Origin of the sequence: Endozoicomonas sp. ISHI1 (assembly GCF_024606225.1) — a bacterium.
In the GTDB taxonomy this organism is placed as follows: Bacteria; Pseudomonadota; Gammaproteobacteria; order Pseudomonadales; family Endozoicomonadaceae; genus Endozoicomonas_A.
The window spans coordinates 1-53,477 of the sequence record NZ_JAGRPU010000038.1 but is presented as its reverse complement, the minus strand read 5'-3'; the positions used below and the strand labels follow the sequence as shown (position 1 = coordinate 53,477).

The 53,477-nt window shown below is 46.4% G+C and carries 43 protein-coding genes; 30 read left to right on the top strand and 13 right to left on the bottom strand.

Translation table 11 applies throughout. From position 1 onward, the window contains the following. The 3 genes from KBW69_RS19245 to KBW69_RS19235 form a co-directional block, all read left to right on the top strand. Positions 1-236 (top strand): transposase (locus KBW69_RS19245; protein ID WP_257281913.1); only part of this gene is annotated, 236 nt, incomplete at its 5' end. A gap of 215 nt (positions 237-451) precedes the next feature. Next, a complete protein-coding gene (gene gmhB / locus KBW69_RS19240) occupies positions 452-1,012 on the top strand; it encodes a D-glycero-beta-D-manno-heptose 1,7-bisphosphate 7-phosphatase (protein ID WP_257275077.1) in 561 nt (186 codons plus the stop codon). Positions 1,013-1,028: 16 nt separating this feature from the next. After that, the gene (locus tag KBW69_RS19235; RefSeq protein ID WP_257275076.1) at positions 1,029-1,769 is read left to right on the top strand and encodes a 1-acyl-sn-glycerol-3-phosphate acyltransferase; all 741 of its coding nucleotides are present in this window, start codon (positions 1,029-1,031) and stop codon (positions 1,767-1,769) included. Between the two features lie 61 nt (positions 1,770-1,830). On the opposite strand, the gene lpcA is transcribed toward KBW69_RS19235, so the two are convergent. The 5 genes from lpcA to dnaA all read right to left on the bottom strand — a co-directional run bounded on the left by lpcA (position 1,831) and on the right by dnaA (position 9,037). Next, complete coding sequence (lpcA, locus tag KBW69_RS19230; RefSeq protein WP_257281912.1) at positions 1,831-2,412, bottom strand: D-sedoheptulose 7-phosphate isomerase; 582 nt, start codon at positions 2,410-2,412, stop codon at positions 1,831-1,833. Positions 2,413-2,554: 142 nt separating this feature from the next. Then, positions 2,555-4,969 carry a DNA topoisomerase (ATP-hydrolyzing) subunit B gene (gene gyrB / locus KBW69_RS19225; RefSeq protein WP_257275074.1) on the bottom strand — a complete coding sequence of 805 codons (2,415 nt, stop codon included), beginning with the start codon at positions 4,967-4,969 and terminating at the stop codon, positions 2,555-2,557. Then, the gene (recF, locus tag KBW69_RS19220) at positions 4,962-6,128 is read right to left on the bottom strand and encodes a DNA replication/repair protein RecF (protein ID WP_257281911.1); all 1,167 of its coding nucleotides are present in this window, start codon (positions 6,126-6,128) and stop codon (positions 4,962-4,964) included. The genes gyrB and recF overlap by 8 nt, the downstream gene beginning before the upstream one ends. A 121-nt stretch (positions 6,129-6,249) precedes the next feature. Further along, positions 6,250-7,353, bottom strand: coding sequence for a DNA polymerase III subunit beta (dnaN, locus tag KBW69_RS19215; protein ID WP_257281910.1), 1,104 nt, complete (start codon positions 7,351-7,353; stop codon positions 6,250-6,252). An 85-nt stretch (positions 7,354-7,438) separates the two neighbouring features. After that, positions 7,439-9,037, bottom strand: a complete 1,599-nt coding sequence (gene dnaA, locus KBW69_RS19210) for a chromosomal replication initiator protein DnaA (RefSeq protein WP_306674590.1) — start codon at positions 9,035-9,037, stop codon at positions 7,439-7,441. Positions 9,038-9,842: 805 nt separating this feature from the next. On the opposite strand from dnaA, the gene rpmH reads away from it, so the two are divergent. From rpmH to mnmE, 5 genes are all read left to right on the top strand, one after another. Then, a complete protein-coding gene (gene rpmH / locus KBW69_RS19205; protein WP_257274837.1) occupies positions 9,843-9,977 on the top strand; it encodes a 50S ribosomal protein L34 in 135 nt (44 codons plus the stop codon). Between the two features lie 13 nt (positions 9,978-9,990). Then, on the top strand, positions 9,991-10,359 hold the full coding sequence (gene rnpA, locus KBW69_RS19200; RefSeq protein WP_257274835.1) for a ribonuclease P protein component: 369 nt from the start codon (positions 9,991-9,993) through the stop codon (positions 10,357-10,359). Between the two features lie 163 nt (positions 10,360-10,522). Next, positions 10,523-10,861 (top strand): membrane protein insertion efficiency factor YidD, encoded by a 339-nt coding sequence (yidD, locus tag KBW69_RS19195; RefSeq protein ID WP_373690719.1) that lies wholly within the window; start codon positions 10,523-10,525, stop codon positions 10,859-10,861. After that, positions 10,837-12,516: a membrane protein insertase YidC gene (yidC, locus tag KBW69_RS19190; protein WP_257281909.1), complete on the top strand. Its 1,680-nt coding sequence runs from the start codon at positions 10,837-10,839 to the stop codon at positions 12,514-12,516. Before yidD ends, yidC begins: the two co-directional genes overlap by 25 nt. Before the next feature lie 122 nt (positions 12,517-12,638). Continuing rightward, positions 12,639-14,015 (top strand): tRNA uridine-5-carboxymethylaminomethyl(34) synthesis GTPase MnmE, encoded by a 1,377-nt coding sequence (gene mnmE, locus KBW69_RS19185; protein WP_257281908.1) that lies wholly within the window; start codon positions 12,639-12,641, stop codon positions 14,013-14,015. A gap of 7 nt (positions 14,016-14,022) precedes the next feature. Here the strand turns inward: mnmE and KBW69_RS19180 are convergent, their stop codons facing one another. From KBW69_RS19180 to KBW69_RS19160, 5 genes are all read right to left on the bottom strand, one after another. After that, on the bottom strand, positions 14,023-14,664 hold the full coding sequence (locus KBW69_RS19180) for a MarC family protein (protein WP_257275404.1): 642 nt from the start codon (positions 14,662-14,664) through the stop codon (positions 14,023-14,025). A 122-nt stretch (positions 14,665-14,786) separates the two neighbouring features. After that, a complete protein-coding gene (locus KBW69_RS19175; RefSeq protein ID WP_257274315.1) occupies positions 14,787-15,521 on the bottom strand; it encodes a sterol desaturase family protein in 735 nt (244 codons plus the stop codon). 240 nt (positions 15,522-15,761) lie between these two features. Then, positions 15,762-16,202: a DUF1499 domain-containing protein gene (locus KBW69_RS19170; RefSeq protein ID WP_257274314.1), complete on the bottom strand. Its 441-nt coding sequence runs from the start codon at positions 16,200-16,202 to the stop codon at positions 15,762-15,764. A gap of 99 nt (positions 16,203-16,301) precedes the next feature. After that, positions 16,302-17,360, bottom strand: coding sequence for an ABC transporter ATP-binding protein (locus KBW69_RS19165; RefSeq protein ID WP_257274313.1), 1,059 nt, complete (start codon positions 17,358-17,360; stop codon positions 16,302-16,304). Next, positions 17,357-19,075, bottom strand: a complete 1,719-nt coding sequence (locus KBW69_RS19160; RefSeq protein ID WP_257274312.1) for an iron ABC transporter permease — start codon at positions 19,073-19,075, stop codon at positions 17,357-17,359. Before KBW69_RS19160 ends, KBW69_RS19165 begins: the two co-directional genes overlap by 4 nt. Before the next feature lie 289 nt (positions 19,076-19,364). Here KBW69_RS19160 and KBW69_RS19155 point away from each other — a divergent pair, with 289 nt between their 5' ends. The 4 genes from KBW69_RS19155 (at position 19,365) to KBW69_RS19140 (ending at position 25,716) form a co-directional block, all read left to right on the top strand. Then, positions 19,365-19,637, top strand: coding sequence for a type II toxin-antitoxin system Phd/YefM family antitoxin (locus KBW69_RS19155; RefSeq protein ID WP_257274311.1), 273 nt, complete (start codon positions 19,365-19,367; stop codon positions 19,635-19,637). Further along, complete coding sequence (locus tag KBW69_RS19150) at positions 19,585-19,887, top strand: Txe/YoeB family addiction module toxin (protein WP_373690718.1); 303 nt, start codon at positions 19,585-19,587, stop codon at positions 19,885-19,887. Before KBW69_RS19155 ends, KBW69_RS19150 begins: the two co-directional genes overlap by 53 nt. A 292-nt stretch (positions 19,888-20,179) precedes the next feature. Next, the gene (locus tag KBW69_RS19145) at positions 20,180-22,765 is read left to right on the top strand and encodes an ATP-binding protein (RefSeq protein ID WP_257281907.1); all 2,586 of its coding nucleotides are present in this window, start codon (positions 20,180-20,182) and stop codon (positions 22,763-22,765) included. A 389-nt stretch (positions 22,766-23,154) separates the two neighbouring features. Continuing rightward, on the top strand, positions 23,155-25,716 hold the full coding sequence (locus tag KBW69_RS19140) for a DnaA ATPase domain-containing protein (protein WP_257281906.1): 2,562 nt from the start codon (positions 23,155-23,157) through the stop codon (positions 25,714-25,716). A gap of 114 nt (positions 25,717-25,830) precedes the next feature. On the opposite strand, the gene KBW69_RS19135 is transcribed toward KBW69_RS19140, so the two are convergent. Beyond that, positions 25,831-26,802 carry a Fe(3+) ABC transporter substrate-binding protein gene (locus KBW69_RS19135; RefSeq protein WP_257281905.1) on the bottom strand — a complete coding sequence of 324 codons (972 nt, stop codon included), beginning with the start codon at positions 26,800-26,802 and terminating at the stop codon, positions 25,831-25,833. Positions 26,803-27,350: 548 nt separating this feature from the next. Beyond that, positions 27,351-28,748: a hypothetical protein gene (locus tag KBW69_RS19130; RefSeq protein ID WP_257281904.1), complete on the bottom strand. Its 1,398-nt coding sequence runs from the start codon at positions 28,746-28,748 to the stop codon at positions 27,351-27,353. A gap of 839 nt (positions 28,749-29,587) precedes the next feature. On the opposite strand from KBW69_RS19130, the gene mnmG reads away from it, so the two are divergent. The 15 genes from mnmG to KBW69_RS19055 all read left to right on the top strand — a co-directional run bounded on the left by mnmG (position 29,588) and on the right by KBW69_RS19055 (position 44,703). Beyond that, the gene (gene mnmG / locus KBW69_RS19125) at positions 29,588-31,462 is read left to right on the top strand and encodes a tRNA uridine-5-carboxymethylaminomethyl(34) synthesis enzyme MnmG (protein ID WP_257275614.1); all 1,875 of its coding nucleotides are present in this window, start codon (positions 29,588-29,590) and stop codon (positions 31,460-31,462) included. A gap of 627 nt (positions 31,463-32,089) precedes the next feature. Continuing rightward, the gene (gene rsmG, locus KBW69_RS19120) at positions 32,090-32,734 is read left to right on the top strand and encodes a 16S rRNA (guanine(527)-N(7))-methyltransferase RsmG (protein ID WP_257281903.1); all 645 of its coding nucleotides are present in this window, start codon (positions 32,090-32,092) and stop codon (positions 32,732-32,734) included. Between the two features lie 52 nt (positions 32,735-32,786). Further along, positions 32,787-33,593, top strand: coding sequence for a ParA family protein (locus tag KBW69_RS19115; RefSeq protein WP_257275763.1), 807 nt, complete (start codon positions 32,787-32,789; stop codon positions 33,591-33,593). Further along, positions 33,590-34,495 (top strand): ParB/RepB/Spo0J family partition protein, encoded by a 906-nt coding sequence (locus tag KBW69_RS19110; protein WP_306674591.1) that lies wholly within the window; start codon positions 33,590-33,592, stop codon positions 34,493-34,495. Before KBW69_RS19115 ends, KBW69_RS19110 begins: the two co-directional genes overlap by 4 nt. Before the next feature lie 117 nt (positions 34,496-34,612). After that, the gene (locus tag KBW69_RS19105; protein ID WP_257281901.1) at positions 34,613-34,948 is read left to right on the top strand and encodes a hypothetical protein; all 336 of its coding nucleotides are present in this window, start codon (positions 34,613-34,615) and stop codon (positions 34,946-34,948) included. Positions 34,949-36,132: 1,184 nt separating this feature from the next. After that, positions 36,133-37,035: a LysR substrate-binding domain-containing protein gene (locus KBW69_RS19100; RefSeq protein WP_257281900.1), complete on the top strand. Its 903-nt coding sequence runs from the start codon at positions 36,133-36,135 to the stop codon at positions 37,033-37,035. Positions 37,036-37,316: 281 nt separating this feature from the next. Further along, positions 37,317-37,751, top strand: coding sequence for an ATP synthase subunit I (locus KBW69_RS19095; RefSeq protein ID WP_257281899.1), 435 nt, complete (start codon positions 37,317-37,319; stop codon positions 37,749-37,751). A gap of 51 nt (positions 37,752-37,802) precedes the next feature. After that, the gene (gene atpB / locus KBW69_RS19090; RefSeq protein ID WP_257253759.1) at positions 37,803-38,684 is read left to right on the top strand and encodes a F0F1 ATP synthase subunit A; all 882 of its coding nucleotides are present in this window, start codon (positions 37,803-37,805) and stop codon (positions 38,682-38,684) included. A gap of 91 nt (positions 38,685-38,775) precedes the next feature. Further along, a complete protein-coding gene (gene atpE / locus KBW69_RS19085) occupies positions 38,776-39,030 on the top strand; it encodes a F0F1 ATP synthase subunit C (protein ID WP_257253757.1) in 255 nt (84 codons plus the stop codon). Between the two features lie 212 nt (positions 39,031-39,242). After that, the gene (locus KBW69_RS19080) at positions 39,243-39,713 is read left to right on the top strand and encodes a F0F1 ATP synthase subunit B (RefSeq protein ID WP_257281898.1); all 471 of its coding nucleotides are present in this window, start codon (positions 39,243-39,245) and stop codon (positions 39,711-39,713) included. A 12-nt stretch (positions 39,714-39,725) separates the two neighbouring features. Then, a complete protein-coding gene (locus KBW69_RS19075) occupies positions 39,726-40,259 on the top strand; it encodes a F0F1 ATP synthase subunit delta (protein ID WP_257253755.1) in 534 nt (177 codons plus the stop codon). Positions 40,260-40,296: 37 nt separating this feature from the next. Beyond that, a complete protein-coding gene (gene atpA / locus KBW69_RS19070; RefSeq protein WP_257281897.1) occupies positions 40,297-41,838 on the top strand; it encodes a F0F1 ATP synthase subunit alpha in 1,542 nt (513 codons plus the stop codon). Positions 41,839-41,894: 56 nt separating this feature from the next. Then, the gene (atpG, locus tag KBW69_RS19065) at positions 41,895-42,755 is read left to right on the top strand and encodes a F0F1 ATP synthase subunit gamma (RefSeq protein WP_257281896.1); all 861 of its coding nucleotides are present in this window, start codon (positions 41,895-41,897) and stop codon (positions 42,753-42,755) included. Positions 42,756-42,797: 42 nt separating this feature from the next. Then, positions 42,798-44,174, top strand: a complete 1,377-nt coding sequence (gene atpD / locus KBW69_RS19060) for a F0F1 ATP synthase subunit beta (RefSeq protein WP_257254739.1) — start codon at positions 42,798-42,800, stop codon at positions 44,172-44,174. Between the two features lie 103 nt (positions 44,175-44,277). After that, positions 44,278-44,703, top strand: a complete 426-nt coding sequence (locus KBW69_RS19055) for a F0F1 ATP synthase subunit epsilon (protein WP_062260759.1) — start codon at positions 44,278-44,280, stop codon at positions 44,701-44,703. A gap of 77 nt (positions 44,704-44,780) precedes the next feature. Here the strand turns inward: KBW69_RS19055 and KBW69_RS19050 are convergent, their stop codons facing one another. Continuing rightward, positions 44,781-47,183, bottom strand: coding sequence for a hypothetical protein (locus tag KBW69_RS19050; protein ID WP_257281895.1), 2,403 nt, complete (start codon positions 47,181-47,183; stop codon positions 44,781-44,783). A gap of 427 nt (positions 47,184-47,610) precedes the next feature. Here KBW69_RS19050 and KBW69_RS19045 point away from each other — a divergent pair, with 427 nt between their 5' ends. From KBW69_RS19045 to KBW69_RS19035, 3 genes are all read left to right on the top strand, one after another. Then, on the top strand, positions 47,611-49,167 hold the full coding sequence (locus tag KBW69_RS19045) for a hypothetical protein (RefSeq protein ID WP_257254737.1): 1,557 nt from the start codon (positions 47,611-47,613) through the stop codon (positions 49,165-49,167). A gap of 351 nt (positions 49,168-49,518) precedes the next feature. Continuing rightward, on the top strand, positions 49,519-51,075 hold the full coding sequence (locus KBW69_RS19040; protein ID WP_257281894.1) for a hypothetical protein: 1,557 nt from the start codon (positions 49,519-49,521) through the stop codon (positions 51,073-51,075). A gap of 366 nt (positions 51,076-51,441) precedes the next feature. Beyond that, positions 51,442-53,013, top strand: coding sequence for a hypothetical protein (locus tag KBW69_RS19035; RefSeq protein ID WP_257281893.1), 1,572 nt, complete (start codon positions 51,442-51,444; stop codon positions 53,011-53,013). The last annotated feature ends 464 nt before the right edge of the window (positions 53,014-53,477 follow it).

Sequence of the window (53,477 nt, the reverse complement as noted above, 5' to 3'; positions counted from 1 at the left end):
ACAAGGCGGAGTGGGCAGAAAGACAAGTTGTTGAGATCGACCAATTCTTTCCAAGCTCCAAGCGTTGCTCCGGTTGCGGGTTTGTTCATGAAAGTCTGCCGTTGTCTATTCGTGAATGGGAGTGCCCAGAGTGCGAAACCCATCACGACAGGGACATTAATGCAGCCATTAATATTAAAACCGCCGGGCTGGCGGGGTTGGCCTGTGGAGCGACTGGAGCGGGGATGGCTGCGTAAGCAACCATCTAGGGAAGGCGTGTTGAAACAGGAAGCCTGTTAGGTGACTAACGGGAATCTCGCTCCTTCAGGGGCGAGAGGATGTCAACACACTGGATTTGATAGCTTATGACTGGTTCTACTCTCGGAACTGAATCACTGAGCCAGCTTTCATCAATTCGAGCAAAAACCAATATTTTCCAATGTTTCAGGTATCAAACCTGCTTTCTGAAATTATGAGCAAACTGATCATTCTTGACCGCGACGGAGTCATTAATAAAGACTCTGACCACTACATTCGTTCGGTAGATGAGTGGATTCCTCTGCCTGGCAGCATTGAAGCTATAGCCAGGCTCAGCAGGGCAGGGTATTCCATCGCCATTGCAACCAACCAGTCGGGCCTTGCCAGAGGTTACTTTACTGAAGAAACCCTCAAGGCCATGCATCAAAAAATGCTCGATCTGGTGGTTTCAGAAGGTGGCAAGATTGACTGCATTCAATACTGTCCCCATGGCCCTGACGATCAATGTTGTTGCAGAAAGCCTCTTCCGGGGATGATTGAACAGATCGAAGAAACTCTAAACATTCCTGCATCATCTGCCTGGGTCGTCGGGGACTCTCTAAGAGATCTTGAGGCAGGGCAAGCAGTGGGATGTAAGGTAGCTCTGGTAAAAACCGGCAAGGGCGTCAGAACGCTAAATAAAGGGGAAGGTCTTGATAATGTGCCAGTGTTTGAAGACTTGGCCGCTTTTACTCGCTTCATTATCGGACAGTCACAGATCAGTCTTCAAGGATAAACACAATAGGTTTTAAATGTCACTCGTCGTTCAATCCATAAGAACAGCTTTATTTTATTTCCTGCTGACCATTTTTACTGTTTTCTGGTCCATGGTAATGGTTTTTGTTGCTCCTCTCGTTCCCATGAACAGACGCCACAACATACTGGTGAAGTACTGGGCGATTATCGCTATGGGACTGGCCAGATTTATCTGTGGGATAAAGTATGAAGTACATGGAAAAGAAAACATTACTGACATCCCATGCGTCATGATCAGTAATCACCAAAGCACTTGGGAAACGTTTTTCCTGCAGACGCTCTTTAGCCCTCAGGCTCCGGTTCTTAAGAAAGAGCTATTGAAAATTCCATTCTTTGGCTGGGCCATCAGACTCATTAAACCTATCGCCATTAATCGTAATGATCCAAGGGCCGCATTAAACGATGTAGTAGAACAGGGTACTTCAGCTTTGCACGACGGTCGTTGGGTTTTGATTTTTCCAGAAGGTACTCGTAATCCTAATGGCCAGCTAGGCAAGTTCTCAAGAGGCGGTGTCAATCTGGCACGAAAGGCTGGGGTTAATGTACTGCCCATTGCCCATAATGCCGCTGCTTGCTGGCCTATGAACAGTTTTCTAAAAAAGCCCGGGACCATTCAGCTTCATATAGGAACAGTCATAGAAACCAAAGACAGGACGGCGCTGGAGATTAATAATGAAGCTCGGGACTGGATTTCCAATACACTGGATAACATGAATGGGAAATCGGAAGGGGCTTAAGCTCAGACATCATTCATCACCGGATAACAGGTGATGAAGATGTTGGCTTGCCATCAAATCACTAAGAGGAAGCCATGTACTTCTCGATCAGTTGAATCATGATATGAATGGCTTTGATGTGAATTTCCTGGATTCGGTCAGCGTATCCGAAGTGGGGCACCCTGATCTCTACATCCGCCAGACCTTCCATTTTTCCACCATCCTTACCCGTCAGAAGAATCACTTTCATCCCTTTTTTCCGGGCCGCTTCAACCGCTTTCAGGATATTGACAGAGTTACCACTGGTACTGAGCCCGAACAGGACATCGCCCTCAAAGCCAACGCCTTCCAGATAACGCGAGAACACATACTCATAACCGTAATCATTGGAGACACAAGAGAGGTGACTGACATCAGAGATGGCAATCGCCGGGTAAGCAGGACGGTTATCACGATAGCGGCCAGTCAGTTCTTCAGCAAAGTGCATAGCATCGCAATGAGAGCCTCCGTTACCACAGGAAATAACCTTTCCACCCTGCTTAAAGGCCTCGGCCAGCAGGCTCGCAGCACGATCTATAGCATCAATACAGGTTTCATCATTAAGAAAGCGCTCCAGAAGCTGTTGGGCTTCTTCGAGTTCTGCACGAATTACTGAATGGTACATGTCTGTCAACTGTTGAATCGGAGGCCTCAAGTATACTGCTGATGTATCAACGGTGCAGCATAACTTTATTTGCCCGAAAGAGGGTTAATTGATTGCGCTCAGAGCCGCTTTGTCTAAGGACCCTGAGTGCAACTATGGGGTATTAAATATCAAGGTTAGCCACGTTCAAAGCATTAGACTCAATAAAGTCTCTACGAGGCTCAACCTGATCTCCCATCAGTGTATTGAAGATCTGGTCAGCAGCAATAGCATCTTCAATGGTCACCTTAAGCATCCTTCGCACGTCCGGATCCATCGTGGTTTCCCAAAGCTGCTCGGGGTTCATCTCACCCAGACCTTTATAGCGCTGAATGTTGTGACGTTTGGTAGACTCTGACATCAGCCAATCCAGACCTTCCTCAAAGGTTTCTACCGCCTTTTTCCGCTCACCTTTCTGGATGAATGCGGACTCTTCCAGTAATCCCTGTAGCTTGGCTCCGAGACTTTTGATCGAACCGTAATCACCCGAGCCAAAGAAGTCGACATTCCAGGTGTATTCGGTCGGCACACCATGGGAAACGATGGTAACTTTGGGCAACCACACCTGATGCTCGCGATCTTCAAACAGCTCAAAACTCATCTCGCGGCCAGCTAACTTCAGCTCCTGAATGCGTACATTCAGGGTGTCCAGCCAAGACATCATTTTTGTCTGATCTTTTAAGTCTTCTTCGGAAACGGCATCCAGATAAATCATCTCTTTCATGACTTCAGAAGGATAAATTCGAGACAGACGTTCGATAGTTGCAATAACCTTTCTGTATTCTTTTACCAGAGATTCCAGAGCTTCATCACCGATACCCGGCGCATTTTCATTAACATGCAGGGTGGCGTTTTCCAGGGCAGACTGGGTCAGATAGTCATCCAAGGCAACATCGTCTTTAAGGTATTGCTCCTGTTTACCTTTCTTCACTTTATAGAGCGGCGGCTGAGCGATATAAACGTAGCCATTTTCAATCAGCTCTGGCATCTGGCGAAAGAAGAATGTCAGCAACAGGGTTCGAATATGGGAGCCGTCAACATCAGCATCGGTCATGATGATGATATTGTGATACCGCAGTTTCTCAATGTTGAATTCAGTACGACCAATGCCACACCCCATTGCGGTGATCAGAGTACCGACTTCCTGAGAGGAAAGCATTTTGTCAAAGCGTGCTTTTTCAACGTTCAGGATCTTACCTTTGAGTGGCAGGATGGCCTGTGTTTTCCGGTTTCGTCCCTGCTTTGCAGAGCCACCCGCAGAGTCACCCTCCACGATGTACAGTTCAGAGAGCGCAGGGTCTTTTTCCTGACAGTCAGCCAATTTCCCGGGCAGTCCTGCTATGTCCAGCGCCCCCTTTCTGCGGGTCATTTCGCGGGCTTTGCGGGCTGCTTCACGTGCTCTGGCTGCATCGAGCATCTTGTTGACAACCGCTCTGGCTTCCTGTGGGTTTTCCATCAGGTAGTCCGCAAGATAACTGCTCATCTCCTGCTCAACAGCGGTCTTCACTTCAGAAGAAACCAGTTTATCCTTGGTCTGGGAAGAAAATTTAGGATCAGGCACCTTAACCGATATGATCGCAGTGAGGCCTTCACGAGCATCATCACCAGAAGTAGAAACTTTCTGGTTCTTGGCAAAACCTTCACGCTCAATGTAGTTGTTCAGGTTACGGGTCAGCGCGGCTCTGAAGCCAGCAAGGTGGGTCCCCCCATCACGCTGAGGAATGTTGTTGGTAAAGCAGAAAATGTTTTCCTGAAAGCCATCATTCCACTGCAATGCCACCTCTACACCAATGCCATCTTCCCTTACTTTCGTGAAGTGGAAGACCTTGTTGATATTGGTTTTATTGGTATTCAGATATTCAACGAATGCACTCAGGCCTCCGTCATAGCGAAACTGGTCTTCTTTCCCCGAACGCTCATCAATCAGTCGAATAAAGACGCCAGAGTTCAGGAAAGAGAGTTCCCTCAGCCTTTTAGCCAGAATGTCATAGCTAAACTGGATGTTGGAGAAGGTTTCCTCAGAGGGAACAAAATGAACCTCTGTACCGCTCTTTTCAGTTTCTCCAATCACCTTCATAGGTTCCTGTGGAACACCGTGCGCATAGATCTGCTGATGAACCTGACCATTTCTGCGGATGGTCAGTTTAAGCTCTTTGGAAAGGGCATTTACTACGGATACACCGACACCGTGAAGACCACCAGAGACTTTATAGGTGTTATCATCAAACTTCCCCCCCGCATGAAGTACCGTCATGATCACTTCAGCGGCAGACACACCTTCTTCTTCGTGGATATCTACCGGGATTCCCCGACCGTTATCACGAACGGTTATGGATTCATCCGGGTGGATAATAACTGCAATTTCATCACAGAAGCCTGCCAGGGCTTCATCGATCGAGTTATCTACCACTTCAAACACCATGTGGTGAAGTCCGGTACCGTCATCCGTATCACCAATGTACATTCCTGGACGCTTACGAACTGCATCGAGGCCTTTCAGCACTTTAATATTGGACGCATCGTAATTTTGTTCACTCATACTCTTTCTCCAGCGATTTCTCCAGCGATTCAGCCTGGCGAATCTCACGCCCAGATTTCAGGTTCACAGTTCCCTGTTTCACGTGAAACACTTTAAGATCAATTTCAGGCTCCCAGCAATTCACCAGTGCGCCCGGCTCTACACAGGTAATAAATACCTGACTTTGCATATTCTGTAATATTTTACACATAGCTTTTCTGTGATGAATATCCAACTCTGAAGGCAAATCATCCACAAGAAAAACACACTGGCTATTACTCATTTTTGAAAAGAGATAACCTTGCGCAAGCTTTAACGCACAAACGACTAACTTTAGCTGGCCACGAGACAAAATATCGACGGCATTACTTCCATCAAGACGCACTCTAATATCAGCTCGTTGTGGCCCTGACTGTGTGTATCCAGCCTGAAAATCACGAACTGCATTTTCTTTTAACACATCAGCCAGAGAGCGTTCTCTATCCCAACCTCGGTAATAACCAATCTTGATATCAGCAAGTGAGGTTAGCTGGCTGAGAACATCCTGAAAAACGGGTGTCAGTTGATCAAAGTATTGCTGCCTTAGTTGATCCAGAGCCACAGCGGCCCTCACCAGTTCCACATCCCAGACTGAAAGCTGGGATGAAACGGATGAACCCTTCATTTTACCATGACGTAGTAAACTGTTCCGCTGTTTAAGTACTTTTTGAGTTCGCTTCCAAATAGGTAAGAATTCAGTGTGTTTCACGTGAAACACTCCCCAATCAAGAAACTGTCTTCTTTGCTTGGGTGAACCTTCCAAAAGTTTAAAGGTATCAGGATTGATAATTTGTAAAGGCAGAAGTCTGGCTAACTCAGAAGTTGACTTAAGACTTTCCCCGGCCACACGAATTTGAAAATGTTCTTCTTCTATATCTCGGGAGACGCCAACCGGTATCAGTCGATCATTATTGGATTGAATTTGAGCAAATACAGTGCACTTTCCCTGTTTATGACGAATAACCGGTTTTAGTCTGGCACTTCGAAAAGATCGAGCCAAACCCAAGAGATGGATAGACTCGAGAATACTGGTTTTCCCACTGCCATTGAGTCCGTAGAGAATATTGATATCCGGAGAAGGGGAGAAGGTGGCAGATGCCAGGTTCCTGACATCCTTGATCATCAGCTTGTGAATCGTCATTTTCCTATCACCCTGTCGGGAATGACATACTTCACAAAAGCTTGTAATGATGAGAGAGCCTTTTGCCTTGAAAAGGCCCTGAACAGTAAAAAAGCCTCGAATGATGGTAAAAACACCTTCATTAAAGTCTCATAGGCATAACAACATAAGTGGAGTCACTGGCATCAGACTCTTCCAGCAGAGCACTGCTGTTAGGGTCAGAGAGGGTAATCTTGACGGATTCACCAGTGATAACAGACAAAACATCCAGCAAGTAACTGACGTTGAAACCCACTTCCAGAGTTTCACCGTGGTAAGCCAGACTGATCTCTTCTTCGGCTTCTTCCTGCTCAGGGTTGTTGGCCATCACCTTAAGTAAACCATCAGAAAGGATCAGGCGAATACCACGGTACTTTTCATTGGAAAGAATGGAAGCGCGTTGGAAAGCCTGACGAAGTTCCTGACGATCACCAATAATAATCTTGTCGCCACCACGGGGGATAACACGATCATAATCAGGGAATTTTCCGTCCACCAGTTTGGAGGTAAATATAAAGTCCCCGGTTTTCGCCCTGATATGGTTTGCCCCCAAAGAGATATGAACCATCTCTTCACCTTCCGTCAGAAGACGAGCCATCTCCAAAATCCCCTTACGAGGAACGATGACCTGATGACGATCAAGCTGATTAATATCAGCATCGACAGTACACATAGCCAGACGATGCCCATCGGTAGCAACAAATCTCAGCGTATTCTGGCTGACTTCAATCAGCATACCGTTCAGATAATAACGGACGTCCTGTTGCGCCATAGCAAAACCAGAGCGATCAATCAATCGACGCAAACGACTCTGACCAATAGTAAAGGTCATGGAACCTGCTTCTTCGTCAATGCTTGGAAATTCGTTGGCAGGCAGAGTGGACAGTGTAAAGCGAGAACGGCCTGCTTTCAGCTTGACCCGTTGATCATCCTGGGAAAACTCAATCAAAGCGTTTTCCGGAAGAGACTTGCAGATATCCATTAGCTTTCGGGCGGGAACAGTAATTTCTCCGCCCTCAGAGACGTCATCCAGTGTCACTCGACCTACCAGCTCCACCTCCAGGTCGGTACCTGTCAATGAGAGTTGATCACCGTCCACCACCATCAGGACGTTGGACAATACAGGTAGAGTCTGTCTGCGCTCAACAACACCCGCCACCAGTTGAAGTGGCTTGAGCAATGCTTCCCGATTAATGGTAAATTTCATCGCTTTCCTTTCTCTTGGCTATCTGGAAGGCAGTCACAATGACTTTCTTCCTGAATTCATTAAATATCTGCTGACTGAATCAAAATCAGCTAGTCAGCGATCTCAATAGATTTTTGTAGTCATCACGGATTTCACCGTCTTCATCCACCAGCTCTTTCACTTTACGGCAGGCATGAAGTACAGTGGTATGATCTCGTCCGCCATAAGCGTCACCAATTTCAGGCAGGCTATGACTGGTTAACTCCTTGGAAAGAGCCATTGCGATCTGCCTGGGTCTGGCCACAGAACGGCTGCGACGTTTAGACAGAATATCAGCAACCTTGATCTTGTAGTACTCAGCCACAGTTCTTTGAATATTATCAATACTGACCTGTTTATCCTGCAAAGCAAGCAGATCCTTCAGGGACTCCCTGATGAGGTCGATATCAATCTTGCGCCCCATAAAGTGGGCACTGGCAATCACTCGTTTCAGAGCGCCTTCCAGTTCACGCACATTGGACCGAATTCTCTGGGCAATAAAGAAAGCTGCCTCATGAGGCAATTCCACTTTTTGTTGCTCTGCCTTCTTCATCAGTATGGCTACCCGGGTTTCAAGCTCCGGAGGTTCTACTGCGACAGTCAGGCCCCACCCAAATCGCGACTTTAATCGCTCCTCAACACCATTGATTTCCTTGGGGTAACGATCACAGGTCAGAATCATTTGTTGACCACCCTCAAGCAGGGCATTGAAGGTATGAAAAAATTCTTCCTGGGAACGTTCTTTTCCGGCAAAGAACTGGATGTCATCAATCAGCAGGGCATCGACGGAGCGATAGTAGCGCTTGAAGTCATTGATAGCATTCAATTGCAACGCTTTGACCATATCGGCAACAAATCGCTCGGAATGCAAATAAACGACTCTGGCATTACGATTTTGACGAACCAGAGAATTACCCACCGCGTGCATAAGGTGAGTTTTACCCAGACCAACACCGCCGTATAAAAAAAGTGGATTGTAAGCAGCTCCCGGATTTTCAGAAACCTGACGGGCTGCTGCAAGTGCCAGCTGGTTTGATTTACCTTCAACAAAGGTATCAAAAGTAAAGTGAGCATTCAGGGAGCTATTATGTTTTATTGAACCTTCGACGTCTATTTGTCGTCCGGAAGAAGCTTCTTCCTTGTTAACAGGATGATTGCTGCCGGTATCCTCTTTTGCTTTCAGAGGATTGACTTTCTTGGTCACGGCAGGAGGCTCAATGCTCTCAGACGGCACAGGCTGAATGCCGGAAGAACTTGATGCTTCAGTGAGACTGGACACTAACTCACGGGTCACTGCCTTCTTTTCTTTTGCAACGGGCTTGGGTTCTTCTGTGTTCACAGGCCTGCTGGCAGGTGGAGATGTTCTGCGACTGAGAGACTGGGGACGACGGTTCGACACCGCCAAAGCTACCGCCGGAGACTGTCCGTCGGTCAGTTCATCAAGAATTTCCTCGATGCGAGGCAGGAACTTCTCTTTCACCCAGTCCGCAACAAAGCGATTAGGAGCCAGCAGGCAAAGATCGTGTTCATCACCCATCACTTTTAGTGGGCGAATCCAGGTATTGAACTGCTGTGAGGACAGCTCATCTTGAAGCAAGTCCACACACTTTTGCCAGAGCTCTAAAGGCACAGGCGCTCTCCTGAAAAAGGGTGAAGTGGAAGCCATTCAACCTGCCTGCCGGACGACTTCGCTATAGACAGGAAACAGAATCTGTCCAGAAACACCTATTCCTCCACAACAGAGCATTGCAGGAACGTAGGAAGAATAAGCAAAAAACAGCTTCAATTGTATCCTTTCGGGGGAAAGTTATCCACACCTTAAATTTCTTGAAAACAAGTCCCAAAAAAATATTTTTACTTAATTATCAATATATTAAAAGTAATAAAGGGATAAAAAAGGGACGGCCTGTTATGAAAAAATAATGTGGAAAAGGCTGTGCTAATAGAGGCTAATCAAAGATGAGCGAGCTGTGCATAAGTATGATGTATTCAAGCTCTGTGCATAAAACCGCGGGTTATACACAAGCTATCGGCAAGAAGAAAACAGTATAGCCGCTGATTTTCTACACATTCACACACATGAACAAACCCACTGATTATCAGGCTTTATGAGACTTATCCACATAAAAACGACTGCTTAATATTCATAAAAAAAACAAAACAACATTACTCAAGTACATATGTACTATATGTATTTCATTATCTTGAATTAGCCAAAAAATATTTTTTATTTAAAAAGGCATGTTAAGTCGTTGGAATGCTGTTTTTTCTCTATATATAAGAGAACGTAATTTCCCTTATAAAAATACTCTTATTGACTAGCCACTTCTGATATCCGCAAAGAGCTGACAGCCTTCTAAGGATTAAGCCCTCAACCCCTGTGGCAAACTCTTGACAAATGCAAATTGACGCTAATCCCTCAATTACTTAGAATGCCCGTCTTTTTGTAAATCGATAAAACGAGTAACGTCATGAAAAGAACATTTCAGCCCAGCAATCTGAAGCGCAAGCGCAATCACGGTTTCCGTGCTCGCATGGCTACCAAGAACGGTCGTGCGGTTATCAACCGTCGTCGTGCCAAAGGTCGCAAGCGTCTGGCTGCCTGATTTGGATTGACAGGTGAGCTTCGCTTTTGGTCGCAATTTGCGACTTTGCTCAGCAGCTGATTTCAAGCAGGTTTTCGACCATACGGATATCAAGGTCAGTAGTCGCCATTTGCTGATACTGGCTTGCAGGAATGAGCTTAACCATCCCCGCCTGGGACTGGTGATTGCCAAAAAAAATATCCGTAAAGCTACCGGCCGTAATCGAGTCAAACGGCATATCCGGGAAACCTTTCGCCTTCATCAGAGCGAACTGGGAAATCTCGATATCGTTGTTCTGGCCAGAAGAGGTCTGGATGAGCTGGAAAGCTGCGATATCAATAAACTGCTCACCCACCAATGGTTTAAACTGGCCGGACGTCGGAATGAGCAGAAGGTTTCCTGAATGGAGACCATAGTCTGAAGCAGGCACTCTATGGTGCTGCTGCGTGGCAGTGGAGGTAGTTACTACCTCCAGTCACTCTTCAGAAAGCCAGTCATACTGTCTCCACTCAAATTATTAGCCGATATGTTTCCTGTCGATTCGGCACAAACAGAGTAAAGTCGACATGACCAGACCCATGATGAATTTTCTAGTGCTTTTGCCCAGACGCAGTGCCGTGGGATTGATCAAGGTCTACCGTTACTGCCTGAGCCCCATTATGGGCAGGCATTGTCGCTTTTACCCAAGCTGTTCCAGCTATTCACAGGAAGCTCTCGAATATCATGGTTTTCTGAAAGGTAGTTTTCTGACCTTGAAACGACTGCTGCGTTGCCATCCCTGGCATCCAGGAGGTTTTGATCCGGTGCCCGCTCCCTCGGACAGGCAACATCGGTCATCAGACGATCATATTCATCACCAAGACTCTTTGGCTCGGACATCATGGATCTGCAAAGAACACTCTTGATAGGTGCGATAGCCGTTGTTGGTGTATTTACACTTCAGCAATGGAATGAAGATTATAATCAGACCCGGCCGGCCAGCGACGCTGTTGTGGCTAATGTCTCCACTTCTCAAAGTGGTTCTGATTTACCCACTATCACGTCATCATCTTCTTCTCCGGAAATTCTGGATGCCAGGGTTCAGGCCTCGGCTCAACTGATTACTGTCAAAACAGATACTCTGAACCTTCAGATCGACCCGGCCGGTGGTGACATTATTGGGCTCAGCCTGCCCAAGTACCCGGCCTGGCTGCCAGAAGAAGGTGAGAAAGCCACGCCTTTCCAGCTGCTGGTCAACAGACCCGACTGTACACCAGGTGAAGTGACCTGTGTCTATACCGCTCAGAGCGGCCTGATTACTACCGACGGTCCCACCAACGACCAGAATCAGAGACCTCTCTATAGCGCAGCAGAGAGCCGCTACACTTTGCCAACCGGTCAGGATCAGCTGACAGTCAAACTGACTCGAACCACTGACAATGTTCAGGTGACCAAAACTTATACCTTTGAGCGTGGCACTTATGAGGTCAAAATAGCCTATGAAATTGCCAACAACAGTGACAGGGTATGGCGTGATACCTTCTACGCTCAGCTGAAGCGTGATGGTTCAGAAGACCCGAGCTCTGTGAATTCCAGTGCACCCATGAATACTTACCTGGGGGCTGCTGTCCGTTCACTTGACGAGCCATACAAGAAGCTGCCTTTTGATGATTTCAGCAAAGAGCCTTTCAAGGAAAGAGTTGATGGTGGCTACGCAGCCATTCTTCAACACTACTTTGTAAGTGCTTGGGTGCCAGACCAGCACAAGCCTCACAATTACTACACCCAAGTATCTCGTAACAACGAATACTTTATGGTGGGTTTCTACAATGACCCTCTGGTAGTAAATCCCGGAGAGAAAGTGACCACCGGTGCGACACTCTATGCAGGTCCTAAAGACCAACCTGCTCTGAAGAACCTGGCAGACGGCCTGCAGCTGACCATGGACTTCGGTATGCTTTGGTTCCTGGCTCAACCATTGTTCATGTTGCTGCAGTTTATCCACTCTCTGGTGGGCAACTGGGGCTGGGCAATCATCCTGCTGACGGTCTGTGTGAAGGCGGTATTCTATCCGTTGAACCAGGCCAGCTTCCGCTCTATGGCTAAAATGCGCAAGCTGGGGCCAAAGATGCAGGAGCTGAAAGAGAGATATGGCGACGATCGTCAGAAGATGTCTCAGGCCATGATGGAGATGTACAAGAAAGAGAAGGTAAACCCAATGGGTGGCTGCCTGCCGATTCTTGTTCAGATGCCGGTATTCATCGCCCTCTACTGGGTACTGCAGGAGTCTGTAGAACTGCGTCAGGCCCCCTGGCTTGGCTGGATTCAGGATCTGTCCCAGATGGACCCTTACTTCATCTTGCCGCTGATCATGGGGGCTTCAATGTTTGCACAACAGATGCTGAACCCGACGCCTCCTGATCCTGTGCAGGCCAAGGTAATGAAGTTGATGCCACTGATCTTTACCGTATTCTTCCTCTGGTTCCCTGCGGGTCTGGTATTGTATTGGGTAACCAACAACATTCTGTCGATTATTCAGCAATATATCATCACCCGAAAGATCGAGAGGGAAGACTCCTGAGTCTGAACCTCTCAAAAAAAACGGACTGTGACGGTCCGTTTTTTTTAGATGCTTGAAGGCCATAGCGCCAGCACCTGCCTTGAATTAGACTACGCGATTATTTTTCTCAGCCAGTTATTGCTATGTCTGACCTCAGCGCACTCCATAAAGACACTATTGCCGCTCAGGCTACCGCTCCCGGTAGGGGCGGAGTGGGTATCATCAGGGTCTCGGGCCCTGGAGCTTTGCGGGTAGCCAGAGAGATTCTGAAAAAGGAACCCAGTCCCCGCTATGCACATTACGGTCCTTTTTATGATGAGCGGGATAAGGTACTGGACGAGGGCTTGGCTCTTTATTTTCCTAATCCCAATTCATTCACCGGAGAGGACGTTATAGAGTTCCAGGGACATGGCGGTCCGGTCATTCTGGATTTGTTGCTGAAGAGAATTAATGCCCTGGGGATCAGGCTGGCCAATCCCGGAGAGTTTTCCGAAAGAGCCTTTTTGAATGACAAGATGGATCTGGCACAGGCCGAGGCCGTCGCAGATTTGATTGACAGTACTTCAGAACAGGCAGCCAGATCGGCACTAAGATCATTGCAAGGTGTTTTCTCCAGAAAAGTGAATGAGCTGGTCGAAGCTCTGATTGAACTGAGAATTTATGTTGAAGCCGCCATCGACTTTCCGGAAGAAGAGATTGATTTTCTGGCCGATGGTAAAGTGGCAGGCGATCTCAAAACCATCATCAGCCACCTTGCACTGGTTATAACAGAGGCAGGTCAGGGGGCTATTCAGCGTGAGGGGATGACCGTTGTGATTGCCGGGCGTCCCAATGCGGGTAAATCCAGTCTTTTGAATGCGTTATCAGGACGGGAGTCGGCTATCGTAACGGACATTGCCGGCACCACTCGTGATGTTCTCAGAGAGCATATCAATATCGACGGTATGCCCTTGCATGTTATTGATACCGCCGGTCTGCGAGAGACTGATGACAAGGTCGAACAGATTGGTGTAGAACGGGCTTTCAGAGAAATAGAAGACGCCGACAGAGTGCTTTTAATGGTGGATGGCTCCACTACTGACGCAATCGATCCTCACGACATATGGCCTGAGTTTGTTGATCGATTGCCTTCCAGAGAAAAGTTAACAGTCATCCGTAATAAAATTGATCTGACAGGCGAACAGGCCGGCATAGAAGCTGTTCAAGGGGTTCCCCTGATCAGGGCGTGCGCAATGAGAGAACGTGGCCTGGATGCCCTCAGAGAGCACCTGAAAGCCTGTATGGGGTATGAGGGAGCTATGGAGGGAGGTTTCTCTGCCCGGCGCAGACATCTGGATGCACTGCGCAGAGCAGAAGAGTTTCTGGATAACGGTCAGAAGCAGCTTGAATACATGGGAGCGGGAGAACTTCTGGCAGAAGATTTGCGACATGCCCAGAAAGCCTTGGGTGAAATCACCGGCGAGTTCTCCAGCGATGATTTACTGGGCAGGATTTTCTCTTCGTTCTGTATCGGAAAGTAAGTAATCTTCAGAGGTTCAGCTTCCAGGCACCATAAACACCCTCTATGACAAGCTGGGTACCGATCACCGCCAGAATTAGTCCCATCATACGACTGATGACCTTCACTACACTTTCTCCCAGATAGTGGAGGAAGCGTTCTCCCGAGAGAAAAAACAGACAACTGATGCCACAGAGCACTCCAAAGACAGTGATACAGACGGTCACCTCAGGGATGCCTTTTCCTGTCGCAAAATTCATCGCCGCAGCAATCGTTCCCGGCCCTGCCAGAATGGGCACTGCCAGTGGACTGATCGCAATACTGACATGGGGATGCTCCAGACTTTTACGATTATCCTCGATACTGGGAGTGTGAACCTCTGAGCTATTGCCGGAAAGCATGTCCTTGCCAATCAGGAACACCAGAATGCCTCCTGCAATTCTGAGTGCCGGGAGGGTGATACCAAAAAGACTGAAAATGACATGACCTAGCAGGCAAAAGACACTGACAATAATGAACGCCAGAAAGTTGGATTGTATGGCGATTTTTCGCTTTTCAGCCGATTCAAGCCCATTGGTTAAGCCCAGAAAAATGGGGGTATTGGCAACGGGATTCATGATGGCAAAGAAGCTCACAAAGACAGTGGCTGCGAATGATAAGAGTTCTGTCATCTTCAAGCCGCAGAGCAGTCAATAAGGCCCAAGGATAGTTCAGAACTCTCTCAATATCATGGCTGTTCCGGATCTGACTCCGTCCTTCTTCAGTGGTTACTCGGTTGTTGACAGTCAAAATCCTATTGATTTTCTTTTTTTACCGTTTGATCCGGACTTTCAGACTCTGTCACTGTTGGTTTATCACTTGGTGGAGCAAAAAAGATCTTCATACGCTGTTTGAGCGTCGTGTGTTTGCCTTTTACTTCTCTGTACATATCCAACCATTCAGAGAAAGTCACAACCAGCGGATTATAGCTGTTGACAGGCTTGCTGATCCCGTAGCGCACGGTTTCCACTTCTGGTTCAAAGGTACCGAATAGCTTATCCCAGACGATCAGAACACCGGCATAGTTTTTATCAATGTATTGAGCGTTGAGCCCATGATGAACCCGGTGATGCGACGGTGTGTTAAAAATAAGTTCGAGCTTACCGAGAGTGCGAACCCACTGTGTATGAACAAAGAACTGTAGCCCCAGGTTAAGCAGGACCGCAAAGATAACCCATTTAGGCTCAAAACCTATGATGACCAAAGGAACCCAAAACAGCCACATACCAGCAATCGGGTACATCAGGCTTTGGCGAAACGCTGTGCTGAAATTCATTCTTTCCGAGCTATGATGTGCGACGTGGGCAGCCCACATCCAGCGCACCCTGTGGCTGGCGCGATGAAACCAGTAGTAGCAAAAATCCTGTAAGATCAGCAAAATAACAAAGGACGCTGCGTTCATTTCAATCTCTAGCAACTTCCAGCCAAAAAGCCAGAAATAGAGTTTTACAATCAACAGGCCTGTAAGGAGATCTGCCAGCTGATGCATACCTGCTAATGAGAAGTTGCACAGCACTTCTGGCAGTTTATAGGCAGAATTTTCCGGTAGCTTTCCGCACCTTTGGCCAGTGAAATACTCCGCCACCATTAAACCGATAAACAGCGGAGCAAGCAGCATCAGTAACCATTCGGGATGGTTAATAATCATTTGAAATTGCATATCTTGTCTTGGTCAATGATGGTTATCACACGACATAGTGGTCATTAGTGAGTCCGGATATATTCTTATCTAATGCTTTTTTGGGTCTTTAATTGAGGCTTTCAGGTTATCGAGCCAGAGCGTGATTCTTTTCTTGTTAGCCCCCAAATCCGAGTAGCCGTAATGTGAGCGAGAGTAAATAGCCAGCGTGCTGGTGTCTTCCCCCTGAGGGTAAAAACGGACGGTAATGGTATCCGGGTAGCCCATAAAAGGGGTTCTCTGGACGTAGTCGACTTGCAAACCATCATCACTGGTCCGCAAGACTTCTACCTTCTTCTGGCTTTGGGCGATGTTTGAAAACTGTTTTTGCAGCTCTGTGGCACTGATGCTCAGAACCGGGCTGAGCTGATGAGGCTCTGCTGAAAAATTGCCTTCTGGCAAAACCAGGTATTGATTGGGCTTTTCGTGCAGTTTTAATGTTTCAAAATCGATGACCCGGTCATCGACGGCTGTGAAAAGGAAGTCCAGCATCAGATTTTCTCCGAATCAGTTACCCGGGCATCAGTATGACGGATCTGATTGGGTGCTGAAAGAACCATGGTCGTTCATTGATGACAGACCATGGAAAGATCAGAGTGAATAGCCTTTCTGATCGAACAGCAGCAGTTCATGGGGTTGTACCGAAATATCCACTGGTGTGCTTTCCGGGAACGGGGTCGAGTTTTCCACGACCAGAACACTTTCTTTCAGCCTAACCTCGGTCCGCAAGCGGGTTCCCATAAACTGCTGGCTTTTGATCTGGGCAGGATTCAGCGGGTTTTCGCACTGACACCTCTCAATCGAAAACATTTGCGGGCGGATAAACAACTCTGCAGTCTGACCGGGGTCTGCTGAAATGTCACTCGATGACTCAACAATCCCCAGCGGGGTTGAAACAGAGCGGCTGTTTATCACTTCACAGGGCAGGAGATTGCCAGACCCCATAAACTCTGCCACGAAGCGACTTGCAGGACGATTATAGACGTCGAAAGAGTGACCTCGTTGCAGAATGTTTCCGTCGTGCATAATGGCAACGGAATCGGCAAAGGCAAAACCTTCATCACGGTTATGAGTGACAAACAGTCCTGTGACTTTCTGCTGTTTGAGAATGTCCCTCACCTCCCTCACCAGCCTCTGTCTTACCTGACTGTCAATATTGGAAAAAGGTTCATCCAGCAACAGTAGGGAAGGGTTGTTAGCCAGAGCTCTGGCAATAGCAACACGCTGTTGCTGACCACCGGAAAGCTCATGAGGATAGCGGCGGTCCAAACCGGAAAGGTTGACCAGCTCCAGCATGTCTTCCACACGCTTGCGGGTATCTCTGCGGGAAAGGTCTCGAAGGCCAAAGGCAATATTGTGAAACACAGTCAGATGAGGAAACAGCGCGTAGTCCTGAAAGATCATCCCTATTCCGCGCTGTTCCGGAGGCAGTGTTCCACCGATTGAACTGACGACCTGACCGTGCAGTGAAATCGTCCCCGCACATGGCTGAAGAAGCCCTGAAATGGCTTTTAAAAGCGTGGTTTTACCACAGCCGCTTCGACCCAGCAGGCAAACAATCTCCCCTTCATCTACCTCAAGGCTCAGGTTAGAGAGTACTTCTGTTTGTTCGTAACGGCAGCTCAGTCCAGCAATAGTCAGGGCGGTCATTTTTGTTCTGCCTCCAGCGAACGATTCAAAAGTATCAGTGGTACCAGTCCGGCCAGGACCATTATCAATGCGGCCAGAGCGGCCTGTTCCAGTCTTTCATCGGAAACAAACTGAAAAACCCTTGTCGCCAGTGACTCAAAGCCAAAAGGTCTTAAAAGAAGCGTGGCTGGCAGCTCTTTCATGGATTCGATAAAAACCAGCAGAAATCCTGTCAACAAACCTTTGCGGATCATAGGAATATGAACACGTCTTACCATCTCGGAAGGTTTACACCCCAATGTTCTGCTGGCCATATCCAGAGATGGGGAGACTCTGCCCAGACTGGATTCGACACTGCCAACAGCCACGGCTGAGAAGCGTACAGTGTAGGCGAAAACAATCGCAAATATCGAGCCACTGAAAATCAGACCAACGGGTGGTAAGTCAAAGGCCATGAGAAGACCATTCAGGCCATGGTCAGACAGGGTTAAGGGGGTTAGCACCGCAATCGCCAGAACATTTCCGGGAAGCGCGTACCCGGTAGATACCAACTTTGCAGGAATACTGGCAAAGTGACTGTTCTGAAGGCGCTGATACAGTCCCAGAAACAGGGCGACCATGGTTGCGAGGGTGGCTGCACTTAATGAAACTTTCAAACTGTTGAGGCTGTATGTCAGCCATTCCTGGTTCCAGGAGTCATTGAAATAATGGACAACGTAATCCAACAAAATAGCGGCAGGCAGAAGGAAGCCCAGTGTTACCAGCATCCAGCACCAGAACATGGCCAGGGCCTTTTTCCACCCCTGCAAAAGAAAGGCTTTACTGTGATCCTGCCCGGTGACCTTCTGGTAGAGCTGCTGTCTTCTGCGACTGTAGCTTTCCAGTGAGATCAGTAGCACGACTGCAACCAGCATAATGGCAGATAATTTGGCAGCGGCATTCAAACTGCCATAACCCAGCCAGGTGTCATAGACAGCTGTCGTTAAAGTCGGTACGGCAAAGTAATCAACCGTAGCAAAATCACCCAGTGTCTCAATACCCATAAGCGCCAGGCCAGTTATGATAGCCGGTCTGGCCATGGGGATTGAGACCCTGAGAAAACTGGCAACAGGAGAACATCCGAGCAGTCGGCTGGCCAGTATCTGACTCTGGGAATGTTCAAGAAAGGCGGTTCTGGCCAGCAGATAAAGATAAGGATAAAGCACGAGCGCAAGAATCATGATTGCGCCGCCCAGACTGCGAATATCAGGAAAAAAATAATCGGCAGCACTCTCCCAACCCGTTAAATCCCTCAACAGTCTTTGAACCGGGCCTGCGTATTCCAGCAGGTCTGTATAGATATAGGCGACCACGTAAGAAGGCATGGCCAGTGGCAGTACCAGAAGCCATTGCAGATAATGTTTACCGGGGATTTCACAGTTTGCCATGATCCAGGCCGCAGGGAGGGCAAGGATCAAACCCAGAATACCGACACCGGAGATCAACAGTACGGTGTTGAGGATGTATGTGCCCAGCACAGTATTTCGCAGGTGGGCAAAAATCTCGCCGGTGGGCCCAGAGGCCTCATAGACCAGTGCCAGCAACGGAGTAAAAAGCAGAAGAGCCAGCAACCAGCTGCCAGCTCTCCAGAAAAGCGAAAGGCCTTGTTTTGAAAATGACTTGTCACTGCCACGCTCTGAAGAGAGTGGTGATAAGTCATTTTCCTGTGCTTCTAAAGCGGTAGGCACCTGTTTCATGAAAGTCTGTTTAAATATCTGTCCGAGCTCTGCCAGGCGGTCAATTCTACAGAAAACGGAATGAATATCAGTAGAATTTGCATCTCTTTTTCAAACAGCAGGGTCTGTTCAGGACAGAGTTCAACTTAATGACAGGTCAGAACGGACTTCGTCCAACAATTTCTGAGCGGTTGCGTAGTTCTTGGCTAGCAGCCTTAAGTCCGACAGGCTGCTAGGCGTTGACTTGCCTTTTAAATGCCTGCTCTCTAAAGTGTACGGTAATACCGTACACAAAAGGTGGAGTTAATTTATGGAAAGTGTCAGCGTTAATCAGTTCAGGGATAACCTGAAAAGCTTTGTAGAGAAGGTTGTGGGCAACCGCACTCCGCTTAAGGTCACTCGACGCGGTGGAGAAGACTTTGTAGTGATCAGTGCTGATGACTGGGAGCGGGAACAAGAGACCCTTTATGTGCTGCAGAATAGTAGCTTGATGCAGCAGATTGCAGACTCACAGAATACACACAGCCGGGGTGAGGGCTATCAGCCAAGTGAGGAGGATATCAGTGAGATCATTGGTCTTTGAGGGTAATACTTGGCAGGTATACGAAGCTTTACGCGAGAAAGATAAAAAGTTGCATAAAGTTTTATGCCGCCAACTCAAGGAAATGATGCAAGGTGACCCAACTACTGGGGTCGGCAAACCAGAACCGCTAAAGCATGGCCTTTCTGGTCACAGGTCTCGCAGGCTCACCCAGAAGGACCGATTGATATATAGATTTGACGACCAGTTTATCTATATTTGCGCTCTGGGTGGCCATTACGATCAGCATTGAGAGCCGATAAATATCAGGATGTTTAATTCTTGTAATGCCACAGTGGTTGGCTCTCCATAGTCCGCATTTTCTATATCGCACTATATCATCTGCTTTTCCAGCAAGTTCAGTAGTGAACTAAATCATTTCCTATCTGTCTAAAAAATAGGGCGATAGTACAAGATACGGGTAATTTACCCCTTTTCTTGAGATGGCCCAAGTACTCTCATGAAGCATTAAATTTGCTAAGCAAACGAGCTAACCACAAGGACGGTATTAACAGCAGATACAAATTAATAAAGGACAATTAGTTATGGATAATGTAAATAATTTAGCCACCAGCTATCTGTTTGGTCTACCTTTCCAATCCGGAAAAACAGAGACTGAATCTTCTAAAATAACGGCTGAGAATGCCCCCCCTCCCATTTCTTCAGGTTCCATCTCAAGAAGTGTAAAGCCCTCGCCATCAGATAATGTTGCTGAGATGAGCGTCGCTGACAACCTGAAAGAAAGGGTGGATTCAAGCGGGCAGACGCAGAGCCTGAGGGAAAGAACAATTGAAGATTCTGGTACTGACGCTGGCGGTACTGTCCTGTCTGCACAAGGTTCAAAACAATGTCATCCGTCCTCTGATGCCTCTGTCTTACGAGCTGACAATGCTATTCTGGCAGTTCATTTCAAATCTTTAGGCACGATAACGCCCTCTTACAAACCCTTCCCGGTAAGTGACAGTAATAAGCCCATGGATGAACAATTTGCCAATAAAACGATTGGTTGGCTCCAGCAGCTTAACACATCATACCAAAAGCGGAGCTCAGTCATGACAAGCTTTACTGATCCGGCTCCGTTAATGGACATGAGAAGTACCCAATTGAGCAATGGCCTTTTCATGATAACCTACGGAGATTCCTACGATGCTTCTCGTTTGCCAGAATTGCTGGAAGTAAGAAAACGTCTGGGTGTTTATTATGGTGAGGATTATAAGACCTATGAACTTCCCAAGCTGTTATACGCTATTTTACTCGGGCAGCACACACTAACAAAATATTTTGATAAGAGTTACACATCCAGCTTTGTAGCATGGGATAACGGGCATACACCCAGTGAGTGTCTGAATGCTTTTTTTCATGGCCCTACCATTGCAGACTGTGCGACAACCATGCTGGCCTGCCATTATCGAGCCATTGAATCCATCATTGGCACCGACGAATTCAACCGGATCTTTGGTGCACCGGTCGCAAAGTTTAGAATTTCCTGCTCGGTTATGGCGCACACCCGCAAAGACTCTTCTGACTCCGGGAATATTATTGGAAATTTAAGACCGATCGATTTCAGCAACCCTATCTATGATCTGTTTCAGAATCTTGAGGACATTGACGAAACCCGCCCTGATTCAACTGACAGGGAACTGTCAGAAAGGGATATCAAAAAGGGTGATATCATCTACATTGCGGGCGTAATTTACTACAGAGAGAAACATAAATACGGTAATGCTACAGGTTTTAATCTGATATGCACCGGGCAAAACAGCAGCGGAGAGAATCTCTATCTGGGGTTTGGTCCGGATAAATTTGATGAACCGAAAACCTACGACCAAATCAAAAAAATACTGATTGATGGTTACAATAAACCCCAGGGTCCTGAAACAATCCGCGCAATCGAAAAGGGAGAAACGGATTATGCGGAGCTGAAAGGCCATATCGTGCCCCATGACTACCCTATTGTTGGTATCACTTGTGCGCGTCGCTTCAGTAATGAGCGATGGGAATATTTTTTGTCACAGTGCGATCAGGTCTGGCATCGTCAACCACTGTTGTCTGTCACACCGACTATGGAATCAAAGCCCGTGCATCAGGCTTCATCGTTCACCATTGAAAATCTTGATGCTGATTTAGACCAATTCAAACCCGACTCAGAACAGCAGGAACGGATGAAAGATGCGGCCCGGAAGTTCGCTCACGCTGTGATAAATAATCAGTGTGAAACCTCCCATAAAAAGCCCATGGGACTCTTCCTGAGCGGATCAGCGGGAATAGGTAAAACACATCTATGTACAGCGGTTGCCAAAAAAGTAGCCGAATATGGTGTCGACACCCTCTATATAGACGATGCTACGGCAGGTACTCTATATGATGACTTAGGGGGTAATCTAGGGCAATGGGCTGTAAAGATCGACGAAATGCTTGCCGGAAAGGATTTGGTGGTCATCGATGATTCCAACGATAGAGGCCTTAGCGACAAACTTCTGGCAAAAACAATGGAACATGTGATGACTGATAAAAAAGCCATCATGGTCAGTTCAAATCTTCATATTCCTGTCAAAGATGCAACCCCTGAAGTTATTGATCCCTTAACCAGGGAAGCCCATAACTTTCTTTACCTGAGCGATTTGCAGGGAGACAGTCGCCGTTCCCAATGGTGGCACAGCCCTGAAATTCAGGCTGCTGATGCACTATCGCAGTTGGGTCAGTATCAAGGTTGCAAGGCGGCAGCAGTGATCACTGAGCGCGCTGTATCGATAGACGAAATGGCCAGAATATTCAGTATTCCGGCAGAACAGATCCGCCGGGTGGGTTCACCTCTTTTGCCCGGACTCCCAAAAAAATTAAGCCCCGATTTCTTTCTCAGCGATTTATCCAGAACACAGCATCAGGCTGTTTTTATGGAGTGTGATGTTGCTATTGGTAACGCTAATATTGAGCAGCTCATGAATATTGTTCAGAGAGTACACGATGAAGGCTTAAAGCTGGTGGTTAAAACCAAAGACCGCAAATTATTGTTAAAATTTGTACGGAATTATTTAGAAAAAAACCCCAATGTTGAAAACGAGAGGCTCCGTATTGATGACCGACTCAAGCATATGTTCCGGGACTTTTCGGAATCTGGACTGCAGGTTTGACCAGGGGCTTGGCTCGCAGAATTGCTTTTACATCGAAAGGTAAGGCGCCGAGGCCTCATAGACCAGAGCCAGCAAGCAGCCGGCTCTGCAGAAGGTCGAAAGACCTTTTAATTAGAGATCAAAAAGGACCTCGTCTAACAATCAGCTTCAAATACGCAATCTGGTAGATTACGGTTCAAACTCCTGACTTGAGCCCCCCCATTTAGCAGTGAACTAAATCATTTCCTTTCTGTCCAAATAATAGAGCGATAGTACAAGGTTCGGATAATTTCCCCCTTCTCTTGAGATGGCCTGAAGCACTGTCATGAAGCATTAAATTTGCCAAGCAAATGAGCTAATCAGTAGGACGGTATTAACAGCAGATACAAATTAATAAAGGACGATTAATTATGGATAATGTAAATAATTTCGCTACCAGCTGTCAGTTTGGTCTACCTTTCCAATCCGGAAAAACAGAGACTGAATCTTCTAAAATAACGGCTGAAAATAACCCCCCTCCCATTTCTTCAGGTTCCACCTCAAGAAGTGTAAAGCCCTCGCCATCAGATATTGTTGCTGAGATGAGCGTTGCTGACAACCTGAAAGAAAGGGTGGATTCAAGCGGGCAGACGCAGAGCCTGAGGAAAAGAACAATTGAAGATTCTGGTACTGACGCAGGCGGTACTGTCCTGTCTGCACAAGGTTCAAAACAATGTCATCCGTCCTCTGATGCCTCTGTCTTACGAGCTGACAATGCTATTCTGGCAGTTCATTTCAAATCTTTAGGCACGATAACGCCCTCTTACAAACCCTTCCCGGTAAGTGACAGTAATAAGCCCATGGATGAACAATTTGCCAATAAAACGATTGGTTGGCTCCAGCAGCTTAACACATCATACCAAAAGCGGAGCTCAGTCATGACAAGCTTTAATAATCAAGTTCCGTCAATGAACGTAAGTTTTACCCAATTTGGCAATGGCTTGGTCACGACAATCTTCAATGCTTCTCGTTCGCCAAATGTGCAGGAAGTAAGAAAACGTCTGGGTGTTTTTTATGATGAGGATTATATGCACTATGAACTTCCCAGGCTTTCAAACGGTATTAACCTCTTGCAGCACACACTACCAAAATATTTTGATAGGAGTTACATATCCAGCTTTGTAGCAAAGGATAACGGGCATACACCCAGTGAGTGTCTGAATGCTTTTTTTCATGGCCCTACCATTGCAGACTGTGCGACAACCCTGCTGGCCTGTCAGTATCGAGCCATTGAATCCATCATTGGCACTGACGAATTCAATCGGATCTTTGGTGCACCGGTCGCAAAGTTCAGAATTTCCCGCACGATTAGCAAAAGCTCTTCTAACTTCGCGAATATGGCTGAAAATTTAAGATCGATCGATTTCAGCAACCCTATCCATGATCTGTTTTACAATCTTTCGCACATTGATGAAACCCGCACTGATAGAACTGACAGGGAACTGTCAGAACAGGATATCAAAAAGGGTGATATCATCTACATTGCGGGCGTAGCAGACTACACGAAGAAACATAAAGTCGGTAATGCTACAGGTTTTAATCTGATATGCACCGGGCAAAACAGCAGCGGACAGAATCTCTATCTGGGGTTTGGTCCAAATGAATTTGTTGAACCGAAAACCTACAACCAAATCAAAAAAATACTGATTGATGGTTACAATAAACCCCAAGGTCCTGAAACAATCCGCGCAATCGAAAAGGGAGAAACGGATTATGCGGAGCTGAAAGGCCATATCGTGCCCCATGACCACCCTGTTGGTGGCATCACTTGTGCACTTCGCTTCAGTAATGTGTACTGGGAATATTTTTTTTCGCAGTGCGATCAAGTCTGGCATCGTCAACCACTGTTGTCTGTCACACCGAATATGAAATCAAAGCCCGTGCATCAGGCTTCATCGTTCACCATTGAAAATCTTGATGCTGATTTAGACCAATTCAAACCCGACTCAGAACAGCAGGAACTGATGAAAGATACGGCCCGAAAGTTCGCTCACGCTGTGATAAATAATCAGTGTGAAGCCTCCCATAAAAAGCCCATGGGACTCTTCCTGAGCGGATCAGCGGGAATAGGTAAAACACATCTATGTACAGCGGTTGCCAAAAAAGTAGCCGAATATGGTGTCGACACCCTTTATTTAGACCAAGCTTCGGTGGGCACTCTCTATGAAAACTTAGGTGGTAAAGAAGCGCTCTGGGCTGAAAAGATCGATGAAATGCTTGCCGGAAAGGATTTGGTGGTCATCGATGATGTCAACGGCGAATACCTTAGCAACCAACTTCTGGCAAAAACAATGGAACATGTGATGACTGATAACAAAGCCATCATGGTCAGTTCAAATCGTCATATTCCTGTCAAAGATGCAACCCCTGGCGTTATTGATCCCTTAACCAGGGAAGCCCATAACTTTCTTTACCTGAGCGATTTGCAGGGAGACAGTCGCCGTACCCAATGGTGGCACAGCCCTGAAGTTCAGGCTGCTGATGCACTATCGCAGTTGGGTCAGTATCAAGGTTGCAAGGCGGCAGCAGTGATCACTGAGCACCCTGTATCAATAGACGAAATGGCCAGAATACTCAATATTCCGGCAGAACAGATCCGCCTGGTGGGTTCCCCTGTTTTGCCCGGACTCCCAAAAAAATTAAGCCCCGATTTCTTTCTCAGCGATTTATCCAGAACACAGCATCAGGCTGTTTTTATTGAGTGTGATGTTGCTTTTGGTAACGCTAATATTGAGCAGCTCATGAATATTGCTCAGAGAGTGCACGATGAAGGCTTAAAGCTGGTGGTTAAAACCAAAGACCGCAAATTATTGTTAAAAACTGTACGGAATTATCTGGAGGAAGACTTCGGTGTTAAAAAGAAGAGGATCCGTATTGATGACCGTCTTAAGCATATGTTCCAGGACTTTTCGGAATCCGGACTGAAGGGTTGACTCGGGGCTCGGCCCGCAGATTTGCCTCTACATCGAAAGGTAAGGCGCCGAGGACTCATAGATCTGAGCCGACAAGCAGACGTCGGCTCTCCAGAAGGTCGAAAGGCCTTCTAATTACAGATCAAAACGGACTTCGTCTAACAATTTCTGAGCGGTTGCGTAGTTCTCTGCCAGCTTGTAGACAGGCAGATCGTCGGATTTGAACGCCCCCCAGGAAGCCACCATTTCGGAAACCGGCACGTCAGGGTTCACAGGGTATTCCATGTTGACTTCAGCGAAGGTAGCCTGAGCTTTCTCACTGGCCAGGAATTCCATTAATTTAACAGCATTGTCTTTATTAGGGGCATGCTTGGTCAGAACCATGCCACTGACGTTGACATGAGAGCCATGACCTTTCTGATCAGGGAAGTTGATGTAAACGGACTCAGCCCAGGGACGCTGTTCTTCATTGGTCATCATCTTGCCGAAGTAATAGCTGTTACCGATAGACAGGTCACAAACGCCTTCCTTAATAGCCTTTACCTGGGCACGGTCGTTACCCTGAGGACGACGGGCCAGGTTTTCCTTGAAACCTTGCAGCCATTCTTTGGTCGCTTCCTCACCATTGTGAGCGACATAAGCAGCAACGAGACCTACGTTATAGGCGTTTTTACCGCTGCGTGTGCAGATCTTGCCTTTGTACTTTGGATCGGCCAGATCGTCATAAGTGATGCCTTCCGGCTTGTCGGAACGTTTGGTGCTGTAAATATTTCTGACACGCTTGGTCAGGGCAAACCACTCACCCTCAGGGTCTCTGTATTGTGCAGGAATGTCGTTATTGATTGATTGGCTGTCAACGGGCTGGCTGAGATCTTTTTCTACCAGATTCATCAGTCGGCTGATGTCTGTCGTCAATACCAGATCAGCAGGACTCAGTTGGCCTTCGCGTTCAAGACGCTCACTCAGACCTTTTTTAGCAAACACCATATTGACTTCAATACCAGTATCCTTGCTGAACTCTGCGAACAGAGGTTCAACCAGAAAAGGCTGACGATAAGAGTACACGTTAACCACTTCTGCGGCCTGGGAGAGGGCAGATGCAGCCATAAGACCTGATGCTAAAAGCACTGAAGAGAGTTTATTTTTCAACATGGGCGACAACCGTCTCTTTTATAATATCAATCTAAATAGGAAACATTATCATTCGCGTATTTTACAGAAATTACTCTTTATCGCCAGTTATTTAAGTACATAAGTACTAACTTTTTCGTTCTATTCACCCGCCTTTTCACATTTACCAAAGCCTCACACTGAACAGCCCGCCAAAAAGCGGGCTGTGTTGCTGTGACAGAGCTTCTGCATCGTCACTCACTGGCCACCCTAAATAAGAAGTCACAAACGATCTGAGTCCTTCGAACACTTGCCGCACTTGAGTCGTTGTCAGAAAAAATTGAGCGGCACCGGGCCGTACTGTCTCTCCCAGGGCTACATAACCTCCTCTGAGAACAGGCCTTCGTATACAAGCTAATCTACCCTGTACTCCTTTCAAGGAAGCTTCTCATTTCGTCCCGCATAGTAGAGCTTTCAAGTGCAAGGTGGTCACCGGTCGGAATTAACAGCAGTTGTGCAAAGTAGGCCAAACAAAAATGTATTAATCATTCTTCAAATTCGATCATGTCAAAGACTTGCATAAAACTGTCTATTTTCATTTTAAAGATACCGTCATCTCGTCCATCGATTGGTAGGTGTGTTTCTGGGTCTGAGGGCTCTTCGTGCCCCCAAGGGTTTCTTAAAACAACATTATCACTTTCAGTATCATAAAAGAGTATGCTGTAGCAGTGATGGTTAGGTAAGTTTCTATAAGGTGGTATCAAATTTTTATAACAATAATTAATTGGTAATATTGGTAAATCCAATTTAGTTAGACATAGAAACTTGTAATGTGAACTAATTAAACTAGCTGCTGATATCTTTTTATAATAAGTAAGTTCATATAATTTTTTTCTAATTTCATTGGACGTGCTCATATAAATCCGCCAATACCCTGTCGGATTTCCGGTTAAAATTGATATTGCTTTCTTGGCGGTTATTTCATTAAGGAAATAATCGATCTCATAATTTCTTCGTGATAATTTTCCTTGAGGATTTTTCAAAACAGCATGATAAATGTTGTCTTTCAGATATGAGATAGATTTAGAAAAATACTTACTGATAGTAGATGATTCGTCACTTATTAGCTTAAGAATCGTGATTTCTAATATTAATGGCCAGAAACCTCTGTAAGGAGCAATGGCTCCTTTGTATAAGATTTCAATACTAGGAGCTACTTTTATATTTCTATGTGAAGGTAAATTTACGTTAAAACTCCCATCTTCATTCTGACTTAACATATTATATATATCAGCTGGTCTTGAATAAGCTAATGATGTGATAGATGCAATTAAACCACAATCACCAATTTGTTGCTGATGGATATATTGGTAATCGATAGAATCGACTCCTAATGGCATAAGTCCATAAGATAGAAGTTTCATCTTATAAAGTAAAAATCTAATATCTTTATCATTTAGAATATCAGAAATATACACTTTGATGCTATTAAGACTCAACCCATTACTCTCAAAAAAGTATTCATCACCTGAAAGTGAAATGATATAATCATAATTTTCTATAAGAGACCAGATAATTAAAAGTTCAACATAATCACACCTTTGACTGCTACTATTCTCTAACTCTTCAATTGAAACATAATTATTTTTATCTTTGTCTATTTCTTGAAAAAAACCTGCTACGTCTGTGATTAAAGTTTCCCTTTCTCTATAAGATTTTTCACCGTAACTATTAATACAATCGGCAATACACTGAGCAATTATCATAGAACTTAAACAAAAAATAAAACTTATTTTCTTTAGGCAATCCATTGCTACCACCGTACTTACAACTATTAATTTATTTCGACCGTGTAATTTATTTTGACCGTGTTGATTTAAAAAAGTTCCCAGGGGTCTGCGCCTGAAATTGGCTTTATCAGGCGGTGAATCTGAGTGAACCATCAGGACTCTGATATTCACGTAGACAGAGTACCGCATAGCCACCGCTGACCGGATGATACAGACAACGTTATTCTATCCAGCAAAAAAACAGTTAAAAAAAGATCAACCATTGTTCTTGCTTTCTGTTGCGGTATTTCCTCTTTTGCATCGCCCTGCAATTCTGCTTCTTCGACTTTTGAGCACTTACGAAGAACCCTCTGAATATTCAATTCCACAGGATCAGGTAGTTATATCTCTTGTGGATAAAAAATATCACTTTATAAGTCTAAACACGCCTCAAATGCAGGGATTATCAACCTTTCAGTGGGTAGGCTCTCTTAGAAATGGCTTGTGGAAAGCTGCATAGAGAAACTATTTATAGGTACCGGGATAAGATATTGATAAATTTCGGTTGTGGATAAAAGCTCTTTTACCCACAGGTAAACTACATCTTAACCGGAAGATCCCAACAGCAGACTGACATACTTATTCATTTCATAAGATATTGATATATATTTATTTTTTTTGCTTATCCACAGAAAGTACTCACACTATACATAATAAAAAAATCTAATAAACACTACGTTAAAGATGGCAATTGTATTTAATGTTACTCACAGGTAAAGACCTCTAAAGGCAGTGGGAAGACGACATAGAAGACTTCGGGCTTTACGACTGACCCCCTGCCTGATGCCGCTCTAAGCTATACACAGAGAGCAATAGACCTCCCTCTCAGCTCAAAAAACAGACTGAATAGCGTCTGTTATGAAAAGGATGCGTGTTGTGGACAAAAGAGTTGAGGTATAATCCGCCTCTTTTTTACTGGCCTGTTAACGAATAAAGGTGATGTGACCTTGGCAGTGGATTTTCCAACCCGGTTTGATGTGATAGTGATAGGTGGTGGCCATGCGGGCACAGAGGCCGCACTCGCTTCTGCACGCATGGGTGTTAAAACACTCTTGTTGACCCATAACATCGAAACTCTGGGGATGATGTCCTGTAATCCTGCCATCGGTGGTATTGGTAAGAGCCACTTGGTGAAAGAAGTGGATGCCCTGGGTGGAGCCATGGGTCTGGCGACGGATTTGGCAGGTATTCAGTTTAGGGTTTTAAATGCGCGAAAAGGTCCCGCTGTCAGGGCTACCCGAGCCCAGGCTGATCGAGCACTCTATAAAGAAGCGATCCGGAATATTCTGGAAAATCAGGACAATTTGTGGATATTCCAGCAATCCGCTGATGACCTGATGATAGAGCAGGGTCAGGTCACTGGTGTTGTGACGAACATGGGTATCCGATTCCTTTCAACTAATGTCGTTCTGACCGCTGGGACTTTCCTGGGTGGTCGAATTCATATTGGTCTGGAAAATCACAGTGGTGGCAGAGCAGGAGATCCTCCTTCCATCGCTTTGGCCAATCGATTGAGAGATCTTGATTTGGCCGTTGAGCGTCTGAAAACAGGCACGCCTGCCCGGATTGACGCCCGTTCTGTTGATTTTTCGGTGATGGAAGAGCAACCGGGTGACACACCGGTTCCGGTTATGTCGTATCTGGGCTCTTTTGAACAGCATCCACGTCAAGTGTCTTGTTATATTACTCATACCAACGAACGGACCCATGAGATCATTCGCGGTGGTCTTGATCGTTCACCCATGTTTACCGGGGTGATTGAAGGCATTGGCCCAAGATACTGCCCTTCCATTGAAGACAAGATCACCCGTTTTGCAGACAAGTCATCACATCAGGTGTTCCTCGAGCCAGAGGGCCTGAATACCAATGAACTTTACCCCAATGGTATTTCCACCAGTCTGCCCTTCGACGTTCAGGTCAATCTGGTGCGTTCTATCCGCGGTCTGGAAAATGCTCACATTACCCGTCCGGGTTATGCCATTGAATACGATTACTTTGACCCAAGAGGTCTGAAATATTCTCTTGAAACAAAAGCAATAGATGGTTTGTTCTTTGCCGGACAGATCAATGGCACCACGGGCTATGAAGAGGCCGCGGCCCAGGGACTACTGGCTGGTTTGAATGCCGGTTTGAGAGCTCAGGGTAAGGAGAGCTGGTGTCCTCGCAGGGATGAAGCCTACATTGGGGTTCTGGTAGACGACCTGATTACTAATGGCACCAGTGAGCCTTATAGAATGTTTACCAGCCGTGCGGAATATCGCCTGATTCTGCGTGAAGATAATGCAGATTTGCGATTGACAGAAAAAGGTCGTGAGTTCGGTCTGGTGGATGACAGGCGCTGGTCGGCTTTCTGCGACAAAAAAGAGCGAATAGAAAAGGAAAGTGAACGCCTGCGGACCACTTACATTCATCCAAAGACTGAAGCTTCGGCAAAAATCGATAGCAAGCTCTCCAACCCCATCAGTCGTGAATACAGTTTGCAGGAACTGCTGCGTCGTCCGGAGCTGACTTATGTGGATGTTGCTTCACTCTCCGGTGAGCCGGAGGAAAACCCTCAGGTGTGTGAGCAGGTTGAGATTGCTACCAAATACGAAGGCTATATCCATCGTCAGACAGAAGAGATTGATCGCCTGCGTCGCTACGAAGGTACAAAGATCCCTGAGACTCTGGATTACAGTGTGATTGAGGGCCTGTCTAATGAGCTGAAGCAGAAACTCGCTGATAACAGGCCAGAAACCCTGGGAAGGGCTTCCCGTATTCAGGGGATGACACCTGCAGCGGTCTCGTTGCTACTGATTCATCTTAAAAAACGTTCGATGGTTGCCTGATTTTTGCCCACTGATGCAGGCCTGAATTTCTAGTTGAGAGATGAAGCCTGTTTCGATTCGGGCATCGGTTTTTCCTTTTCAGAGCCCGCTCTCGGAAAGACTGGCGCTTTGTTTTTAAACGATTGCACAGTCCCATTCGGTCTTTTCTCAGCGGGTAGAGCTTAACGGGTTGAGCGATTAGAGCGGGTTTCCTGATATTCAGAGTCGATGCTGAGAAGTCGGTGATTAACTGAGTCTGTTCTCTAACGGTTAATCCAGTTTTTGATGGCTTACCGGAGAAAAGATCAGCCCCTGACTTGAGCCTGCCAAGAATAGTCTGTGAGAGTCGTTTGATTATTTTTTTCATAAGTCTATTGATAACACAATGTATGACTTTCCAAAGAAATTAATGAAGGCATAGCCACCATCCAGAATAACCGTGCGAAATAATCAATAGACAGTAATGTTCATGCTTAGCTGAGAGTTTATCATGACTCTCTCTTGTCTGATTGAGGATTTGTTCTGCGGGCCTGTGAGATTGACGTGCAATCAGAAAGTTCTGAATTCGACTGAATACGCTTATTGCAATACACTATCCACCAAGCCGTAAGGCTCTTAATCTATGTACCCTATCTGGACTGATTCTTGATGTCATTTCTGTCCTTACGTGAACGTATCTGCGAGGGCGCAGCTGCACAATCCCTGTCGCTGGCGGATAGCCAGGCGGACATGCTGGCCCGTTATGTAGAGCTGCTAGCCAAGTGGAACAGAGCTTATAATCTGACCGCCGTCAGGGATCCGCTGGAAATGGTGTCTCGGCATATACACGACAGCCTTAGTATTGCTCCCTTTATGGAAGGTGATTATCTAATGGACGTAGGCTCCGGGCCCGGTCTGCCAGGCATACCTATGGCGATCCTTAACCCACAAAAGCAATACACGTTGCTGGACAGTAACGGTAAGAAAACCCGTTTTATGACTCAGGCTAAAACAGAACTGGGTCTTGAAAATGTCACAGTGGCAAATTGCCGGGTAGAATCCTTTGAGGCACACCAGCCGTTTGACGTTATTATGTCCAGAGCATTCAGTTCTCTGGCTGATATGGTCAATGGCACACACCATCTGATCAGGGCGGGTGGAAAGTTTCTGGCAATGAAAGGCCTGTTTCCGGAACAGGAACTGGTTGATCTGAAGCAGTCAAGACCGGAAATTTCCCTTCTGGAAAGTCATGCTCTGTACGTTCCGGGTTGTGAAGCACAGAGGCATCTGGTTATCCTGAAGGCAGACGTGTAGTTTAAACAAACAGCTTTTTAAAAACACAAAGACGATACGGTAGCAATTGGCAGTGGGAAAAATTCTTGCGGTAACGAACCAAAAAGGTGGGGTAGGAAAGACCACTTCCTGCATCAACTTGTCCGCCTCTCTGGTGGCGACCAAACGAAAGGTTTTACTGGTTGATATGGACCCTCAGGGCAATGCCACGACGGGAAGTGGTATCAATAAGCATGGTCTGGAGTATTCCTCCTATCATGTTTTGACCGGACGATGCACCATTGATCAGGTTATTCAGAACGCAGAAGAAGCCGGCTACGACGTGGTTCCCACTAACGCCGACCTCACTGCCGCTGAAGTTGAACTCATGTCAATGGAGGCCAGAGAGACGCGGCTGAGAAATGCACTTTCTGCTGTTAGTGATCGCTACGACTTTATTCTGATTGATTGCCCTCCGTCGCTTAATATGCTGACGCTGAATGCTCTGACTGCTGCAGAAGGCGTCATAATACCCATGCAGTGTGAGTATTATGCTCTGGAAGGCTTAACCGCTCTGATGGAAACCATTACCGGTATCAGACAGACCGTTAATCCGAAGCTGCACATTGAGGGTCTGCTCAGAACCATGTACGACCCCCGAATGGGTTTGACCAACGAAGTCTCCAGACAGTTGATTGGCCATTTTGGCGATCAGGTTTATCGTACCGTTATCCCACGGAATGTGCGTCTGGCAGAGGCTCCAAGCCATGGTAAGCCGGTACTGGCTTATGACCGAACCTCCAGAGGAGCGGTTGCTTACCTGGCACTGGCGGGTGAGCTGGTTCGCAGACAAGAGGCTCTTAACAAGGGGCTCAAGACTGAAAGGAAGACAGGAACCTGATGGCTAAAAAACGTCTTGGCACCAATTTAAGTGCGCTGATGGGAGGCGCTAACCTCTCTTCATCCGTTTCCGATGAATTAACCAACCTGACAGAAACGTCTGAAGGCGAAACCTTTCAGGACAAGGAGCTGAAAGAGATTCCTGTCGAGTTTGTGGTGCGTGGAAAATATCAGCCGCGTCGGGATATGCATCCGGATGCTCTGGAAGAACTGGCTGAAAGTATCAAGGCCCAGGGCATCATGCAACCCATTGTGGTTCGCCCGTTGTCTCATAATCGTTATGAGATCATTGCCGGAGAACGTCGCTGGAGAGCTGCACAGCTTGCCGGCCTGGCTGAAGTGCCTGCCCTGGTCCGGGATGTTCCTGACGAAGCGGCTATAGCGATGGCACTGATCGAGAACATTCAGCGGGAAGATCTTAACCCTATTGAAGAAGCCATTGCGCTTTCACGCCTGCAGAAAGAGTTTGAACTGACTCAGCAGGAAGTGGCTGAGGCCGTGGGTAAATCCAGAGCAGCAGTAGCCAATATCTTACGTCTTATGTCGTTGAGTTCTGACGTAAAAAAAATGCTGGAATACGGTGACCTGGAAATGGGGCACGCCCGCGCTCTACTGCCACTGTCTGATATGGAACAGCTGGAAGCCGCAAGAACCGTCGTGGCTAAGGGGCTCTCTGTTCGCCAGACAGAAGCTCTGGTGCGTCGCATGGTGCAGGAAAAAGAGCAGGGTAAGAAAAAGACCTCGAAGAAAATAGATCCTGACATCAAACGTCTGGAGGACGACTTATCGGATCGTGTCGGAGCCAGAGTGGCCATTACCCACAATGCCAAAGGCAAGGGAAAACTGGTGATTTCCTACAATAGCCTGGATGAACTGGACGGGGTTCTGGCTCATATTCAATGAGTGCCCCATACCCAATAAACACAAGGTAGGTTATACGCAAAGCCCTGATAATAATGTTGTTGGCATTCATGTATTTCGATTACAACTTCGATGCGATTGAAGGAGTTGAGTATCAGATTGATGTCACTCAACCTGTCCGGTATTGCCCGAACTGTGGAGCACGGTACCGGAATTGACTCCAAGCGTGGGCGTCTCAAGCGCTTCTTCGCCCGGAGTGGCATGGAGCTTGATAATATTTCCACAATGGTCGTTGACTGGATGGTGCCCGAAGGGAACTGGGTTGTCTGTCTGGATCGCACCAACCGGGACTTTGGTGATGGTAACTTTGCAGGTACCAGAGAGAAGTTTGTTGCTTTCGCTGCTCCTGATGAAAATCGTCAGGTCCTGGCTGATTACATTGGTCAAACGACTAAAGAGAAAGGTCAGGTTGTTCCCAGTGCCAACAACAATTAGAGTATTACTGGATTGACCTGTCAGAGAAGCGATATTGAAAGCGGCTAATTGTTTTTAATGAAGCGTTTTTAAAAATGGGCTCAGAAGTCGAGCAGAATGTAGGCAGATTGCAGACCAAAAAATCGGCTGCATAAAGCAGCCTAATAGCTGTCGCACACTGTCAGTTTGAAAAAGCTATAGAATTTTGTCCTGAAGATTACTGGTTTTAATAAACAAAATCCGATAACAATTTCACTGCTATGATAAATGCATTTCCAGGAACAGTGGCTGTTCTTCTGGTGCAAATGCTATGTGCTTAATATGTTTTATATTTTTGTCGTGACTCGTGATCTCGGTCGTATCTGCCGATCTTTCAATGTCGGAAGTTGAAAGTAGCGGTTACGTATTGTTCTTGATGATGGCGAGCGAATTATAGAGGTCTGAAGGTCTCTGCGGATAATCAATAAAACTATAGATACTTATAAGTCGAGCTTATGTGTTCTGTATATCACTATTATCCGGGTTGGTTAAATCAGCTCATTACTTGGTCAAACCCGGTTTAACCCTGAAAAAGTTATCGTATTTTATCCTGAAAAAAGCCAGGGAGGATGAAAAAGCAGGATAAATTTTCCTACAAAATGCTTATTTCAAATACTTATCTGCTTCACGAAAAAAAGCGCTAAGACTATCAAGTGTTGATGGGTTTTTTCTCTTTTTTTTGCAAGTCACAATTTTCTCGAGAACAGATGTTTGTTTTTTAAGATCAACCCAATGCCTTATATTAGTGTCATCATATTCCCTGTGCATGGCTACTCCTCATTGGATAATTGTTATAGGAATTTCTTTTGGGTACGCTTTCAAAAGATCCCTATAAAAAGTTTTATTATTGGTCTGGTGATGGTCAATAAATTATAAGAAGCAGGCTTATTTCTTGAATAATCAATAAATCAATGGAGTCTTATAAGGAAGACTTATGAGTAGGTGATTGTAAATCTATTTTTAATTCAAAACTTGTTCGGACTCCTTAGAAAAAACAAAAATTATCGAAAGATGACATACTCTTCTTTATAATTAAAAATCAATTATTTATGCGATAAATGTAATATTATTTTATGTCTGTTGAGATTGGTTTCAGCCATGTTTAATTTATGCCAACCGCGGTCGTAACGTCCTTTTTGAGTGGGCCATTGGTATCGGAGCAGTAGATGCATATCACATTGAGACAGCTTGCAATTTTTAAGGCGGTCGCCCAGTGCGGCAGAGTCACTGCAGCGGCAGAATCGCTGTTTATTTCACAGCCTGCTGCCAGTATGGCTCTGTCAGAACTGGAGAAGCATTTAGGTCCTTTATTTGACCGGCACGCTGGCGCGTCCATGACATTAAACGATTCTGGACGTGCATTATTACCATTGGCTGCAGAGCTGATTGACCGCGCCCATGAGATCGAAACGCAGTTTATAGAGAACAGCTGTTATGAAGAGGGAGCGCTGAAGATTCATGCAAGTTCCACCATTGGCAATAACCTGATGCCTCGTATCCTTGGGGATTTTTTCAAGGAATTCCCTCATATCAGGGCCGAATTGACGGTTGATAATACCCGTAGTATTCAGCAGAGAATATTGGCTATGGAGGTTGATCTGGCCGTAGTGGAAGGTAGCTGTCTGCACCCGGATATTGAAGTGATCCCCTGGCGCGAAGATGAGCTTGTTATTATTTGTCACCCTGATCATCCCATGGCCGGGAAGACAGTGGATCTTCAGTCACTGAAAGACGAAGAGTGGATACTCAGGGAGACAGGCTCGGGAACACGTGAACTGTTTGATGAAGTGCTGGCTGCACGCTTGTGTACGCCCAACGTCATTATGAGCCTTAACCGGGCTGAAGCCGTTAAGCAGGCTGTCATGGAAGGACTGGGTATTGGTTGTATTTCCAACCTGGCTGTATGGCGAGCCAGGAATGCGGGTCTGCTATCAACAATCAGCGTGTCTGACCTGACCCTGAATCGTCATTTTTATTTGTTACTAAACAGAAAAAAATATCGAAGTGGTGTGATCAAGAAAGTCTCTGATTTTATTTTGAGATGGGATGACAAGCTTTTAATCAGTTAATGATTGGCCGCTATCCATTCAGGTTGGCGGGATGTTACTGTTCCGTAGTCGTATAAAACCAACCCTTAAGATATTAGTTGAACGTAGGTGCATGTCACTAGTATACTTTCGCGCGCCGAAGGGGTGAAAAAAAGTTCTAAGATTTTCAGTTGTGTGAAGTTTTACCATCTGATGTTTAACTGTCTTCACACATCGCAAAGGCTGAAACCCCTGCCAGTTTCTGAGGGGCGGATTAAGACTTATCAGGCCTGTCATGATGTTCAGGTAAAATACAGGAATCTATGTCTGTAGAAACGACGTGGAGAGCCAAAAGCAAAGAGATGTTTAGAAGTGACAGTCGGGCCAGGTACCCGCATTTGCAACAGCCGCGTTTCTATAGTGTTGTCGTTGCTCAACTGTTGACTACAGTATCTCTGACATTGCTTTTGCTGCCGCTGGGTAAGTCTTTCGCTGTATCCGCTCTGTCAGGTGGTTTGGCATGCAGTATCCCCAATGCTTATCTGGTCTGGAGAGCATTTCGATATCGGGGAGCCAGTGCGGCGCAGGAAATAGTCAGGTCATTTTACCAGGGTGAAGCCGGAAAGTTTGCTTTAACGATCCTTGCGTTCATTCTGATTTTTACACTGATACCGTCAATCGAACCCTTGGCGATGTTCGGTGCATTTGCTTTGATTCAGGCAGTAAGCTGGCTGACCCCTCTACTAATAAAGAGTTGACGCGGGTTTACTGACGACAGATTTATACAATGATGGTGTACGGGAAAATTCATGGCGACGACTGCATCTGAGTACATAGCCCACCACCTGCAGAATCTTACATTCGGTAAGCTGCCTGCAGGTTTTGAACGTGTTGATAATTATGGCAATGAGCTGGGTGTTCTGTCGGAAGACACCTGGACTTTTGCCCAAACTGCTGCTGAAGCAAAAGAAATGGGCTTTTGGGCGTTTCACGTAGACAGCTTGTTCTGGTCAGTTCTGCTGGGTGTGGTCTTTATCACGATCTTTCGTATGGTAGCCAAGCGTGCTTCTGCCGGGGTTCCCACCGGTATGCAGAATCTTGTCGAAATGGTCGTTGAATTTGTTGATGGCAGTGTCAAAGACTCCTTTCATGGTAGAAATAACCTGATCGCACCGCTTGCATTGACTATATTCTGCTGGGTTTTCTTCATGAACCTGATGGACTTGATCCCTGTCGACTGGATTCCTGGTCTGGCCACTGTGTTGGGCATTCCTTATATGAAAATCGTACCGAGTACAGATCCGAATATTACATTGGGTATGTCCTTGTCCGTCTTTATGTTAATTATCTTTTACTCGATCAAAGTGAAAGGTATTGGTGGGTTTATTGGTGAGCTGACTCTGCATCCGTTCAGCAGCCCGAATAAAGCTGTGCAGGCCCTTTTGATTCCAATCAACTTTCTGCTGGAATCCGTTACCATGATTGCCAAACCGATTTCTTTGGCTCTGCGTCTTTTTGGTAACATGTATGCAGGTGAGCTGATCTTCATTCTGATTGCTCTGGTCGGCTACATGCAGCTACCTCTGCACTTTGGATGGGCTGTTTTCCATATTCTCGTGGTCACTCTGCAAGCATTCATTTTTATGATTTTGACCATCGTTTATCTCAGCATGGCAAGCGAAGACCATTAATAATAGATATTGCACGTCAGGTGACTGACGTGGTGTGTTAACTAACCTAAAACTTCAACTTAACAAAGACCACAATAGGTCGGGAGGAAATATGGAACTGGTAGTAGGTCTGACTGCAATCGGTGTTGCTTTCATGCTGGGTCTTGCGGCTCTGGCTACAGCTATCGGCTTTGGTTTGTTGGGCGGCAAATTCCTTGAAGGTGTTGCCAGACAGCCTGAAACGGCTCCTATGTTGCAAACCAAAATGTTTATCGTAGCGGGTCTTCTTGACGCTGTGCCTATGATTGCAGTAGGTATAGCCCTGTTCTTCACCTTTGCTAACCCGTTTGTAGCTCTGGTTCAGTAATAGCTGTAGTGAAGATCCGGCTTGGCGTTGATGTACGGCCGGTCTGATAAAACCGTATCGAAACGATAAGCCGAACAAAGATCCTGGTTAGTACTCAATGGCTGATACGCTGACCCAAGCAACTTTGTTGGAAGCGTCTTATTTTGCTAAATAAAATAGTACGCTCATCTGAGGCAGGATTTTAAGATTTTACTGGAGCATTTGGAGTTCGCATGAATATCAATGCAACTATCATCGGTCAGACGATCGCTTTCGCGGTGTTTGTCTGGTTCTGCATGAAGTATGTATGGCCACCCATCATGCAGGCCCTTAACGACCGCAAGAAACAAATTGCTGACGGACTGGACGCTGCAGCTCGTGGTCAAAAAGAGCTGGAACTGGCTCAGAAAAAAGTTCTCGAAGAACTGCGTGAAGCTCGTGAAAAGGCTCAGGAAATCATCGAACTGGCAAACAAACGCTCTGCCCAGATCGTTGAAGAAGCTAAAGAGCAGGCCCGTGAAGAAGCTGACCGCATCAAGGTGGCTGCACAGGCTGAAATCGAGCAGGAAGCCAATAGAGCTCGCGAAGCTTTGCGTTCTCAGGTTGCCACCCTGGCGATTGTCGGTGCTGAGCGTATTCTGGGTGAGAACCTGGACGAGTCTGCTAACAGCCGTCTGGTTGATGACCTGGTTGCTGAACTCTAAAGGGGATAGACCATGGAATTGACCACATGTGCCCGTCCCTATGCCAAGGCCGCATTCAAGATAGCAAAAGAGCATGATCAGCTGTGTGAATGGTCTCAGATGCTAACTTTATGTGCGAGCGTATCCAGGCGTCAGGCTGTGGGCAGGATGCTGAAAGACCCGTCCACTACCGGAGACATGAAGGCAGACGCCTTTATCAAATTGTGCGAAGGCAGCCTTTCGGTTGAAGTCGAGAACTATATTCGGATCCTTACGAATAAAAAACGGATTTTCCTGCTTCCCCAGATCGACGCGATCTTTGAGCAGATGAAAGCACAGGATCAGAGTTATCAGGATATTGTCGTCACTTCGGCTTTCCCGCTGTCCGATGAACAGCAGGACAAGATCGCAAAGAAAGTTGAAAAACGTCTTGGTCGATCAGTACGAATGCATACACAGGTAGATAACTACCTGATCGGCGGCGTCATCGTGAAAGCTGGAGACCTCGTTATCGACGGCAGTGTCCGCTCACGGTTGACCAAGCTTGCCGATGCGATGATTTCATAGTTACTTTTTTTTAAGTAAAGAGTTTGGCAGGTAAGCTATGCAACTGAATCCTTCCGAGGTCAGTGACATCATCAAGAGCCGCATAGAGCAGCTAGATGTGTCCAGTGAAGCCCGCAATGAGGGCACCATCGTCAGTGTCACTGACGGTATTGTTCGTATACACGGTCTGCAAGAGGTCATGTACGGGGAAATGATCAAGTTCCCCGGCGGTGTGTACGGTATGGCGTTGAACCTGGAGCAGGACTCCGTCGGCGCCGTTGTATTAGGTGACTATGGTCAGTTGGCTGAAGGCCAGACTGTTCAGTGCACCGGACGAATTCTTGAAGTTCCTGTTGGCAGGCAGTTACTGGGACGTGTTGTTGATGCGCTGGGTAACCCCATCGACGGCAAAGGTGCTGTTGACGCTACCGAAACGTCTCCTATCGAAAAAGTAGCGCCAGGCGTTATCGCTCGTCAGTCTGTGGACGAGCCGATTCAGACAGGTTACAAGTCCGTTGACGCCATGGTTCCTGTTGGTCGTGGTCAGCGTGAGCTGATCATCGGTGACCGTCAGACGGGTAAGACCGCTCTGGCCATCGATGCGATCATCAACCAGAAAGGTACCGGTATAAAGTGTGTCTACGTAGCGATTGGCCAGAAGCAGTCTTCTATCGCCAACGTGGTACGCAAACTGGAAGAGCACGGTGCAATGGAACATACCATTGTAGTGGCTGCGGGTGCTTCCGATCCGGCATCCATGCAGTTTCTGGCTCCTTTTGCCGGTTGCTCAATGGGTGAATATTTCCGCGATCTGGGTGAAGATGCCCTGATTGTTTATGATGATCTGACCAAACAGGCTTGGGCCTATCGTCAAATCTCCCTGTTGCTGCGTCGTCCACCGGGTCGTGAAGCTTACCCGGGTGACGTATTTTATCTGCACTCCCGTCTGCTGGAGCGTGCTTCCCGTGTAAACGCAGAGCACGTTGAAAAGCTGACCGATGGTAAAGTGAAGGGCCAGACCGGTTCCCTGACGGCTCTGCCTATCATTGAGACTCAGGCAGGTGACGTATCGGCATTCGTACCGACCAACGTAATCTCTATCACCGACGGTCAGATCTTCCTGGAAACCGATCTGTTCAATGCGGGCATCCGTCCTGCGATGAATGCCGGTATTTCTGTATCCCGTGTGGGCGGTGCTGCTCAGACCAAGATCATCAAGAAACTGGGCGGTGGTATCCGTCTGGCTCTGGCTCAGTATCGAGAACTGCAGGCATTTGCTCAGTTTGCTTCTGACCTCGATGAAGCGACCCGTAAGCAGCTTGAGCACGGTCAGCGTGTTACTGAACTGATGAAGCAGAAACAGTATGCGCCAATGTCTGTTGCTGACATGGGTGTTGTCATCTATGCCGCTGAAAAAGGCTACCTGGAAGGCGTTGAGTTAAATAAGATCCTGGACTTTGAAGCTGCCCTGCTGAGCTTTGTAAACTCTGAATTCGGTGAGCTGATGGCTCGCATCAATGAATCTGGGGATTACAACGGTGAAATTGAAGAGGGTATCAAAGCGGCTATTGAGAAGTTCAAGGCCACCCAGTCCTGGTAACAGGCTCATGGCTGACGGCTGCCTTGGTAGCCGTTAAAGGTAGCTGAGGAAACACAATGGCAGGCGCAAAAGAGATCCGGACGCAGATATCGTCCATAAAAGGTACGCAGAAGATCACCAGCGCTATGGAAATGGTGGCGGCGAGTAAGATGCGGAAAGCTCAGGAGCGGAGAGAAACCAGCCGCCCTTATGCTGAACGTATCCGTCATGTCGTCGGGCATGTTGCTCATGCCAATGCCGAGTACAAGCACACCTTCATGACAGAACGTGAGGTGAAGCGTGTTGGTTTTATCATCATTTCCACAGATCGGGGCCTCTGTGGAGGTCTGAACATCAACCTGTTCAAGAAAACCATTGAGAGTATGTCTCAGTGGAAAGATCAGGGTGCTGAAATAGATCTTTGCCTGGTCGGCAGCAAGGCAGTTGGATTTTTCCGTAGTTACGGCGGTAACGTCGTGGCAGCCACAACACACATTGGTGACTCACCCAACATTGCTGATCTGATCGGTGGTGTAAAGGTGATGCTGGACAAGTACGAAAACGGCGAAATCGACCGCTTGTATGTTGTTCACAACCGCTTCGTCAACACCATGACCCAGTCTCCCGAGGTACTGCAGTTATTGCCTCTGGTTCCAGATGAAGATGAGTCGCTGAAAAGACCCTGGGATTATCTTTATGAACCTGATGCCAAACAGTTGCTGGATGGACTGTTGGTCAGGTATATCGAATCCCAGGTATTCCAGGCAGTAGTTGAAAATAACGCCTGTGAGCAGGCCGCTCGAATGATTGCAATGAAGAACGCAACCGATAACGCCGGCAATCTGATCGATGAGCTTCAGTTGGTATACAACAAGGCTCGTCAGGCTGCAATCACACAGGAACTGTCCGAAATCGTCAGTGGCGCTGCAGCGGTTTAAATAGGGCGGCTGTATAAAAGATTAAAGGGTAGAGGAAAGGCTATGAGTAGTGGTCGTATCTTACAAATCATCGGCGCCGTCGTTGACGTCGAATTCCCCAGGGAAAGTGTTCCCAAAGTCTACGATGCTCTGAACGTCGAAGACAAAGATCTGGTACTGGAAGTTCAGCAACAGCTGGGTGACGGTATTGTTCGTACTATCGCCATGGGTTCCACCGAAGGTGTATCCCGTGGTCTGACAGTGACTAGCACTGGTGAGCCGATTCAGGTGCCTGTAGGTACCAAGACTCTGGGTCGTATCATGGACGTTCTGGGTAACCCTATTGATGAAAAGGGACCTATTGGCGAAGAAGAGCGTGCGTCCATCCACCGCAAACCACCCAGCTACGCTGAGCAGTCCGCTTCTAACGAATTGCTGGAAACCGGCATCAAAGTTATCGATCTGGTCTGCCCTTTTGCGAAAGGTGGTAAGGTCGGTCTGTTCGGTGGTGCCGGTGTTGGTAAAACCGTAAACATGATGGAGTTGATCCGTAACATTGCGATCGAGCACTCCGGTTTCTCTGTTTTCGCGGGTGTCGGTGAACGGACTCGTGAGGGCAACGACTTCTATCATGAGATGACCGATTCCAACGTAATCGACAAGGTATCTCTGGTTTACGGTCAGATGAATGAGCCACCGGGAAACCGTCTGCGTGTTGCCCTGACCGGCCTGACTATGGCTGAAAAATTCCGTGACGAAGGTCGTGACGTACTGCTGTTCATCGACAACATCTATCGTTACACCCTGGCGGGTACTGAAGTTTCTGCTCTGCTGGGTCGTATGCCCTCTGCGGTAGGTTACCAGCCAACTCTGGCGGAAGAGATGGGTGTCCTGCAGGAGCGTATTACTTCTACCAAGACCGGTTCCATCACCTCTATCCAGGCCGTATACGTACCAGCGGATGACTTGACTGACCCGTCTCCGGCGACCACCTTCTCGCACCTTGATGCGACAGTCGTTTTGAGTCGTGACATCGCCTCCAAGGGTATCTACCCTGCGATCGACCCTCTGGACTCTACTTCCCGTCAGCTGGATCCTCTGGTCATCGGTCAGGATCACTACGACGTAGCTCGTGGTGTACAGACTGTATTGCAGCGTTATAAAGAGCTGAAAGATATCATTGCGATTCTGGGTATGGATGAACTGTCTGAAACCGACAAACAGACCGTAACCCGTGCTCGTAAGATTGAGCGTTTCCTGTCTCAGCCGTTCTTTGTCGCGGAAGTTTTCACCGGCGCGCCTGGTAAGTACGTTTCCCTAAAAGACACCATCAGTGCCTTCAAGGGGATTCTGGCTGGTGAATACGATCACCTGCCTGAACAGGCATTCTATATGGTCGGTGGAATCGACGAAGCGATCGAGAAAGCCAAGTCCATGTAATGTCCGGGGCGCTCTGTTTTTCATGAGCGTCACCCCGCACCGGAAATGGCTCCTGCATTTCCGGTTTAACGTTCATTCGTGAACATAAGAGGAGGTGACACAAATGGCGATCACGGTTCACTGTGACATCGTTAGCGCCGAGGAGGAGATCTTCTCCGGACTGGTAGAGATGGTTATTGCTACCGGTTCTCTGGGTGATTTGGGTATTGCCCCCGGACACGCGCCTCTGCTGACTGATCTGAACCCGGGACCAATCCGCCTGATCACTCAGGGTGGTGAAGAAGAAGTGTTCTACATCTCAGGTGGATTTCTGGAAGTGCAGCCTAATCAGGTTAAGGTTCTGGCTGACACGGCCCTGCGTGCAGACGATATGGATGAGCTTGCTGCTGAAGAAGCCAAGAAACTGGCTGAACAGGAGCTGACTAATCAGAGCGGAGAGTTTGATTACTCCCGTGCGGCAACCCAGTTGGCTGAAGCTGCTGCCCAGCTCCGTACTCTGCAGGCCATTCGCAAGAAGCTTGGTAAATAAGCAACTTGCGTCTTATAAAAAAAACCCGGTTGATTCCGGGTTTTTTTTGCCTGAAAAAATGAAGTATTTTGTCTTTCTTATTGTGCCATTAAAAATCGGAGCCCGTTGCTCCCTAAGTTATTTTCCAGAGATGGAACATCAGTCAATTCGTCAGCATTAATGTTGTTGGGTTGCCAGGAGAACGGATCTTCGTGATAGGCATAAGTCCAGTGGTTTGTATTGATGAATACTAACATCAACGCATTATCAATATATTGAGGTGTATCGGCAGGGTTAATCTCTTCCGGCTGGCCCTGGTTCCATACGGTCACCTGCAAATCAGGGCTATGGTTGAATTGCGGGTGTATTACAACAACTCTTCTGCCGAATGCCAGAGAAGCGAAGGCAGCCATGGATATATCCACCCAGCCCTCTGGCCCGTCCGATGATATTTGGGCTAAAAGCTCTGGGGCTAAAGACATAATGCTTTCGGGAACATAGCCCTGATAGCTTGAGGGGGAGGCAAGATAGTTTTGTAACTCACGCCTGACGCTTTCTTCATCGTAATCGGGTAATTGCTGTGCCAGTGCATGGGTAAAACAGTGTCCATCGCCGGGAGTATCGCCCAATGTCAGCTGTTTTTGTTCGAGAAATTCATTGAGTTGCCGGGTATATTCAGACCCATCTGTGGTCTTCGTGTTGAGTGTTTGATGAATAGCTGATAGCCGGTTCGCAATATCTTCACGGGCCAGGTGGTTAAATATGAATTTTCTTTGATAACCGTCTATGTAATGCATATGGGGATGAACCGTTGCGTTGCCAATGCCAATCGCATGAAAGATTGATACCCAGAGTGCGGTGTGCAGGGGAGAGTAGCTATAAGCAGCAATGAAGTTTACGACATCAATCTCACTGTAACCGGGGCGCAGAAAACCAATGCTGAACATCACTTGCAGCATTTTCGAAATGCTCAGGTCGTCCGTGCCAAGGCTGGCAACCCCTTCATTAAGCAACTCAGGTGCTGTTATTGGAGAGTTAACAACAACCTCCTTGATTCCTTCTGGAAGTCTTTCTTTACCCGCGCTGATCATAAAGAATCCCCGGGGTTTTTCGCTGTCATTCCTGCTGCGATGATCGGCGTTGAGACCTGTGAAATCAGGTGTCGATGTAAAAGGGAAGACTTGGTTTTCTGTGCTACGCCCTTGCTGTTGGGCTTGCCCGTTTTTATATTTGTTCGCAGAGTTTTTCAGAGCCGAATAGCTGACTGCACTCAGCATAACAAAATCCTGGGGGTTAAAAGCCAGCTGTGTCTCATTGTGATCCGGTAAAAGTCGGACTAAAGCATAAATACTTGATATGTGCCGGTTGACAAATAGTCTCAGGGCTTTCTCCTGTTCCCGTACAAATTTCCGTTGCCGTTCCAACTCCAGGTCCGGGTCCTGCATCCACCTCTTTGTCCGTCTCCGTTGCAGAAGGATAAGTGGGTCCATGTAAGTTGATTTTATGATTTCAAACACTGCTACCTTTAGTTGAATGACCGAGCTGGATAATTTATGCATTTCCCAGGCAGCCAATTCGGTCTCGGCATTGGCTGGCTTCTGTTTAATAATGTCTAACAGGTCAGCTGTTGTCATATTGTCGAAATGAGTGGTACTGAGTTCTTGTGATAAACGTTCAAAAAGATCAGCCAGGGTGAAATCCTCACCCAGGCCAAGCGCATCGACGAGCCTCCCAACGAAACCTTCTTCCTGATGTGTCAACGCTATCAATTTTTTTTCTGATTCCTGATCGCTACTTTCTGCCTGATCTGACTGCATTGGACCACAAACGGGTGATACCGAATAGGCCAGGAGAAAGTCGCTTGGCGGTTTCGGTACAGAGTCCTCATTGTTAAGGAGCATAAGCCTTATTTGTATAGCCATTGAATAAAGCTCTGACGTATTGTCACGTCTTGAAAAAAAACCGGGCAGCGGATGAATAATGTCTGAATTAAGAAGCTGTATCAGTTTTTCGGGGTATTCAGTGAAGTACTGAAAAAGTAGCCCGGTTATATCTGTTTTATCTTCAACGTCTCTACGATCAACGTAATGCCAGAAAGAAGGAGTGGCGTTGGGATCTTCAGGTTCATATTCAAGCAGGTCGTGAAGGCTTAACACGTTAGAGGCCTGAGTTGCAAAGCGTACGGTCGACTTTTCCAGTTCAAGGTAGTTATACGTTTTTTTATTGTAATCACACCTTGTCAGATCCTCCCTTACGTGAGTGTAAAAATTAAAATTGTCTCTGCATCTCGACCACAGGGCAAAAATATAGGTTGCAGGCAATACGTTTCTAGCTGAATCAGCATCATGGCCGCTTTTAATCTGCAGATAGATATCCAGCAGTTTTTTTCTTACCAGCTGGTAAGAGTGCTTCTGTTCCTCATTTCCTGCCTGAACCGGAGAGGCTGTATACAAAAGAGCGAGTACAAGTGCTTTAAATTGACTTTTTTTTTGATGCAACACTTATTAGTAGAGCTTTTGTTAACGCTGCCCATCAGTTTTTTAATAACCATAGTACCTTAATAGCCTGTTTATGATTTTACTTCAGGTTGCCAATTATAGTTGAACTTTATAAGAATTAATTTTTATTGAATCAGCTTAAAATCTCGTAATTTGAGAACGGGGATGTAAGCTCGGCTTGCAAAGTAAACGCCCTGTGCTAACTTTTCCCCGTCAGGCGTTTTTAGTGATTACTCTACCTGACAGGAAAAGAAAAATACCTTCCGTTTTCTGTTCGTGTTTTTCAAAAATCCGAGGGTTGGGGCAGATTGCCGAACAAGGCGTATCCCGATATTGGGTAAGTGATACATGCGGTCGTGTATGACGGCCTGGTTGTAGGAATTCTCGTTGTTTAGGTCAGGGAGGATCTCAACGTCAAGGAGCTTAAAGTATGAAACGAGTTTTACGGGCTTTACCCGTATCGTTGTTGTCCATTCTCATCACTTACGATGGTATAGTTTTTGCGGTTGAGCAAGGCATCGGATTGCGTACGTACGCGTATTCAGAACAATCAAGAAATAAAAAGCTTTATGAGGCGCTGGCGGCTTCGGGTGTGTTATTTTTTGCAGCAGGTTACATGATCGGGGTTGCTTCCTCGATACAAGTTTTAGGCCACGCGAAAGCAGAGACAAAAAATCCCGATCATTTCCCATTACGTCAGAGTAATGTCAGCGGTAATTTAAGCGAACTGTTGCAAGCCACGTCGGCTCCCCGGGAGTATCAGAAAACAATTATCGATCAATACAATCTAGTTCCATTTAGTATTAGCGAGGATAACTATGTTGATCCAGAGAAAAAGCTGAAGTATCTGTGGGCAGGAGCGACTTTCCTTGATACCAATTCCCTGCACCTTGTTGATAATGCCGACCTCCAACCAGCACTATTTCCATTGAACACAGCCTATGATCCGGCTTATCCCTATGGATCTGCAACCCAATTTTGTATTTCTCCATTGCCGGCACCTTTCACCAAAAAGTTCCGCTGCAATGATCAGCAACTGACCGGGTTCTGTCGAGTCAAGTTTATGTTGAATGGCAAAACCAGTACCTTGGTTGGTATGCTGGCCAATACACCCGATAACGTCAGCGGATGCCTTTTGTCGAGTCGAAAACAAGATTATTTCCTGGAATCTTTGGGGGATGAAACTTTGCTACCCAGAGACATTTTGGTCACTGACAAAAAGTATTATCAGATCAATGTTACTTATGACAAAGTCTCCTACCGATTTCAGGAATCGCCCGGGCAACCAGTAACCTTTGCATCAGAAGTGATGCTGTCTGGAAGCCTGCGTCATGAAAGCTTGTGTAAAAACGACGCCAGCCCCGGAACCGAATGGTACAACGATGGGGCTCATAGCGGTGGGTATGGATGCGCAGGCCTGACAGCCGAAGCAAACCCGGCGGGCGATATATCTCACTTTGTTCCTGTTCGGCAGAAGGCCCATAAAAGCAGACAATCTTCCGTGATATGGCAGAAAGTGCCATCACAAGAGAATAAAGGGGCAATTAAAACTGAAGTTCAGGAATACTTTTGCTCCCCCAGAAAACCGTATAAAGAATTTATTCTGGGCTCACTGGCCGGGGAGGGATCCAATAAATACTGCAGATACATTGGTACTTCAGGAAAAAGTGGCTACGTCGCCACGAATGATGATGGCAGCATCGCTTCTGATTACCTGACTCCTATGGTTGAAGGTAATATTCGCTGGCAGGCTTTTGAGAATGATCTGCCTGATAAGGCTATTATTGCCGGTTATAGCGTTGCAAGTTCAGGCAAAGAAATCAGCAAGGTGCCGGAATATTTTTGCCGTTTTGTGAATAACGGTTTTAAAACCTTCGGAAAGTATTTTAAGAAGGATAAAGTCTGTAAAGCTTCATTTGCAACACCAAGTGGAGACTCCCACGCTTTAGTTGATTCAAAGACCTTTGAAATTCTGGTCAGGGAATAATGAGCTCAATTAAAAGGAGGTTGCAGATGAAATGTTAACCTCCCTTTTGATAGTGGGGTTATGGAACGTAGCAGCGATAAACTAGCCTACAACAAATGGCGGGCTACAAGGAATGAAGAGATTAGTTAAACATCTCCATCTACCAAGATCGGTTGATTCCGGTTGATTATCAAATTGCTAAACATTCAATGCCCACGCAATGTAAAATACTTCATAATAATTAGTTTTTATAAATCATTTAAATATTATTGGCCGTCTAAATAAATACTATACTCCTGGCCTTCTTGAGTGTTACGGAGTCTTTATTAATGGATTCTGAACTTAACGCGGTTATTTTACAGGAGTATAAGTATGAGACGAGTTTTAGGGATTTTTCCTGCGGTGCTGTTATCCATTGTTGTCACTCACAACGGAATAACTTTTGCCGGGGAGAATAGTTACGGACAATTTGCACAATCGTATTCAAGACAATTAGAATGTAGTGATTATGTAGCGTTCGCAAGTGCACTGAGTCTGGTCACGATGTGGGCAGTTTGTATAAGCAAGTATATATCAGACGTTAATGCTGAAGGCGACACAGAAGCTGAGAGAGAAAACTCTACGGATTTATCATCAAGTCAAAGTAATATCAGCAGCAATTTTAATACGCGGATGAAGAGAATACCGATTCCCGGGTACGATCAGAAAGCAATGATTGATCATTACAATCTGGCTCCTTTTAATCTCAGTGAGGATAACTATTCCGGCGCTAACAAAAAGCTGAAATATCTTTGGGCAAGGGCGACGTTTCTTAATACTCATCCCCCGCACCTTAATAATGAAGGTGGCCTCCAACCAGCACTATTTCCATTAAACACGGCGTACGATCCGTCTTATTCATACGGGAATGCACCCCAGTTTTGTATTTCTTCATTGCCAGCACCATTAACCAACAAAAAGTTCCGCTGCAATGACGAGCAACTCACCGGATTCTGTCGAGTCAAGCTCATGCTTAATGACAAGACCAGTACTCTGGTTGGTATGCTGGCCAACACTGCTGATAATGTCAGTGGTTGCCTATTATCAAGTCGAAAAAATGATGATTTTCTAGCTTCCCTGGAGGATGAAACCCTGGTACCCAAAGAAATTCTGATCACCGACAGAAGGTATTATCAGATCAATGTTATTTATAAAAATATCTCCTACCAGTTCCAGGAGCTACCCGGGTATCCGGTGCCCTTTGCATCAACAGTAATGTTATCTGGAAGTCTGCGTCACGAATCCTTGTGTAAAAACGATGCTAGTCCCGGAACCCAATGGTTCAACGACGGGGCTAGAAGTGAATATGAATGCTCAGGCCTGACAGCCGAAGCGAGTTCAACAGGTGAAATATCGTATTTTGTTCCTATACGACAGAAGTCACTTGCAAACAGACAGTCTCTCGTAACATGGCAGGAAATACCATCACAAGAGAATAAAGGGGCAATCAAAACTGAAGTTGAGACAAACTTTTGCTCCCCCAGAAAACCGTATAAAGAATTTATCCTGGGCTCATTGGCCGGGCTGGGATCGGATAAGTATTGCAGATACATTGGTACTTCAGGAAAAACTGGCTACGTCGCTACCAACCAGGATGGCAGCATCGCTTCTGATTACTTGACTCCTACCTTTGAAGGTAATATTCGCTGGGAAGCCTTTGACAATGATCTGCCTGATAAGGCTATTATTGCCGGTTATAGCTTTGCAAGTTCTGGCAAAGAAATCAGCAAGGTGCCGCAATATTTTTGCCGTTTTGTAAATAACGGTTTCAGAGTCTTCGGTCAGTTTTTTAATAAGGACAAAGCTTGTAAAACATCATTTGTAACACCGAATGGAGACTCCAACGCTTTAATCAATTCAAAGACCTTTGAAATTCTGGTCAGAGACTGAAGGGTTTAATTAAAAGGGGGCTGCAGTCGAAATGGTAGCCTCCCTTGTGATAATGGGGTCTTGCAAAATACCACATGCCACTTATTAAACTACCCCTCTAAAAATGGCGGGTTACAAGGTCCGAATTGATTAATTAAATATCTCTAATTATCAAGATTGACTGAAACGATTAATTATCACATTGCTAAACATATGAGCGCCCATGCAATGCATTAGTCTTCATAAGAATCAGCTTTTATAAATCGTTTATATACTATTGGCCGTTGAAATAAACACTATACTCTCGACTTTCTCTAGTGTTGTGGGTCGTTTACTTCTGGGCTCTTAACACTGATACCATCGCGATTACAGCCGAGGAGCTTAGGCATGAAACGAGTTTTACGGGATTTATCCGTGCTGGTGTTATCTGTTGCTATCACTAACAATGCTATCGCTATTGTTGGAGAGCAAGGCCACGAGTTACTTACGTACACTTATTCACAACAATTAAAAGATAAACGTCTTTATTGGGTGCTGGCTGCTTTGGGAGGCGCGATGTTCTTTTTTGGATCGGGTTTCGCGGTCGGGCATTTTTCTACGCTATTCAGTTTAGCTCTCGAGAAAGCGGATAAAAAAAAATCTGATGCTTATCCGTTGGCGCAGAACGATGTCAGTCGTAATGTCAGAAGCAATTTCAGCGAGTTGATACATACCACACCTGCTACTAACGATTACCAGAAAACAATTACCAGTCGATACAATCTGATGCCTTTTAATCTCAGTGATGATGACTACGCAGATGCCGGGAAAAAGCTGAAGTACCTCTGGGCAAGGGCGACTTTCATTGATGACCACCCCTTGCATCTCGATGAAGGTGACCTCCAACCAGCACTATTCCCATTAAACACCGCATACTATCCGTCCAATCCCTACGGGTCTGCAACCCAACTTTGTATTTCCTCACTGCCAGCACCTTTAACCAAAAAGTTCCGCTGCAATGACCAGCAACTGACCGGGTTCTGTCGAGTCAAATTCAAGCTTGATGGTAAGACCAGTACCTTGGTTGGCATGCTGGCTAACACACCCGATAATGTCAGCGGATGCCTGTTATCGAGTCGAAAAACAGATTATTTTCTGGCCTCTTTGGGGGATGAAACGCTGTTACCCAGAGATATTCTGGTCACTGACAAAAACTATTATCAGATCAATGTTATTTATGGCAAAGTCTCCTACCAATTTCAGGAATGGCAGGGGTTTCAGGTACCCTTTGCATCAACAGTGCTGCTGTCTGGAAGTCTGCGTCATGAAACCTTGTGTAAAGACGATGCCAGCCCCGGAACCGAATGGTACAACGATGATGCTCAAAGTGGTGAGTATGGCTGCGCAGGCCTGACAGCTGAGGCCAATCCAACAGGCAATACATCCTATTTTGCTCCTTTTCGACAGAAAGCCATTTCTCGCAAGCAGTCTTCTGTGACATGGCAAAGAGTGCCGACAAAAAAAGCTAAAGGAGAAACCAACATTGAAGTTGAGGAGTACTTTTGTTCCCCCAAAAAGCCTTATAAAGAATTTATATTGGGGTCACTGGCTGGGCTGGGAGCAGATAAGTATTGTAGTTACATTGGTACTAGCGGCAAAAGCGGTTTCGTCGCAACCAACCAGGATGGCAGTATCGCTTCTGATTACCTGACCCCTTCGGTTGATGGTGACATCGGTTGGCAGGATTTTGAGGATGATCTGCCTGAGAAGGCTATTATCGCGGGTTACAGCTTTTCAGACCTTGGTCAAAAAATAACTAAAGTACCGGTCTATTTTTGCCGGTTTGTGAATAACGGTTATAAAACCTTCGGCAAATATTTTGAGGAGGGTAAAGTCTGTAAAGCATCATTTGCAACGCCTGGCGGATACTCTCACGCTTTAGTCGATTCAAAGACCTTTGAAATTCTAGTCAGGAAATGAGTAGCCCTGTCAAAATCAAAAAAAGTGGGCTGACGAAATGGCAACATATTTCTGAAAGCCTTGGGCAACAAGAGTTGAACGTAACTTTTGCACAAAAATAGGTGTAATCCGATCTTTCAAGAGGAGTGGTTTGAAGAGTAATCTACGCTCATCGATCGGGGCTGATGATGTACCGGCTCGGTAGCCAGATAGTCATTTCAAGAGCTGTGTATTGAAGTTGTTGATGGTTGTTCTGGTGGGTGCAGTTATGCACAAATCGCTGAACGATGTTTCTAGCTTTGTAAGTGGAATGTTTGGCGATGTTTTCAAGTTATTTGTTTCCTTTTTTTGAAATGATCGCTTGACAACGACCGGCGCCAAGGTAAGATGAGCGCCTCGCTGAACGGCACTGACTGCTGCTTCAGCCGGTTAAAACCTTCTCGTTTTAATCCAGTTCTTTAACAAATTATCAGACAATTCGTGTG

Excerpts from the sequence above, each read along its gene's own strand:
- KBW69_RS19080 (WP_257281898.1), top strand. The coding sequence starts at position 39,243 with ATGAATATCAATGCAACTATCATCGGTCAGACGATCGCTTTCGCGGTG.
- atpE (WP_257253757.1), top strand. The coding sequence starts at position 38,776 with ATGGAACTGGTAGTAGGTCTGACTGCAATCGGTGTTGCTTTCATGCTG.
- KBW69_RS19235 (WP_257275076.1), top strand. The coding sequence starts at position 1,029 with ATGTCACTCGTCGTTCAATCCATAAGAACAGCTTTATTTTATTTCCTG.
- yidD (WP_373690719.1), top strand. The coding sequence starts at position 10,523 with ATGACCAGACCCATGATGAATTTTCTAGTGCTTTTGCCCAGACGCAGT.
- dnaA (WP_306674590.1), bottom strand. The coding sequence starts at position 9,037 with ATGGCTTCCACTTCACCCTTTTTCAGGAGAGCGCCTGTGCCTTTAGAG.
- KBW69_RS19035 (WP_257281893.1), top strand. The coding sequence starts at position 51,442 with ATGAAACGAGTTTTACGGGATTTATCCGTGCTGGTGTTATCTGTTGCT.
- yidC (WP_257281909.1), top strand. The coding sequence starts at position 10,837 with ATGGATCTGCAAAGAACACTCTTGATAGGTGCGATAGCCGTTGTTGGT.
- KBW69_RS19170 (WP_257274314.1), bottom strand. The coding sequence starts at position 16,202 with ATGCTGGACTTCCTTTTCACAGCCGTCGATGACCGGGTCATCGATTTT.
- KBW69_RS19055 (WP_062260759.1), top strand. The coding sequence starts at position 44,278 with ATGGCGATCACGGTTCACTGTGACATCGTTAGCGCCGAGGAGGAGATC.
- KBW69_RS19045 (WP_257254737.1), top strand. The coding sequence starts at position 47,611 with ATGAAACGAGTTTTACGGGCTTTACCCGTATCGTTGTTGTCCATTCTC.
- rpmH (WP_257274837.1), top strand. The coding sequence starts at position 9,843 with ATGAAAAGAACATTTCAGCCCAGCAATCTGAAGCGCAAGCGCAATCAC.
- lpcA (WP_257281912.1), bottom strand. The coding sequence starts at position 2,412 with ATGTACCATTCAGTAATTCGTGCAGAACTCGAAGAAGCCCAACAGCTT.
- recF (WP_257281911.1), bottom strand. The coding sequence starts at position 6,128 with ATGACGATTCACAAGCTGATGATCAAGGATGTCAGGAACCTGGCATCT.
- KBW69_RS19165 (WP_257274313.1), bottom strand. The coding sequence starts at position 17,360 with ATGACCGCCCTGACTATTGCTGGACTGAGCTGCCGTTACGAACAAACA.
- KBW69_RS19145 (WP_257281907.1), top strand. The coding sequence starts at position 20,180 with ATGGATAATGTAAATAATTTAGCCACCAGCTATCTGTTTGGTCTACCT.
- KBW69_RS19140 (WP_257281906.1), top strand. The coding sequence starts at position 23,155 with ATGGATAATGTAAATAATTTCGCTACCAGCTGTCAGTTTGGTCTACCT.
- mnmE (WP_257281908.1), top strand. The coding sequence starts at position 12,639 with ATGTCTGACCTCAGCGCACTCCATAAAGACACTATTGCCGCTCAGGCT.
- KBW69_RS19130 (WP_257281904.1), bottom strand. The coding sequence starts at position 28,748 with ATGGTTCACTCAGATTCACCGCCTGATAAAGCCAATTTCAGGCGCAGA.
- gmhB (WP_257275077.1), top strand. The coding sequence starts at position 452 with ATGAGCAAACTGATCATTCTTGACCGCGACGGAGTCATTAATAAAGAC.
- gyrB (WP_257275074.1), bottom strand. The coding sequence starts at position 4,969 with ATGAGTGAACAAAATTACGATGCGTCCAATATTAAAGTGCTGAAAGGC.
- KBW69_RS19155 (WP_257274311.1), top strand. The coding sequence starts at position 19,365 with ATGGAAAGTGTCAGCGTTAATCAGTTCAGGGATAACCTGAAAAGCTTT.
- atpB (WP_257253759.1), top strand. The coding sequence starts at position 37,803 with ATGGCGACGACTGCATCTGAGTACATAGCCCACCACCTGCAGAATCTT.
- KBW69_RS19095 (WP_257281899.1), top strand. The coding sequence starts at position 37,317 with ATGTCTGTAGAAACGACGTGGAGAGCCAAAAGCAAAGAGATGTTTAGA.
- dnaN (WP_257281910.1), bottom strand. The coding sequence starts at position 7,353 with ATGAAATTTACCATTAATCGGGAAGCATTGCTCAAGCCACTTCAACTG.
- atpG (WP_257281896.1), top strand. The coding sequence starts at position 41,895 with ATGGCAGGCGCAAAAGAGATCCGGACGCAGATATCGTCCATAAAAGGT.
- KBW69_RS19180 (WP_257275404.1), bottom strand. The coding sequence starts at position 14,664 with ATGACAGAACTCTTATCATTCGCAGCCACTGTCTTTGTGAGCTTCTTT.
- KBW69_RS19175 (WP_257274315.1), bottom strand. The coding sequence starts at position 15,521 with ATGCATCAGCTGGCAGATCTCCTTACAGGCCTGTTGATTGTAAAACTC.
- KBW69_RS19100 (WP_257281900.1), top strand. The coding sequence starts at position 36,133 with ATGCATATCACATTGAGACAGCTTGCAATTTTTAAGGCGGTCGCCCAG.
- KBW69_RS19160 (WP_257274312.1), bottom strand. The coding sequence starts at position 19,075 with ATGAAACAGGTGCCTACCGCTTTAGAAGCACAGGAAAATGACTTATCA.
- rsmG (WP_257281903.1), top strand. The coding sequence starts at position 32,090 with ATGTCATTTCTGTCCTTACGTGAACGTATCTGCGAGGGCGCAGCTGCA.
- KBW69_RS19075 (WP_257253755.1), top strand. The coding sequence starts at position 39,726 with ATGGAATTGACCACATGTGCCCGTCCCTATGCCAAGGCCGCATTCAAG.
- atpD (WP_257254739.1), top strand. The coding sequence starts at position 42,798 with ATGAGTAGTGGTCGTATCTTACAAATCATCGGCGCCGTCGTTGACGTC.
- KBW69_RS19040 (WP_257281894.1), top strand. The coding sequence starts at position 49,519 with ATGAGACGAGTTTTAGGGATTTTTCCTGCGGTGCTGTTATCCATTGTT.
- KBW69_RS19135 (WP_257281905.1), bottom strand. The coding sequence starts at position 26,802 with ATGGCTGCATCTGCCCTCTCCCAGGCCGCAGAAGTGGTTAACGTGTAC.
- atpA (WP_257281897.1), top strand. The coding sequence starts at position 40,297 with ATGCAACTGAATCCTTCCGAGGTCAGTGACATCATCAAGAGCCGCATA.